The 56,076-nt window shown below is 67.2% G+C and carries 57 protein-coding genes, 1 tRNA gene, 1 other RNA gene and 1 pseudogene (1 of these 60 only partly in view); 33 read left to right on the top strand and 27 right to left on the bottom strand.

Annotated features, from left to right (window positions below; translation table 11 throughout):
* The 4 genes in view from A5759_RS15925 to A5759_RS15910 are tightly spaced (each overlapping or abutting the next) and all read right to left on the bottom strand, a layout consistent with a single transcriptional unit that may run on beyond the window.
* Positions 1-743, bottom strand: the beginning of a protein-coding gene (locus A5759_RS15925) for an ABC transporter ATP-binding protein (RefSeq protein ID WP_068199350.1). Its footprint begins 874 nt before the window's first position; only the first 743 of its 1,617 coding nucleotides appear in the window; its start codon is at positions 741-743; its stop codon lies off the left edge, out of view.
* Complete coding sequence (locus A5759_RS15920; RefSeq protein WP_068199346.1) at positions 740-1,630, bottom strand: ABC transporter permease; 891 nt, start codon at positions 1,628-1,630, stop codon at positions 740-742. The genes A5759_RS15925 and A5759_RS15920 overlap by 4 nt, the downstream gene beginning before the upstream one ends.
* Entirely contained in the window at positions 1,627-2,595 is a 969-nt protein-coding gene (locus tag A5759_RS15915) for an ABC transporter permease (RefSeq protein ID WP_068199344.1), read from the bottom strand. Before A5759_RS15915 ends, A5759_RS15920 begins: the two co-directional genes overlap by 4 nt.
* Complete coding sequence (locus A5759_RS15910; protein WP_068199343.1) at positions 2,595-4,130, bottom strand: ABC transporter substrate-binding protein; 1,536 nt, start codon at positions 4,128-4,130, stop codon at positions 2,595-2,597. Before A5759_RS15910 ends, A5759_RS15915 begins: the two co-directional genes overlap by 1 nt.
* Before the next feature lie 140 nt (positions 4,131-4,270).
* Here A5759_RS15910 and A5759_RS15905 point away from each other — a divergent pair, with 140 nt between their 5' ends.
* From A5759_RS15905 to A5759_RS15885, 5 genes are all read left to right on the top strand, one after another.
* Entirely contained in the window at positions 4,271-4,816 is a 546-nt protein-coding gene (locus A5759_RS15905; protein WP_231984658.1) for a hypothetical protein, read from the top strand.
* Between the two features lie 42 nt (positions 4,817-4,858).
* Positions 4,859-5,953 (top strand): DUF4185 domain-containing protein, encoded by a 1,095-nt coding sequence (locus A5759_RS15900; RefSeq protein ID WP_231984660.1) that lies wholly within the window; start codon positions 4,859-4,861, stop codon positions 5,951-5,953.
* Positions 5,954-6,087: 134 nt separating this feature from the next.
* The gene (locus A5759_RS15895) at positions 6,088-7,116 is read left to right on the top strand and encodes a dihydrodipicolinate reductase (RefSeq protein WP_068199387.1); all 1,029 of its coding nucleotides are present in this window, start codon (positions 6,088-6,090) and stop codon (positions 7,114-7,116) included.
* Positions 7,116-8,888 (top strand): Hsp70 family protein, encoded by a 1,773-nt coding sequence (locus tag A5759_RS15890; protein WP_068199341.1) that lies wholly within the window; start codon positions 7,116-7,118, stop codon positions 8,886-8,888. Before A5759_RS15895 ends, A5759_RS15890 begins: the two co-directional genes overlap by 1 nt.
* A 70-nt stretch (positions 8,889-8,958) precedes the next feature.
* Entirely contained in the window at positions 8,959-9,921 is a 963-nt protein-coding gene (locus A5759_RS15885) for a GlxA family transcriptional regulator (protein WP_068199339.1), read from the top strand.
* A gap of 4 nt (positions 9,922-9,925) precedes the next feature.
* Here the strand turns inward: A5759_RS15885 and A5759_RS15880 are convergent, their stop codons facing one another.
* Positions 9,926-11,014 carry an SAM-dependent methyltransferase gene (locus A5759_RS15880; RefSeq protein ID WP_068199337.1) on the bottom strand — a complete coding sequence of 363 codons (1,089 nt, stop codon included), beginning with the start codon at positions 11,012-11,014 and terminating at the stop codon, positions 9,926-9,928.
* Positions 11,015-11,150: 136 nt separating this feature from the next.
* On the opposite strand from A5759_RS15880, the gene A5759_RS15875 reads away from it, so the two are divergent.
* On the top strand, positions 11,151-11,894 hold the full coding sequence (locus A5759_RS15875) for an SHOCT domain-containing protein (RefSeq protein WP_068199335.1): 744 nt from the start codon (positions 11,151-11,153) through the stop codon (positions 11,892-11,894).
* Positions 11,895-11,901: 7 nt separating this feature from the next.
* Here A5759_RS15875 and A5759_RS15870 read toward each other — a convergent pair whose 3' ends face one another.
* Both A5759_RS15870 and A5759_RS15865 read right to left on the bottom strand, forming a co-directional pair.
* Positions 11,902-12,531 carry an MBL fold metallo-hydrolase gene (locus A5759_RS15870; RefSeq protein WP_064418369.1) on the bottom strand — a complete coding sequence of 210 codons (630 nt, stop codon included), beginning with the start codon at positions 12,529-12,531 and terminating at the stop codon, positions 11,902-11,904.
* 28 nt (positions 12,532-12,559) lie between these two features.
* A complete protein-coding gene (locus A5759_RS15865) occupies positions 12,560-13,648 on the bottom strand; it encodes an S-(hydroxymethyl)mycothiol dehydrogenase (RefSeq protein ID WP_066841741.1) in 1,089 nt (362 codons plus the stop codon).
* 228 nt (positions 13,649-13,876) lie between these two features.
* Here A5759_RS15865 and A5759_RS15860 point away from each other — a divergent pair, with 228 nt between their 5' ends.
* The 3 genes from A5759_RS15860 to A5759_RS15850 all read left to right on the top strand — a co-directional run bounded on the left by A5759_RS15860 (position 13,877) and on the right by A5759_RS15850 (position 16,411).
* Positions 13,877-14,953, top strand: a complete 1,077-nt coding sequence (locus A5759_RS15860) for a class I SAM-dependent methyltransferase (RefSeq protein WP_068199321.1) — start codon at positions 13,877-13,879, stop codon at positions 14,951-14,953.
* A gap of 10 nt (positions 14,954-14,963) precedes the next feature.
* Positions 14,964-15,788 carry a serine hydrolase gene (locus A5759_RS15855; RefSeq protein ID WP_068199318.1) on the top strand — a complete coding sequence of 275 codons (825 nt, stop codon included), beginning with the start codon at positions 14,964-14,966 and terminating at the stop codon, positions 15,786-15,788.
* Between the two features lie 110 nt (positions 15,789-15,898).
* A complete protein-coding gene (locus A5759_RS15850; RefSeq protein WP_066841821.1) occupies positions 15,899-16,411 on the top strand; it encodes a DUF3145 domain-containing protein in 513 nt (170 codons plus the stop codon).
* A 115-nt stretch (positions 16,412-16,526) separates the two neighbouring features.
* On the opposite strand, the gene A5759_RS15845 is transcribed toward A5759_RS15850, so the two are convergent.
* Positions 16,527-17,444, bottom strand: coding sequence for a diacylglycerol kinase (locus A5759_RS15845; protein ID WP_068199316.1), 918 nt, complete (start codon positions 17,442-17,444; stop codon positions 16,527-16,529).
* Positions 17,441-19,021 (bottom strand): FAD-binding oxidoreductase, encoded by a 1,581-nt coding sequence (locus A5759_RS15840; RefSeq protein WP_068199314.1) that lies wholly within the window; start codon positions 19,019-19,021, stop codon positions 17,441-17,443. Before A5759_RS15840 ends, A5759_RS15845 begins: the two co-directional genes overlap by 4 nt.
* A 59-nt stretch (positions 19,022-19,080) precedes the next feature.
* On the opposite strand from A5759_RS15840, the gene A5759_RS15835 reads away from it, so the two are divergent.
* On the top strand, positions 19,081-19,659 hold the full coding sequence (locus A5759_RS15835) for a TetR/AcrR family transcriptional regulator (RefSeq protein WP_068199312.1): 579 nt from the start codon (positions 19,081-19,083) through the stop codon (positions 19,657-19,659).
* The gene (locus A5759_RS15830) at positions 19,656-21,200 is read left to right on the top strand and encodes a glycerol-3-phosphate dehydrogenase/oxidase (RefSeq protein ID WP_068199309.1); all 1,545 of its coding nucleotides are present in this window, start codon (positions 19,656-19,658) and stop codon (positions 21,198-21,200) included. Before A5759_RS15835 ends, A5759_RS15830 begins: the two co-directional genes overlap by 4 nt.
* 98 nt (positions 21,201-21,298) lie before the next feature.
* Here A5759_RS15830 and A5759_RS15825 read toward each other — a convergent pair whose 3' ends face one another.
* From A5759_RS15825 to aceE, 7 genes are all read right to left on the bottom strand, one after another.
* Positions 21,299-22,723 (bottom strand): acyl-CoA carboxylase subunit beta, encoded by a 1,425-nt coding sequence (locus tag A5759_RS15825; protein WP_066841749.1) that lies wholly within the window; start codon positions 22,721-22,723, stop codon positions 21,299-21,301.
* 35 nt (positions 22,724-22,758) lie between these two features.
* The gene (gene kasB, locus A5759_RS15820) at positions 22,759-24,021 is read right to left on the bottom strand and encodes a 3-oxoacyl-ACP synthase KasB (RefSeq protein ID WP_068199308.1); all 1,263 of its coding nucleotides are present in this window, start codon (positions 24,019-24,021) and stop codon (positions 22,759-22,761) included.
* Between the two features lie 23 nt (positions 24,022-24,044).
* Positions 24,045-25,295: a 3-oxoacyl-ACP synthase KasA gene (gene kasA, locus A5759_RS15815; protein WP_068199307.1), complete on the bottom strand. Its 1,251-nt coding sequence runs from the start codon at positions 25,293-25,295 to the stop codon at positions 24,045-24,047.
* The gene (acpM, locus tag A5759_RS15810) at positions 25,292-25,594 is read right to left on the bottom strand and encodes a meromycolate extension acyl carrier protein AcpM (protein WP_064394089.1); all 303 of its coding nucleotides are present in this window, start codon (positions 25,592-25,594) and stop codon (positions 25,292-25,294) included. The genes kasA and acpM overlap by 4 nt, the downstream gene beginning before the upstream one ends.
* A 76-nt stretch (positions 25,595-25,670) precedes the next feature.
* Positions 25,671-26,582, bottom strand: a complete 912-nt coding sequence (locus A5759_RS15805; protein ID WP_082962152.1) for an ACP S-malonyltransferase — start codon at positions 26,580-26,582, stop codon at positions 25,671-25,673.
* Between the two features lie 124 nt (positions 26,583-26,706).
* Positions 26,707-27,996 (bottom strand): CdaR family transcriptional regulator, encoded by a 1,290-nt coding sequence (locus A5759_RS15800; RefSeq protein ID WP_068199304.1) that lies wholly within the window; start codon positions 27,994-27,996, stop codon positions 26,707-26,709.
* A gap of 80 nt (positions 27,997-28,076) precedes the next feature.
* Positions 28,077-30,866, bottom strand: a complete 2,790-nt coding sequence (aceE, locus tag A5759_RS15795; protein WP_068199301.1) for a pyruvate dehydrogenase (acetyl-transferring), homodimeric type — start codon at positions 30,864-30,866, stop codon at positions 28,077-28,079.
* Between the two features lie 251 nt (positions 30,867-31,117).
* Between aceE and A5759_RS15790 the strand changes: the two genes are divergently transcribed.
* The 5 genes and pseudogenes from A5759_RS15790 (at position 31,118) to putP (ending at position 34,352) form a co-directional block, all read left to right on the top strand.
* Positions 31,118-31,618, top strand: coding sequence for a hypothetical protein (locus tag A5759_RS15790; protein ID WP_066841822.1), 501 nt, complete (start codon positions 31,118-31,120; stop codon positions 31,616-31,618).
* Positions 31,619-31,753: 135 nt separating this feature from the next.
* Positions 31,754-32,182: a DUF3052 domain-containing protein gene (locus tag A5759_RS15785; RefSeq protein ID WP_064347257.1), complete on the top strand. Its 429-nt coding sequence runs from the start codon at positions 31,754-31,756 to the stop codon at positions 32,180-32,182.
* Positions 32,183-32,210: 28 nt separating this feature from the next.
* The gene (locus A5759_RS15780) at positions 32,211-32,678 is read left to right on the top strand and encodes a peroxiredoxin (protein ID WP_068199299.1); all 468 of its coding nucleotides are present in this window, start codon (positions 32,211-32,213) and stop codon (positions 32,676-32,678) included.
* Between the two features lie 46 nt (positions 32,679-32,724).
* Positions 32,725-32,796: transfer RNA gene (locus A5759_RS15775), tRNA-Val, on the top strand.
* A 60-nt stretch (positions 32,797-32,856) separates the two neighbouring features.
* Positions 32,857-34,352: pseudogene (gene putP, locus A5759_RS15770) on the top strand (sodium/proline symporter PutP).
* Here putP and A5759_RS15765 read toward each other — a convergent pair.
* Together A5759_RS15765 and A5759_RS15760 are read right to left on the bottom strand one after the other, a co-directional pair.
* A complete protein-coding gene (locus A5759_RS15765) occupies positions 34,349-34,744 on the bottom strand; it encodes a VOC family protein (RefSeq protein ID WP_068199298.1) in 396 nt (131 codons plus the stop codon). The pseudogene putP and the gene A5759_RS15765 overlap by 4 nt on opposite strands.
* A 24-nt stretch (positions 34,745-34,768) precedes the next feature.
* Entirely contained in the window at positions 34,769-35,596 is an 828-nt protein-coding gene (locus A5759_RS15760; protein ID WP_068199296.1) for an oxygenase MpaB family protein, read from the bottom strand.
* A 36-nt stretch (positions 35,597-35,632) separates the two neighbouring features.
* Here A5759_RS15760 and A5759_RS15755 point away from each other — a divergent pair, with 36 nt between their 5' ends.
* Positions 35,633-36,604, top strand: a complete 972-nt coding sequence (locus tag A5759_RS15755; protein WP_068199294.1) for a cobalamin biosynthesis protein — start codon at positions 35,633-35,635, stop codon at positions 36,602-36,604.
* Here the strand turns inward: A5759_RS15755 and A5759_RS15750 are convergent.
* Genes A5759_RS15750 through A5759_RS15740 form a run of 3 tightly spaced genes read right to left on the bottom strand, consistent with a single transcriptional unit; the run spans position 36,558 to position 38,543 of the window.
* Positions 36,558-37,385, bottom strand: coding sequence for an SURF1 family protein (locus tag A5759_RS15750; protein WP_068199291.1), 828 nt, complete (start codon positions 37,383-37,385; stop codon positions 36,558-36,560). The two genes, A5759_RS15755 and A5759_RS15750, sit on opposite strands and share 47 nt — an antisense overlap.
* A complete protein-coding gene (locus A5759_RS15745) occupies positions 37,385-37,879 on the bottom strand; it encodes a low molecular weight protein-tyrosine-phosphatase (RefSeq protein ID WP_068199289.1) in 495 nt (164 codons plus the stop codon). Before A5759_RS15745 ends, A5759_RS15750 begins: the two co-directional genes overlap by 1 nt.
* Positions 37,872-38,543 carry an HAD-IA family hydrolase gene (locus A5759_RS15740; protein WP_066841824.1) on the bottom strand — a complete coding sequence of 224 codons (672 nt, stop codon included), beginning with the start codon at positions 38,541-38,543 and terminating at the stop codon, positions 37,872-37,874. The genes A5759_RS15745 and A5759_RS15740 overlap by 8 nt, the downstream gene beginning before the upstream one ends.
* Positions 38,544-38,607: 64 nt before the next feature.
* Here A5759_RS15740 and cobC point away from each other — a divergent pair, with 64 nt between their 5' ends.
* Genes cobC through A5759_RS15720 form a run of 4 tightly spaced genes read left to right on the top strand, consistent with a single transcriptional unit; the run spans position 38,608 to position 42,570 of the window.
* Positions 38,608-39,630: an Rv2231c family pyridoxal phosphate-dependent protein CobC gene (cobC, locus tag A5759_RS15735; RefSeq protein WP_066841774.1), complete on the top strand. Its 1,023-nt coding sequence runs from the start codon at positions 38,608-38,610 to the stop codon at positions 39,628-39,630.
* Positions 39,627-40,745, top strand: coding sequence for a Nif3-like dinuclear metal center hexameric protein (locus A5759_RS15730; protein WP_066841775.1), 1,119 nt, complete (start codon positions 39,627-39,629; stop codon positions 40,743-40,745). The genes cobC and A5759_RS15730 overlap by 4 nt, the downstream gene beginning before the upstream one ends.
* 2 nt (positions 40,746-40,747) lie before the next feature.
* Positions 40,748-41,485, top strand: coding sequence for a zinc ribbon domain-containing protein (locus A5759_RS15725; protein ID WP_068199288.1), 738 nt, complete (start codon positions 40,748-40,750; stop codon positions 41,483-41,485).
* A complete protein-coding gene (locus A5759_RS15720) occupies positions 41,482-42,570 on the top strand; it encodes a bifunctional RNase H/acid phosphatase (protein WP_068199286.1) in 1,089 nt (362 codons plus the stop codon). The genes A5759_RS15725 and A5759_RS15720 overlap by 4 nt, the downstream gene beginning before the upstream one ends.
* Here the strand turns inward: A5759_RS15720 and A5759_RS15715 are convergent.
* The gene (locus tag A5759_RS15715) at positions 42,567-43,139 is read right to left on the bottom strand and encodes a helix-turn-helix domain-containing protein (protein WP_068199285.1); all 573 of its coding nucleotides are present in this window, start codon (positions 43,137-43,139) and stop codon (positions 42,567-42,569) included. The genes A5759_RS15720 and A5759_RS15715 overlap by 4 nt on opposite strands.
* 46 nt (positions 43,140-43,185) lie before the next feature.
* On the opposite strand from A5759_RS15715, the gene A5759_RS15710 reads away from it, so the two are divergent.
* From A5759_RS15710 to A5759_RS15695, 4 genes are all read left to right on the top strand, one after another.
* Entirely contained in the window at positions 43,186-44,142 is a 957-nt protein-coding gene (locus A5759_RS15710; protein WP_068199283.1) for an NAD(P)/FAD-dependent oxidoreductase, read from the top strand.
* Positions 44,129-44,755 (top strand): class I SAM-dependent methyltransferase, encoded by a 627-nt coding sequence (locus A5759_RS15705; RefSeq protein ID WP_068199281.1) that lies wholly within the window; start codon positions 44,129-44,131, stop codon positions 44,753-44,755. Before A5759_RS15710 ends, A5759_RS15705 begins: the two co-directional genes overlap by 14 nt.
* A 109-nt stretch (positions 44,756-44,864) precedes the next feature.
* Positions 44,865-46,301: an HNH endonuclease signature motif containing protein gene (locus tag A5759_RS15700; protein WP_068199279.1), complete on the top strand. Its 1,437-nt coding sequence runs from the start codon at positions 44,865-44,867 to the stop codon at positions 46,299-46,301.
* Complete coding sequence (locus tag A5759_RS15695; protein WP_231984656.1) at positions 46,195-47,130, top strand: LpqN/LpqT family lipoprotein; 936 nt, start codon at positions 46,195-46,197, stop codon at positions 47,128-47,130. Before A5759_RS15700 ends, A5759_RS15695 begins: the two co-directional genes overlap by 107 nt.
* 382 nt (positions 47,131-47,512) lie before the next feature.
* On the opposite strand, the gene A5759_RS15690 is transcribed toward A5759_RS15695, so the two are convergent.
* Genes A5759_RS15690 through A5759_RS15680 form a run of 3 tightly spaced genes read right to left on the bottom strand, consistent with a single transcriptional unit; the run spans position 47,513 to position 48,915 of the window.
* Positions 47,513-48,007 carry an isoprenylcysteine carboxylmethyltransferase family protein gene (locus A5759_RS15690; protein WP_068199386.1) on the bottom strand — a complete coding sequence of 165 codons (495 nt, stop codon included), beginning with the start codon at positions 48,005-48,007 and terminating at the stop codon, positions 47,513-47,515.
* 5 nt (positions 48,008-48,012) lie between these two features.
* Positions 48,013-48,450, bottom strand: coding sequence for a VOC family protein (locus tag A5759_RS15685; protein ID WP_068199275.1), 438 nt, complete (start codon positions 48,448-48,450; stop codon positions 48,013-48,015).
* Positions 48,451-48,459: 9 nt separating this feature from the next.
* Positions 48,460-48,915, bottom strand: a complete 456-nt coding sequence (locus A5759_RS15680) for a helix-turn-helix transcriptional regulator (RefSeq protein WP_068199273.1) — start codon at positions 48,913-48,915, stop codon at positions 48,460-48,462.
* A 59-nt stretch (positions 48,916-48,974) separates the two neighbouring features.
* On the opposite strand from A5759_RS15680, the gene rnpB reads away from it, so the two are divergent.
* An RNA gene (rnpB, locus tag A5759_RS15675) (RNase P RNA component class A) lies at positions 48,975-49,394 on the top strand.
* 23 nt (positions 49,395-49,417) lie between these two features.
* Here the strand turns inward: rnpB and A5759_RS15670 are convergent.
* Together A5759_RS15670 and A5759_RS15665 are read right to left on the bottom strand one after the other, a co-directional pair.
* Positions 49,418-50,584, bottom strand: a complete 1,167-nt coding sequence (locus A5759_RS15670) for a site-specific integrase (protein WP_082962151.1) — start codon at positions 50,582-50,584, stop codon at positions 49,418-49,420.
* The gene (locus A5759_RS15665; RefSeq protein WP_082962150.1) at positions 50,581-51,114 is read right to left on the bottom strand and encodes a helix-turn-helix transcriptional regulator; all 534 of its coding nucleotides are present in this window, start codon (positions 51,112-51,114) and stop codon (positions 50,581-50,583) included. Before A5759_RS15665 ends, A5759_RS15670 begins: the two co-directional genes overlap by 4 nt.
* 98 nt (positions 51,115-51,212) lie before the next feature.
* On the opposite strand from A5759_RS15665, the gene A5759_RS26135 reads away from it, so the two are divergent.
* The 7 genes from A5759_RS26135 to A5759_RS15625 all read left to right on the top strand — a co-directional run bounded on the left by A5759_RS26135 (position 51,213) and on the right by A5759_RS15625 (position 56,002).
* Complete coding sequence (locus tag A5759_RS26135; protein WP_369816212.1) at positions 51,213-51,461, top strand: helix-turn-helix transcriptional regulator; 249 nt, start codon at positions 51,213-51,215, stop codon at positions 51,459-51,461.
* Between the two features lie 185 nt (positions 51,462-51,646).
* Positions 51,647-51,808, top strand: coding sequence for a hypothetical protein (locus tag A5759_RS15655; protein WP_231984655.1), 162 nt, complete (start codon positions 51,647-51,649; stop codon positions 51,806-51,808).
* 158 nt (positions 51,809-51,966) lie between these two features.
* Entirely contained in the window at positions 51,967-53,265 is a 1,299-nt protein-coding gene (locus tag A5759_RS15650) for a phage/plasmid primase, P4 family (protein ID WP_068199379.1), read from the top strand.
* Between the two features lie 911 nt (positions 53,266-54,176).
* Positions 54,177-54,536, top strand: coding sequence for a hypothetical protein (locus tag A5759_RS15640; RefSeq protein WP_068199266.1), 360 nt, complete (start codon positions 54,177-54,179; stop codon positions 54,534-54,536).
* A gap of 26 nt (positions 54,537-54,562) precedes the next feature.
* The gene (locus tag A5759_RS15635) at positions 54,563-55,105 is read left to right on the top strand and encodes a hypothetical protein (RefSeq protein WP_068199264.1); all 543 of its coding nucleotides are present in this window, start codon (positions 54,563-54,565) and stop codon (positions 55,103-55,105) included.
* A gap of 90 nt (positions 55,106-55,195) precedes the next feature.
* Positions 55,196-55,462 carry a hypothetical protein gene (locus tag A5759_RS15630; protein WP_156616945.1) on the top strand — a complete coding sequence of 89 codons (267 nt, stop codon included), beginning with the start codon at positions 55,196-55,198 and terminating at the stop codon, positions 55,460-55,462.
* A 219-nt stretch (positions 55,463-55,681) separates the two neighbouring features.
* Complete coding sequence (locus tag A5759_RS15625; RefSeq protein ID WP_156616944.1) at positions 55,682-56,002, top strand: hypothetical protein; 321 nt, start codon at positions 55,682-55,684, stop codon at positions 56,000-56,002.
* The last annotated feature ends 74 nt before the right edge of the window (positions 56,003-56,076 follow it).

Raw genomic sequence — 56,076 nt, 5'->3', positions numbered from 1 at the left:
CGAGGCCGGTCGAAAACGTCGGTGACCGAGGCCTGTTCGACCGCTTCGCCGCCGCGCAACACCGTTACGTCCTCGGCGACCTGGCCGATCACGCCGAGGTCATGGCTGATCCACACCACCGCGGTGCCGAAATCGCGTTGCAGTTCAGCGACGAGTTCCACGATCTGCGCCTGCGTGGTCACATCGAGGGCGGTGGTCGGTTCGTCGGCGATCAGCAGAGCCGGATCGCACGCCATCGCTATCGCGATCATCACGCGCTGCTTCTGCCCACCGGACAGCTGGTGCGGATAGGCGCGCAGCCGCGATTGCGGGTCGGGAAGTCCGACCGCCTCGAGCAGCTCGAGCGCCCGGCTGCGGGCCTGCTGGCGGGTCATCCGCCGGTGCGCCTCAAGTGATTCGGTGATCTGCCGCTCCAGCGTCAACAACGGGTTCAGCGACGTACCCGGATCCTGGAACACGAACCCGATCTGGCCGCCGTGCACGCTGCGCAACACTCGGTTCGAGGCTCCGACGAGCTCGGTACGGCCGGCTTCGGTTGTCAGCGTGCTCGTTCCGGCGACTCGCGCACCCGGCGCGTCGAGAAGGCCCGTCGCGGCGAGGACGGTCATCGACTTGCCCGAACCGGACTCACCCACGATCCCGAGGGTCTGTCCGCGGTGCACGTCGAACGACACTCCTCGCACGATCTCCCGCCTGCCGATGCTGACCCGCAGGTCGCGCACGCTCAACACCGGATCGCTCACTGCTGCGTCCCTGTGCGGCGGGTTTCTGCGAGCGTGCGCTGCCGGGGATCGAGGACGTCGCGCAGACCGTCACCGAGCAGGTTGAACGCGAGCACGGTGACGAAGATGGCGGCACCGGGGAACACCGCCATCCACCACGCCATCGTCACGAAGCCCTGCGAATCGAAGATCATCCGCCCCAGCGACGGCTGCGGCGGCTGAATGCCCAACCCCAGGAACGACAATGCGGCCTCGGACAGGATGGCGAAGGCCAGCGACAGCGACGTCTGCACCACCAGCGGTCCGGCGATGTTGGGCAGGATGTGGCGGCCCAGGATGTAGAGATGCCCGGTGCCCATGCTGCGCGACACCGACACGAACGGTTCGACACGCACGCTCATGGTGCTGGCGCGGGCCACCCTGGCGAAGATCGGCGTGTAGACGATGCCGATCGCCAGGATCGTCGTTGTCACACCGGGTCCTAGGATCGCGACCACGGCGAGCGCGAGCAGCAGCACCGGAAACGCGAACATCACGTCGACCACGCGCATGAACACGGTGTCCAGCCATCCGCCGCGATAGCCAGACACCACACCGATCGTCACGCCCACCACCACCGCGAACGCCACACTGACCACCGCCACCCGCATCGACGCCTGCGTGGCCACCAGCACCCGCGACAACACGTCGCGTCCCAGTTCGTCGGTGCCGAACCAGTGCACCCCGCTGGGCGGTTGCAGCGCGTTCGGGACGTCGACGTCGTTGATGCCGTACGGCGCAATCCAATTGGCGGTGACGGCGACGAACGTGATCAGCACGAGCAGGGCCGCGCTGACCACAGTGACGGGATTGCCCATGAGCAGCCGCAGCGACGACACCCTGCTGCTCGACTCGGCGCGAGCTGTCATGACAACCGGATCCTCGGGTCGACGACGGCGTAGAGCACGTCCACGATCAGGTTGATCAACAGGAACAGCGCCGCGATCAACAACACCGTGCCCTGGATGACCGCGTAGTCACGCCCGGCCACCGCGTTGTAGACGAGCCGGCCCAGCCCCGGCCAGGCGAACACCACCTCCACGACGATCACCCCGGACATGATCGTGGCCAGCTGGATACCGGTGATGGTCAGGATGGGAATCAGAGCATTGCGCACGGTGTGGCGCAGCGTGACCACCCGCGGCGCAAGCCCTTTCGAGCGCGCGGTTCGCACGTAACCCATCGCGGCAACCTCGAGCACCGCAGAGCGCACATAGCGCGTCAGGATCGCGCCCGCCACCAGTCCGACGGTGAGCGCGGGCAGGATCAGATGGCGCAACCAGCCCACGGGGTCGTCGAACAGCGGCCGGTAGCCCGAGGTGGGCAGCCAGTGCAGCGTCGACGCGAACAGCGCGATGAGCAGTATGCCCATCCAGAAGTCGGGGATCGACACCCCGAACTGGCTACCCACCCGCACGAGCGCGTCGCTGACCCGGCCCTCGTGCAGCGCCGACCAGATTCCGGCCGGGATGGCGATCAGCAGAGCGATGACTATTCCGACCGCCGCCAGTGACACTGTGGCTGGCAGTCTTTCGAGCAGGATCACCGTCACCGGATCGCCGTTGCGAAAACTCACCCCGAGATTGCCGGTCAACGCGTTCCCGATGTAGGACAGGAACTGCTCGACGATCGGTTTGTCGAGGCCGCTCGCCGCCCGTAGCGCCTCGTAGGCCTGCGGTGTGTAGCGGGTTCCCAGCGCGATGCGCACCGGATCGCCGGGCACCAGATGCACCAGCGCGAAGCTGACCATCAGCACGCCGAGCAGCACCACCGCCGAATACGCCAACCGGCGCGCCAGAAACCGCGTGATCGGGTGAGTGAGCAAGCCCGTCATCAGGTTTCGCTCCCATCCAGGCTCGCCGTGCGGAAGCGAACGGCACCGTCACGGCGGGCTTCGTAACCCGACAGGTTGGTCACCCACGCCTGGATCACCGACGGGTTGTACAGGTAGATGTAGCTCACCTCGTCGGCGATGATCGTCGCGGCGCGCTGATAGAGCTCGAAGCGCGCTTGGCGGTCCGTCTCGACACGTCCCGCGTCGAGCAGGCGGTCGACCTCGGGATTGGAGTACTTCTGGGCGTTGCTCGTTCCGTTCGTATGGTGCTGGGCGTAGTAGAAGTCGTCCGGGTCGATGTTGCCGAGCCAGCCCATCATGAGCATGTCGAAGTTGCCGTTGTTCTGCTCGTCGAGCCAGGTGGCGAAGTCGACGGTGCGGATGTTGACCGAGATGCCAAGTGGAGCAAGGTTATCGGCGATGACCTGCGCCGCGGTCACGGTTTCGGGATACTCACTGGTGACCAGCATGTCGAGGTCGACGTCATCCACGCCGGCCTCGTCGAGCAGCCGTTGGGCGGTCTCCGTGTCGTAGCGGTAGCGGTCGTATGCGGTGTACCAGGGGTTGCCTTCGGGGATGGCGAGTTGGTTGGCGGCCGCGGTGCCGTAGCTGGTGGCCTGCACGATCGCGGCGCGGTCTATGCCGTAGGCGACGGCTTGGCGTGCCCGCACGTCGTCCCACGGTTTGTCCGCCTCGTTGAGCGCGAGATACCAGTAGTCGTTGCTGGCGGCCACCTGCAGATGCAGCGAGTCGTCGTCACGAAGCTGCGCCACCCGCTGCGTCGGGACGGAATCGGTCCAGTCGACCTCACCGGCCTGCAGCGCCGACAGCGCGGTCGACGGTTCCGAGATGAACCGGAACGTCACACCGCCCACCTTCGGAACGCCACCCCAATACGCCTTGTTCGCCGTCAAGATGATGGAGTCGCCGCTTTTCTGCGACTGGAACGCGAACGGTCCGGTACCCACCGGGTGAGTGGCGATCTGACCGCTTTTGACGTTGCGACGCTGCACGATCGCCATTCCCTTGAATCCGCCGATGTTGGTCAACAGGTTGGGCGTCGGTTGTTTGACCCGGATCACCACGGTCATCGGGTCGACGGCCCGCACGTCGGCCACGGCGCTGAACTTGTCGACGTTGGCCAACTGCTCGTCGATGATGCGCCGGTACGAGAACACGACGTCGTCGGCGGTGAACGGGCTGCCGTCGTGAAACGTCACGCCCGGCCGCAGATGGAAGGTCCACGACAACTCGTCGGGGCTGACCTCCCACGACTCGGCGAGCGCGGGCCGCATCTCGAGGTTGGAGTCCGGTTCGACGAGCGTGTCGAAGACGTTCTCGAGCACCTCGAAGGAGAAGTACGCGCTGGTCTTGTGCGGGTCGAGCTGGTCGGGTTCGCCGGCGATGGCGGCGACGAGGTTGTTCGAGGACTCCCCGAGATCCACGCCTTGGCCGGTGGAGCACCCGGCCAGCACCGTCACGGCGGCGACGGCGGTGACGACCACGGTGGCGAGTACTTCCACCAGTCGTTTCATGCCTTCACCCCGCCGGTTGTGTGCATCGTTTCTACCCCTCGCCGGGGAGCAGCGAAACCCGGAGCCGGGGAAAGTCGTGACGACGCTGCGTGCACACTGAGATACTCGACATCAACCGTAGACGGCTGGAGGGGCACGACGTGACCAAGACGATCGCACGGGCGTTGGGCGTCGCGGCGTGCGCGCTCGGGCTGATGTTCGGCGCCGCAGGGATCGCGGCCGCCCAGGGTGATGTGAAATCCCCCGACACCCCCGAAGGGGTCTACACGGTCAAGATCGCCGGACAGGCCGAGACCACCTGGGAGATCTACCCGATCTGCGTACCGACGGTGGGCGATCTGCGCGAGCCGCTGATCCTTCCCGTCGGGTGCCGGCTCAAGGTCACACCGGCGGGCCGCGGAGGCGCCGAAGCCAACATGGTCGGCGGCGAGTGGACGTTCCAGGCCAACACCTTCGACTCGATCCGCAACTGCCCCGACGGAAGCACTGCGCTGCAGAAGGAGATCTACTCCTTCAACGGGGCTACGCTCACCGGGCGCGCGAGGATCATTCACGGTGCGGTGTGCGGGGAACAGCCCGGGATGGTCGAATTGCCGCTGACGATGACGTTCAAGAAACCGCTGGCGATTCCCGTCACGCCGTATCCACTCATCTGCGAGCCCGGCGGTCTGCGCCGCTGCTTCTAGGTGCCTGACGACCCGTCGATCGGAGGAGCGGCCGGGCGCGGGCTGGACCACGCCGGGCGGGCCCGCCTGCCACTCCTCAACGGCAAGGCCCTCGATCTGACCGGTCCCGGCCTGACCGATCGATGGGGTGTCACGTGCACCGACCTCGGCGCGTCGGCGGTCGCGCCGAACGGAAAGCTGGTCTCGGTGTTCGGCGACACCTTCTCGGGTCTGCGGGTCGGCCAGGGGGACTGGCGATCCCCGGTCGTCCTGATCGGCACGGGCGACGCCGACCACCCGATCGTCTACGAACGCGCCGGCGGCAGCGATCCCGACTACGCGCGCCAACTGTGGCACTACGAGCACGACGACGCGGGCACCGGCTGGCGTCGCGGCGGTATCAGCACGGTGATCCCGTCGGACCTGCTGACCGTCGGCGGGTCGATGTATCTGCACGCGATCGTCAACCGCGGCTTCGGCAACGTCGTCTGGACCGAGATCTGGCACTCGCACGACAACGGAGTGAGCTGGGCACATCTGGGGGACAAGGCCAAGTTTCCCGCCGACCTGCACGACGGTCATGCACAGTGCTGGGCTTGGGATCACGACCCCGACGACGGCTGGGTGTACGTGGCCGCGACCGGCTTCCAGCGCGACAAGGGCATCGTGCTGATGCGGGTGCGTCCGGAGCATATCGGCGACAGAACCCGTTATCTCAGTTGGTATTACGACGGGACGAGATGGTCGTGGGGGACGAGACCGGCGACGCCGATCACGCCCGCAGGTGAGCGATGGGGCGAGCTCGCGCTGCGTCGCATCGGGCCGGAAAAGTGGGTGCTCGGCGGATTTCTCGCGTCGAAGTACGCGCTCGGCTACCGGGTGGTGCCCTCACCGGTCGCCAACATGCACACCACGCCGGTTCAGACACCCATCCTCGGATCGGCGTGGGAGGACGAAGACCATGTCGGCAGCCGGGTCGCCCAGCTCTACGGCGGCTACCTCTTGCCGGGGTCGCGCTTCGACATCGACGGTGGTATCGGACTGATTGTCTCGCAGTGGAATACGACGTCCGGCTGGCCGTATCGAGCGATGCAGTTCAAGACCGCGCTCAAAGACAGCACCAAGACGGTGCCGCCGCCCGATCCGATCAATTTGTAGCGTCCGATCCGTCGGGGCCTAGACGCCCCTATGGTGTTAGAGCGGGGCCGAGGGAAAGGCGAGCAGTGGCTGGGAGATCTGGGGATTCTGGCGCCAAACGTGTAGTGGTCTGGGGCACCGGATTCGTGGGCAAGATGGTGATCCCCGAGATCGTCGAACATCCCCTGTTCGAGCTGGTCGGCGTCGGCGTGAACGACCCTGACAAGGTCGGCCGCGACGTCGGTGAGATCTGCGGGCTGGACACGGAGTTGGGGCTGGCCGCGACCGACGACGTCGATGCGCTGATCGCGCTGAAACCCGACGCGCTGGTGCATTACGGGCCGACAGCCAATCACGCCGACGACAACATCGCACTGATCACCCGCTTCCTGCGGGCCGGCATCGACGTCTGTTCGACCGCCATGACGCCCTGGATCTGGCCGACCATGCATCTCAACCCGCCGAACTGGATCGAACCCATCACCGAAGCCTGCGAACTCGGTGAATCGTCGTGCCTGACCACCGGCATCGACCCCGGGTTCGCCAACGATCTGTTCCCCATGACGCTGATGGGCCTGTGTTCGGAGGTGCGCAAGGTTCGTGCCTCCGAACTGCTCGACTACACCAACTACGAAGGCGACTACGACCGCGAGATGGGCATCGGCAAGCCGCCCGAGTACCGGCCGCTTCTCGAGAATCCCGACATCCTGATATTCGCCTGGGGCGCAACGGTTCCGATGATCGCGCACGCCGCGGGCATCATGCTCGACGAGATCACCACCACATGGGACAAGTGGGTCACGCCGACCGAACGCAAGACCGCCAAGGGCGTCATCGCCCCGGGTAACGTCGCGGCCGTGCGCTTCACGATCAACGGCGTGTACCGGGGCGAGACCCGCATCCAGCTCGAACACGTCAACCGGATCGGTAACGACGCGGCGCCGGACTGGCCGTCGGGCAACGAGAACGACGTCTACCGCGTCGACATCGAGGGCACACCCAGCATCTTCCAGGAGACCGCGTTCCGGTTCACCGACGGTTCCGGGCGCGACGCTGCGGCGGCCGGCTGCCTGGCGACCGGCCTGCGCGCGCTCAACGCGGTGCCCGCGGTCAACGACCTTTCGCCGGGCTGGGTGACGGCGTTGGATTTGCCATTGATTCCGGGCGCAGGCACCATCCGCTAATGGCCGATGGGATAGGGCTGTCGGTCGGCGCCACCAACCTGGCGGCCGTCGTCGTGGGCAGATCAGCCCTGACCCGGTCGCCGGTGTTGACGCGGTTCCCGCATCGGCCGCCCGAGGTCGGCGTGCCCAGCGAAAACCCCAATCTCGACGAGCGCGGCCTGATTCTCACCGATTTCGTCGACCGGGTCGGCGACCATGTCGGCATCGTTGCCCCCGACGGTTCCACTCACAAGGCCGACGTCGTGCTCGCCGATGCGCTGCGGGCGATGCTTCACGCGGTCGGGGGCGGCCAGAGTCCGGGCGGCAACATCGCGGTGACGCACCCGGCGCACTGGCGGCCCGCCTCCGTCGACGCGCTGCGCGGCGCGCTGGCCGCCATTCCCGAGTTTGCGCGGCCCCGGACCGCGCCGGTCGTCTCCGACGCGGTGGCCGCGCTGACCTCCCTGCAGGTCGAACCGGGGGTGCCCACCCGCGGTGTCATCGCGCTCTGCGACTTCGGCGGGACGGGAACGAGCATCAGCCTGTTCGATGCCGGTAACGGTTACGCGCAGATCGGTGAGACCGTCCGCGACCACGACCTGTCCGGTGACCTGGTCGACCAGGCGCTGCTGACCCACGTCCTCGAGGATCTGTCGGCGGCCGGGGCCGTCGAGCTGACCAGCACCTCGGCGATCGGCTCGCTGTCGCGGTTACGGGCGCAGTGCCGCGGCGCCAAGGAGCGGCTTTCCACGGCGACGTTCACCTCGCTGGTGGCCGAATTGCCAGGGCACCGCAGCGATGTGCGGCTGACCCGCACCGAACTCGACGAAGTGCTGAGCGGTCCCCTCGCGGGTTTCGCGAACACGCTGCAAGAGACGTTGGAGCGCAACGGGATACGTGGACTTGCGGCCGTCGCATCGGTCGGCGGCGGGGCGCGGATCCCGATCGTCACCACCACGCTCTCGGAGCGGTTCCGGGCACCGGTCATCACCTCGGCCCATCCCGAATTGGCCCAGGCGGTAGGCGGAGGGTTGGCGGCCGTGCGGGGCACCGTGGAAGAGGGGATGACCGCGATGTCCGCGGCACCCGGGGCTGCGGCTGCGGCCGCCGCGGCGACGGCGATGGCCCCCGAGGTCGGCTCTCCGGGCGACGAGGGGGCACCACAGTCGGGTTCCTTCGGGGCGTTGGCCTGGTCGGACGCCGAGGACCTGCCCGACGTCCCCGAGGGCAAGGCCACGGACCCCTACGACTACGGACCGCCCGCGGGAGCCGGCGAGGTGCGGCCGCAGATGCAGTTCGGAGACGACGAGTCCTGGGACGACCTGCCGCCGCGACCGGTGCCGTGGTATCGCAATCCGGCCGTCCCGCTGGCCGGCGGTGTCCTCGTGGTCCTGGCGGCGCTGGTGGCCGCGGTGCTGTGGGTGATGTCCGGCGACGAGTCCGCACCCGATCCCGCGTCGACCACCACACCGCCGATGACGGTCACCCCGCGGCCCACGACACCGACCACCGCCGCGCCGCCGCCACCGCCGGCCACCCAGGCGCCGCAGACCGTCTACCGGCCGCCTCCGCCGGTGACGCGAACGGTCACCGAACCGCCCCCGTCGCCCGAACCGCCACCTCCACCTCCGCCGTCGCCGGAGCCCCCTCCGCCGACGACGGAGCCACCGCCGACGACCGAGCCGCCGCCGACCACCCAGCCACCGCCGTGGAGTCCGACCCCGCCGTACCCGACGATCCCGGGGCTGCCGTGGGTGCCCGCTCCACAACTACCCGGTCAGCCGGGACCGTAGGCTAGTTCGGTCGGCTGGCAAGATTTCGGCGGCGCTGCTAATTATTGCCACCTATTGGTAGGGTGCCGGCATGCATACGGTCGCGGTTGTCGCGTTGCCGAACACGATCGCGTTCGACCTGGGCACCGCTGTCGAGGTGTTCGGCCGCGTTCGACTGCCCTCGGGGGAGCCGGGATATCGCGTCATGGTGTGCGCGACGGCTCCGGTTGTGACCGCAGGTCCGCTCGCCATCGCGAGCGACCGCCGGATCGCAGATCTGCGGCGCGCCGACACCATCGTGGTGCCCGGCTGCGACGACCTGGACACCCCGCCGCCCGATGAGCTCGTCGACGCGCTGCGGTCGGCCCACCGCGGGGGAGCGCGGATCGCGTCCATCTGCACGGGCGCGTTCACGCTCGCCGAGGCGGGACTGCTCGACGGTAGGCGGGCTACCACCCATTGGGTGGCCGCCGACCTGTTCCGTGCGCGGTATCCCGATGTGCACCTCGATCCCGACGTCCTCTACGTCGACGAGGGCGACATCTTGTCGTCGGCCGGCGCGTCGGCCGGGCTCGACCTGTGTCTGCACATGGTGGCGCTCGATCACGGCAGCGCGATGGCCGCCGATGCCGCCCGCATGGCGGTCGCGCCGTTGCACCGCAGCGGAGGCCAGGCCCAGTTCATCGTGCGAAACCGCCCGGCGGTCAACAGCATTGCCGAGCAGATCACGCTCGACGACCTGCTGGCATGGCTCGAACGCAACGCGCACCGCGACCTGACACTGCACGACTTGGCCGCGCAGGCGGCGCTCAGTGTGCGAACGCTCAACCGTCGCTTCCAGGCCGAGACGGGGCAGACGCCGATGCAGTGGCTGACGGGTGTGCGCATCCGCCATGCGCAGCAGTTGTTGGAGAGCACCGACCACGGTGTCGAACGCATTGGCCGCGAGGTAGGCTTCACGTCCGCGGCGAACTTCCGCGAGCAATTCCGGCGACTGACCGGTGTGTCGCCGCAGAGCTACCGCAACACGTTTCGCGATCGCATCGCCGGCTGACGGCTCAGGGGTTCCTCGGCTTCTTGGTCAACACCAGGTGCGCCATCGGGATCTGAGTTTTCTCGGGGGCCGCGGCGAGCCGGGCGGCCAGGCCCGCCTCCAGGCGATCGAAGACCTCGGCCGTCCGGGGGTCGGCGGCGCCGCCCTCGAGTGCGGTCGCCAGCATCGGGAACACCGCCGCCCTGGCGAACGACGCCCATTGCGCCCCGAAAGTCGTTGCGTTGCCGTCGACTTGGTACTGCTGCCAAAAGCGGTCCCCGGCGTCGAAGATCTCGAGATGTTCGATCTCGAGTTGTTCGAAGCGGCCCTTCGGCGCGAACGGCGCCAGGAAATCCTGTTCCCGACGGCCGACGATCGGGATACCCATCCGGTGCACCTCGTCGGCCGTCAGCAAGCCGTCGGCGGCCAATTCGTCGATCGCATCGACCAGCGCGCCGAGCACCTTGCGGTACCCCACCTCACCGTTTTCGTCGACCGCCGTCGTCATCACGACGAGACGACCACCGCGGCGCAGTTCCCGACCGCGGAACGCTATGAACTCGTGCCAGTCGGTGGCGGCCTGCCTGGCATACGCCGCGCGCACGGCCTCGTCGCGACTGTAGGCCACATGGACATGGTCGGGGATCGGCGCGGGGACGCGGCTGAGCCAATGGATGGCCCACGAACTCCAGCCGAGGATCACGCTGCTCGACGGCATGATCTGCGAGTAGAACGACCGCCCGATGGCGGAGGCGAAGGCCGCCGAGTCCTTGCTCAGATAGGTGTCCGGATCCTCGGCCAGGGTGCGGAACAGCGCGGTGAAGTCGTTATCCGGTACGTCGGTGTGCACGACCAAGGTGGGGTGATCAGTGCGGGTCCGCTTGCGCACCACCGCGATTGCCGCACAGATGGGCAGAAGCGAGTTGTGGCCGGTCGACGCGCCGTAGTCGGCGATGACGAACGGCTGCGGAGGCCTCGGGATCGGAACGGCCGCGGCCGCTTCCTCGAAGAGCTTGATGGCTCCCTGCAGGCCCGCGGCCTGCAGACGCGAACCGGCGGTGTACGACCCGCTCTCCATCGGCTCGGGCCGCACGACGATGCTGGACTCGGGCATCGCGACCTCCGTGACGTGCGGGCAACAGGTTCGGTCCCATCCGACCGTAGTCCCCGTGGGCCGTCGCCGCCGACGGAGGTCGACGTATCCATTGCAACACCGCGCCGCGCGCAGCCTGCCGTGCCAAACTCTGCCCATGAGCGGAAGGGTCGGGCCGCGCGTCGCCGTCGTCGTCTCCGTGTTGACCCTCGTGACCGCCGTCGTCGGTTTCATCGTTACCTTGGTGCTCAACACGTTCGTCCTCGACGATTTCGACGCATACGGCGAGGTGCCGATTCCGGGATCCGGAAACATGGAGTTGCCCGCGGGCGAGGTAACCGTCAGCTTCCATACCGTGACCACCGGACAACCCACCAGTGGCTTCCCGATCCCCGCGCTTAGCATCAACGTCGATGCGCCCGAGGGTGCGGCGGATCCCGAGGTGACCGAAAGTATCGGCGGGACAACCACCGTGAACAGCGACACCCACGTGCGGATCTGGGTGGTCCAGGTCGCCGAGCCCGGCACCTATCGAGTCTCGACCGACGGCAGTGTGAACGGATACATCAACCCCCGCCTGTCCTTCGGCCACGGCAGTTCGTACGGCTGGCTGGCGTGGCTGTGCGGCGGGTTGGCCGCACTCGGGGTACTCGCGCTCATCGGCGCCCTGATCTGGTCGGGCCGCGCGGCCAAGGCGGCGCGCCCGCTGGCGCCGCACGAGATCGTCAACGCCGAAGCACCGCCGACGCTTCGGGCGGTCTCGACGCCCGCCTCGGCGTATCAACCCGACGACCGGGGCGCACGCCTCGAACAGCTCAAGCAGTTGGCCACTCTTCGGGATTCGGGTGCGCTGACCGAGGCCGAGTTCGAGGCGGAGAAACGACGAATCCTGGGGGACTAGCCGCAGTTCAACTGCCGCGGGCCACCCACTCGTCGTAGTTGACGAGTTCGTCGCCGATGGTCGTGGAGTCGCCGTGCCCGGTGTAGACGACCGTGTGGTCGGGCAGCTTCCCCAGCCGGCCGGAGATCGACTCGAGGATGGTGGGGAAGTCAGAGAACGACCGCCCTGTCGCCCCAGGCCCGCCCTGGAAGAGGGTGTCGCCGGAGAACACCGCGTTCAACTCGGGCGCGTGCCAGCACACCGAACCCGGCGAATGGCCGGGCGTGTGCAAGGCGCGAAGCTCGGTCCCGGCGACCCGCAGGGTGTCGCCGTCGGCGACGGTGCGGAAGTCGCTGTCCGGGTGCGTCATTCGCCACAGCATGTCGTCGGCCGGGTGCATCAGCACCGGAGCGTCGAGCGCCTGACCCAGTTCGGGCGCCACCGTCACATGGTCGTTGTGCCCGTGAGTGCACACGACTGCGACCACATGCCGACCGCCGACCGCGTTGACGATCGGTCCCGCGTCGTGGGCCGCGTCGAACACCACCACCTCGGAGTCGTCGCCGACGATCCAGATGTTGTTGTCGACTTCCCAACTGCCGCCGTCGAGTTCGAAGGTGCCGTGGGTGACCACCCGGCCGATCGGTCCGCCGTTCATGATTCTCCGTTCTTCGCGCGAGCATTCCTCACAAGATCACCACCGAGCGCAGCACCTCGGAGCCGCCGTGCATCTTGTGGAACGCCTCTTCGACGTCGTCGATGCCGATGCGTTCGGTGACGAACTTGTCCAGCGGTAGCCGCCCCTGCAGGTACAGGCTGATCAGGGTGGGGAAGTCGCGTTCGGGCAGGCAGTCGCCGTACCACGAGGACTTAAGTGCGCCCCCGCGCGAGAAGAAGTCGATCAGCGGCATCTCCAGCGTCATGTCCGGGGTCGGAACCCCGACCAGGACAACGGTTCCCGCCAGGTCACGGGCGTAGAACGCCTGCTTCCAGGTCTCCGGTCGCCCGACCGCGTCGATCACCACGTCGGCGCCGAAGCCGTCGGTGAGGTCGGCGATGGTCTCCACCGGGTCCAGCTCGCGGGCGTTGATGGTGTGGGTGGCGCCGAAGTCGCGCGCCCACTCGAGCTTCTTGTTGTCGGTGTCGACGGCGATGATGCGCTTGGCGCCGACCAGGGCAGCCCCGGCGATCGCGGCGTCGCCAACCCCGCCGCAGCCGATCACCGCCACGGTGTCGTCGCGGCTGACCGCGCCGGTGTTGACCGCGGCGCCCAGGCCGGCCATCACGCCGCAGCCGAGCAGGCCGGCCGCGGCGGGGTCGGCGGCCGGATCGACCTTGGTGCACTGCCCCTCGTGCACGAGGGTCTTGTCCGCGAATGCGCCGATGCCCAGCGCCGGGGTCAACTCGGTGCCGTCGGTCAGCGTCATCTTCTGCGCGGCGTTGTGGGTGTCGAAGCACAGGTGCGGGCGGCCGCGCTTGCAGGCCCGGCACTGGCCGCACACCGCGCGCCAGTTCAGGATCACGAAGTCACCGGGTTCGACGTTGGTGACGCCTTCGCCGACGGATTCGACGGTGCCGGCGGCCTCGTGGCCCAGCAGGAACGGGAATTCGTCGTTGATGCCGCCCTCCCGATACGTCAGGTCGGTGTGGCAGACCCCGCACGCGGTGACGTCGACCACCACCTCACCCGGACCCGGGTCGGGAATCACGATGTCCACGACCTCGACTGGTTCGTCCTTCTTTCGTGAGATCACTCCGCGCACCGTTTGACTCATGAGTACAACCTATCGGCTGCGGGCAACACGGGGCATATGGCTGATTCGCTTCCCGCGCTGTTCCTCTCCCACGGTGCGCGATCCCTCGCAGCCGGCACGGCAGGTGATCGACGGCTACTGGACGGGGTTGGCCAAGAGATCGATCGAATTGATTTAGCCGTTGAACCGCCCGGCGCGGGACTCCGTTGTGCAATGGACATCAGTTCATCACGCCGGAGGGAACCCGCTATGACCGATATCGACCACAGTCCAGCCGCGGACACGACCGAGGATTTCGCCGCGCGGATGGTGTCCGCGATCGACAACGCCAGCCTTGTCCTGCTGTTGTCGATCGGCCACCAGACCGGGTTGTGGGACACCATGGCCGGTTCGGCCCCGGCCACCAGCGCTCAGCTGGCCGCGGCCGCGGGACTCAACGAACGCTATGTGCGGGAGTGGCTGGGCGGTGTGGTCACGGCGGGGGTGGTCGACTATGACCCCGCGACGGGCGCCTACTGGCTGCCGCAGCACCGGGGCGCGGTGCTCACCCGGGCCGCCGGCCCGGACAACGTCGCGCGGTTGGCGCAGTTCATCTCGCTGCTCGGCGAGGTCGAGCAGAAGATCATCGGCTGCTTCCGCTCCGGCGGAGGGTTGTCCTACAGCGAGTACCCGCGGTTCCACACGGTGATGGCCGAGCAGAGCGGAGAGGTGTTCGACGCCGCGCTCGTCGACGTCATCCTGCCGTTGGCAGAGGGATTGCCGCAGCTGTTGCGCGACGGGGCCGATGTCGCCGACATCGGTTGCGGCAGCGGGCACGCGATCAACGTGATGGCCCAGGCGTTCCCGGCCAGCCGGTTCACCGGAATCGACTTCAGCGACGAGGGTCTCGGCGTGGGACGCGCCGAGGCCGCCCGGCTGGGCCTGGCCAACGCCACCTTCGTCGCAGCAGACGTCGCGGCACTCGATATGTTCGAAAGATACGATGCGATAACGGTTTTCGATGCCATCCACGACCAGGCCGCACCGGCGGCCGTGCTGGCGAACATCTATCGTGCACTGCGCCCGGGCGGCTGCCTGCTCATGGTCGACGTCAAGGCCTCGAGCCGGCTGGAGGACAACGTCGGCGTTCCGCTGTCCACGTATCTCTACACGGTCTCGACGATGCACTGCATGACGGTGTCGCTCGGCCTCGACGGCGCGGGGTTGGGTACCTGCTGGGGCCATCAACTCGCCGCGTCGATGCTCGCCGACGCGGGCTTCAGCGACGTTCAGGTGCGCGAGATCGAGACCGATCCGATCAACAACTACTACATCGCGCGCAAGTAGGCTCGGCGCGATGAGCGCGCTGGATCTTATGGACGACTGGCCGGTGCCCAACGCCGCGGCCGCCGTGGTCGGACCGTCCGGGGTGGTGGCCGAGCACGGCGAGCAGCGGCGGCGATTCGAGTTGGCGTCGGCGACCAAGCCGCTGGCCGCACGTGCGGTGCAGGTCGGTGTCGAGGAGGGCGCCGTCGAACTCGACACCGAGGCGGGCCCGCCTGGGGCGACCGTGCGTCACCTGTTGGCGCACGCGTCGGGTTACTCGATGCGCTCGTCGGAGACGATGGCCGAGCCGGGGACGCGGCGCGTCTACTCGAACTACGGGTTCGGGGTGCTCGCCGAGACGCTCGAGAAGGCGACGGGCATCGCGTTCGACCGGTATCTGACCGAGGCGGTGTTCGAACCGCTGGGCATGACCGACAGCGTGCTCGATGGCGGTGCGGCCGCCGCGGGGTACGGCGCGACGTCGACGGTCGCCGATCTGGCGGCCTTCGCCGCGGACTTGCTGCGGCCGGCGACGGTCTCCGCGCAACTGCATGGCGAGGCGATTTCGGTGCAGTTTCCTGGCCTGGACGGGGTGCTGCCGGGGTTCGGTGTGCAGCGGCCCAACGACTGGGGGCTGGGCTTCGAGATCCGCGGCGGCAAGTCGCCGCACTGGACGGGCGAGGCGAACTCCGAGCGCACGTTCGGGCATTTTGGCCAGTCAGGGACGTTTTTGTGGGTCGATCCGGACGCCGATCTGGCGCTCGTCGTGCTCACCGACCGCAATTTCGGCGAGTGGGCGTACAAGCTGTGGCGGGCCTTGTCTGACGAAGTCCTGAGAGAATTCGCCGCAGACTAGCGCAACAGGCGCCTCACAAGGCACAATAGACACGCACGACACAGCTGTAATTTTTCGGTTTCAGAGGCCGCTTGGGGAAGACGTCCCTCGTGGAGCCGAAGGAGTGGCAAATGCGTGCGTCGAACCAGTTCGCCGAAGCGACGACGGGCGTGGTCTACATCCACGCGTCACCCGCTGCGGTGTGCCCGCATGTCGAGTGGGCGTTGTCGTCGACCCTTCAGTCGAGGGCGAACCTCAAGTGGACCCCGCAACCGGCCATGCCGGGACAGTTGCGTGCCGTCACCAACTGGGTCGGCCCGGTCGGGACGGGTGGCGCGTTGGCCAGTGCGCTGCGCTCGTGGTCGGTGCTGCGCTTCGAGGTGACCGAGGACCCCAGCCCCGGGGTCGACGGCCATCGCTGGTGCCACACGCCGCAGCTCGGACTGTGGAGCGGGTCGATGAGCGCCAACGGCGATGTGATCGTCGGCGAGATGCGGCTGCGGGCGATGATGGCCGCCGGCGCCGACACGCTGGCCGCCGAACTGGACTCCGTGCTGGGCACGGCATGGGACGAGGCCCTGGAGCCGTACCGCGACGGTGGTGCGGGCGCGGAGGTCAGCTGGCTCAGCCGCGGAGTCGGGTAGCCGACGACATCAGGCAGGGAGTCGGGTAGCCGACGACATCAGGCAGGGAGTCGGGTAGCCGACGACGCCGATTGTGCATCCGGCGACGCTTTTCGCCGGTTTTCCGTCGTAGTTTTCACTTTCGGCGCGGCGTCAGGATCTTGAGCGCGCCGGGCACCGCCGACACCTCGACCGGTAACGGGCACATGTACTCGCCGTCGGCGTAGGCGTTGATGCCGGGGGAGTCCACGGTGATCGTCTTGGCCCGTGCGGTGCTGACCTCGTCGAGGTCGACGTGGGTGCCCTTGAACACGGTGGGGAACAACCGGATCAGCCGGCTGCGCGACGCCGAGCCCACCATCGTGACGTCGAGCAGGCCGTCGGTCGGGTCGGCGCCGGGGCAGATCCGCATGCCGCCGCCGTAGCTGCGGGTGTTACCGAATGCGGCGAGCGTCAACTCCGTTGTCACCTCCTCGCCGTCGAACGACATCCGAAACGGCAGCAGTCGCAGCTTCGACAGTTCGGCGATCATCGCGAGGTTGTATCGCATGCGGCCGTGGGGCCAGCGCATCCGGTTGGTCCGGTCGGTCACCAGCGAGTCGAAACCCGCGGCCATCACGGTGCCGAACAACTTGTCGGTGCCGTCGGCCCCGCGGATCCGTCCGAGGTCGATGGTCCGGGCGACCCCGCCGGTCAGGCCGTCGACAACGACGTCGGCGGCGGCTTCGGGATCACGGGTGGGAATGTCGAATTCGCGTGCGTGGTCGTTGCCGGTCCCCGCCGGGATGATACCCAACGGGATGTCGGTCTGCGCAAGCACTTGCAGCGCAAGGGAAATGATGCCGTCGCCACCGACGACGACGAGCGCGTCCATCCCGCGTTCAAGCGCGCCCTCGACGAGTTTGCGCGCATGCTGGGCGCTGGTGCCCGCGATCGCGACGACGTCCACGCCGCGCCGATGGAATTGCGCGACAGCGCGTTCGGCCGCGTGTGGTGCGCTGCCGTGCCCCGACGCGGGGTTCGTCAGCATCGTGACCCGACCGTCGATCGTCATGGGATCAACTTGCCCGGGTTGAGGATTCCCACCGGGTCGAGCGTGTCCTTGACCGCGCGCAGGATCGCGACGCCGAGATCGCCGACCTCGTCACGCATCCACGGCCGGTGGTCGGCGCCGACGGCGTGGTGGTGGGTGATGGTGGCCCCGGTGCGCATCATTGCCTCCGACGCAGCGGCTTTCGCCTTGCGCCACTGCTCGATCGGGTTGCCGCGTTGGCCGGCGACGACCGTGAAGTACAGCGACGCGCCGGTGGGGTACACATGCGAAATGTGGCACAGCACCAGCGATGGCGTGCCGGTTTCGGTCAGCGCGTTCGTCAACGCCTCGGTGACGGCGGCCTTGAGCGCAGGCACGTTCGACCAGTTCGTCGCCGTTTCGAGCGTCTCGCACAGCGCGCCTGCTGAGAGCAGCGAGTCACGCAGATACGGCGCGTTGAACCGGCCGTGCTCCCATGCGCGTGCGGGTTCTTCACCCAGCGAGGTGCCGCCCGTGGCCTCGAGCACCGCACGCGTCTCGGAATGTCGGCTGGCGACATGGGCTTCGGTGCCCTCGAACATCGTGATCGCCAGGCAGCCTCCGGTGATCTGCTTTTCGCCGATGCTGTCGGTGGTCGCCAGGTTCACTCCGGTCTCGGCCTCGTCGGACAGCCGGATCACCGTCGGTCCTGTCCCGGTCTGCACGACGGTGCGCAGCGCGTCGGCACCCGTGGCGAAGTCGGGGAACGACCACGCCTCGTAGCGGGTGGCTGTCGGGACCGGATGAACCCGTACCCGCACGCGGGTGATGACGCCGAGCACGCCCTCCGATCCGATCAGCAGTTGTCGCAGGTCTGGTCCGGCCGCCGACTCCGGTGCGCGGCCGAGGTCCAACACGCCGACCGGTGTGACCGCGCGCAGACCGCGCACCATGTCGTTGAACCGGCCGTAGCCCGCCGAGTCCTGGCCCGACGACCGCGTCGCGGCGAACCCGCCGATGGTGGCGAACTGGAAACTCTGCGGGAAGTGGCCGAGCGAGAAGCCGCGCGCGCCCAGCAAGCGTTCGGCGTCCGGTCCGGTCACTCCTGCGCCGAGTTCGGCTTCTCCGGACACCTCGTCGAGGAAGTGCAGTTCGTCGAATCGGCGCAGGTCCAGGGAGATCGCCGCGCGGAAGTCGCCGCGGATCGGATCCAGGCCGCCGACGACGCTGGTGCCGCCGCCGAATGGGACGACGGCGATGCGACGCTCGCCGCACAGGTGCAGGATCGCGGCGATCTCCTCTTCGGTGCCCGGCAGAACCACCGCGTCCGGCGCGTCCTGCTCACCGGGATCGCGGCGACGCAGCAGGTCCAGCGTCGACTTGCCGCCGGCCCGGAGCAGACGGCCCTGATCGTCGACGCGGCAGTAGTCCCGTCCGACGATGCCGGTGAGTGCGTCGCGGTCCTCGTCGGTCAGCGCCGACGGGCGCAGTCTCACCTGTTCGGGTTTGAGTTCTTGGGTGGTCGACGTCTCGACGCCGAGCGCCTGTTCGAGCAGCGTCCGGATGCCGCCGGACAGCGGTTTCGCCTCGGCGGGGTCACCCCAGGCGTTCCACTTCATCGGGGGCAGGAGAGCGGTCGAGTGAGCATCCGGACGCGTCATGCGTTACAGTATTACACATGTCGTCAATCCGTAACGATGAGTCGACGGTCGAGGCCCGCATCATCGATGCCGCGGCGGCCTGCGTGCTCGCGGTGGGGGTCAAGCGGGTCACGCTGACCGACATCGCCCGGCGCGCGCGCATGAGCCGCCCGACCATCTATCGCAGGTGGTCCGATACGAACGGGGTCCTCGCGGCGCTGATGACGGAGCGCATCGCAGGTGTGCTGGACAAAGTGCCCGACAGCGGTTCCGACCGCAGAGCGCTGGTGCAGCGGGTCGTCGACGTGGCCCGGCATCTGCGGAACGACGAGATCATCATGTCGGTGCTGCGGGATGCACCGGAATTCGCGATGGTCTACATCGCCAACCGGCTCGGGACCAGCCAGATGATCCTCATCGACGCGTTGACCCACGCCATCAAGCTCGCCCAGGACGACGGCAGCGTGCGCGCCGGTGATGCGCGCCAGCTGGCCGCGATGTGCCTGCTTATCACCCAGTCGGCGATCCAGTCCGCGCAGATGGTCGAAAAGCTCTTGGACACCGATGCGCTCGACGCCGAGTTGGCGCACGCCCTCGACGGGTATCTGGCACCGTGACCGGCTCGACGGCTCTGAACTCCGCGCGCCGCAGCGCCGAACTGGCGGCGCTGCCCGACGGCGAGCGCGTCGACGTCATCGTCATCGGCGGCGGCATCACCGGAACGGGCATCGCGCTGGACGCGGCGACCCGCGGTCTGAGCGTCGTGCTGGTGGAGAAGCACGACCTGGCGTTCGGCACCAGCCGGTGGAGCTCCAAGCTGGTTCACGGCGGGCTGCGATATCTGGCGACAGGCAACGTCGGCATCGCCCGTCGCAGCGCGGTCGAACGCGGAATCCTGATGACGCGCAACGCACCTCACTTGGTCTCGGCGATGCCGCAGCTGGTTCCGCTGCTTCCGTCCATGAACACCGCGTCGCGGGCGCTGGTGCGTTTCGGCTTCGCCGCGGGCGATGGCCTCCGCAAGCTGGCGGGCACGCCGGCCTCGGTGCTGCCCCGCTCCCGGCGGATCGACGCGCGCCGGGCCGTCGAGCTGGCGCCGACCGTGCGCCGCGACGGTCTCGACGGCGCGTTCCTGGCGTATGACGGGCAGTTGATCGACGACGCCCGCCTGGTCACCGCGGTGGCGCGGACAGCGGCCCAGCACGGTGCCCGGGTGTTGACGCGGGTGGCGGCGTCGCACGCGACCGGCACCTCGGTGCGGCTGACCGATCAGCTCACCGGCGAGTCGTTCGACGTCGCCGCGCGCGCGGTGATCAACGCCTCCGGGGTGTGGGCGGGCGAGGTGGATTCCTCGATCAAGCTGCGGCCCAGCCGCGGAACGCATCTCGTATTCGATGCTGCGGCATTCGGCAATCCGGTTGCGGCGCTGACCATTCCGATACCCGGCGAGATCAACCGCTTCGTGTTCGCGATGCCCGAGCAGTTGGGCCGGGTGTACCTCGGGCTCACCGACGAGGACGCTCCAGGCCCGGTCCCCGACGTCCCCGAACCCGCGCCCGAGGAGGTCTCGTTCCTGCTCGACACGGTGAACACCGCCCTGGATGCCGCGTTGAGCCCGTCCGACGTGATCGGCGCCTACGCGGGTCTGCGTCCGCTGATCGACACCGGCGCGGGCCGCACCGCCGACGTCTCACGCGAACACGCGGTCGTCGAATCACCCTCGGGCGTCATCAGTGTCATCGGCGGCAAGCTGACCGAGTACCGCTTCATGGCCGAGGATGTGCTGGACCGGGCGATCGAGTGGCGCGGGCTGACCGCGACCGACTGCCGCACCCGCAACCTGCCGCTTGTCGGGGCGCCGTCGAATCCGGTTGCCACGCTGCGTCATCCGACGGAGATGCCGGGTTCACTGGTGGCCCGCTTCGGCGCCGAGGCGCCGAATGTCATCGCCGCCGCCGCGTGCGAGCGGCCTACGGAAGCGGTCGCCGAGGGAATCGACGTCATCCGTGCGGAATTCGAGTACGCGGTGACCCATGAGGGCGCGCTGACCGTCGACGACATCGTCGACCGCCGCACCCGCATCGGCCTGGTCGAGGCCGACCGCGAAGGGGTGGTGGCGGTAGCCGACGAATTCTTGGTGTCAGCGCGCGAACGGTAGCCGCGCCTCTTTCGCCGAGGCCGACGAAATGGTCGATTCCGCGCGCGCATTCCCGCCCAAACGTCGGTTTCGACGCTGAGGGTTGCGGCCGCTGGAGGTTACAGCGGGATGTTCTTGTGCCGGCCGCGGCGTGCCGGCGCCTCGGCCAGCGCCTGGGTCAGCTTGCTGCGGGTGTGCGCCGGGTCGATCTTCTCGTCCACGACGCCGATGTCGATCGCGGAATCGACTCCGCCCGCGATCTTCTCGTGCTCGACGGCCAACTGCTCGTGCAGGGCCTCACGCTCGGCGAGATCTTCCACGGCGGCCAACTTCTTCTTGTGCAGGATGCCGACCGCGGCCTTGGCGCCCATGACGGCGACCTCGGCATCCGGCCAGGCGTAGACCTTCGTCGCACCCAGCGAGCGCGAATTCATCGCGATGTAGGCGCCGCCGTAGATCTTGCGCGTCACCAGCGTGACCCGCGGGACCGAGCACTCGCCGAACGCGTGCAGCAGCTTGGCTCCGCGCCGCACGACGCCGCCCCACTCCTGATCCACGCCGGGCAGGTAACCGGGAACGTCGACGACGTTGATGATCGGAATCCCGAACGCGTCGCACAGGCGCACGAATCGCGCCGCCTTCTCGGCACTTTCGGAGTTCAGGCAGCCGCCGAGACGCAGCGGGTTGTTGGCGATGACGCCGACGGAGCGGCCGGACAACCGACCGAGACCGATGACGATCGACGGGGCCCACTTGGCCTGGAACTCCTCGAACGGCACGCCCTCGTCCAACAACGCCTCGACGAGCGGGTGCACGTCGTAGGCGCGTCGCGCCGACTCCGGCAGCAGCGCGTGCAGGTCGGTGTCGCCCGCTTCGGCCTTGGCCCGGTCGAAATGGCCCTGCTGGCAGAACAATCCGACCAGCCGGCGGCCGCGCTCGTAGGCGTCGAGCTCGTCGTCGGCGACGATGTGGCACACGCCGGACTTCTTGTGGTGGGTGTCCGGGCCGCCGAGGCTCGCCATGTCGACGTCCTCGCCGGTGACGCTGCGCACCACGTCGGGTCCGGTGACGAACACCCGGCTCTCCGGCGCCATCACGATCACGTCGGTGAGGGCGGGTCCGTAGGCCGCACCGCCGGCGGCGAAGCCGACGACGACCGAGATCTGCGGGACGTAGCCGGACGCCCGGATCATCGCCTCGAACACCAGGCCGACCGCGTGCAGCGCCTTGACGCCCTCGGCGAGGCGGGCACCGCCGGAGTGCCAGATGCCCACGATCGGGCTCTGCTCCTCGATGGCCTGGTCGTAGGCGTCGACGATATGGGCACAGCCCTCGACGCCCATGGCCCCGCCCATGACGGTGCCGTCGGTGCAGAACGCGATGGTGCGCAGCCCGTTGACGGTTCCGGCGGCGGCGAGAACGCCCGAACGGTCGCGCTCGTGGAGCAGTTCGACACTGCCGTCGTCGAAGAAGGTGCTCAGACGCAGCAGCGGGTCACGAGGGTCGAGCGATTCGCCGACTGTCTCGGGCGCCATGGTCGTCATTCAATACCTCCTGTTGCGCTGGATTCCGGGGAGTGTCAGTACTTCCCGAAAGCGAGCGCGACGTTGTGCCCACCGAATCCGAACGAGTTGTTGATCGCGTACTGGTAATTGCCTGACCGCGGTTCACCGGCGACCACGTCCAGATCGATCTCCGGGTCGAGGTTTCGCAGGTTCAGCGTCGGCGGAATGATGCCTTCGCGCAACGCCATGACGGTCAGGATGGACTCGACGGCGCCGACCGCGCCGACCGAGTGGCCGAGGGCCGCCTTGGGTGCGTACACCGCAGGCTTGTGGCCGCCCATCGCGTTGTTGATCGCCTTGCCCTCGGCCACATCGCCGACGCTGGTGCCGGTGGCATGCGCGTTGACGTGGTCGATGTCCGTGGGCTGCAGCCCGGCGAGCTGGATGGCGCGCGTCATCGCGTGACCGGCCTGTTCGCCGTTCGGGTCCGGCGCCACGATGTGGTAGCCGTCCGAGGTGATGCTGGCTCCCATGAGCCGAGCCAGGATGTTGGCGCCGCGGGCCTTGGCGTGCTCTTCGGTCTCGATGACCATCAGCGCACCCCCTTCGCCGAACACGAACCCGTTACGGTCCTTGTCGAACGGGCGGCATGCGCCGGCAGGGTCATCGTTGGTGGTGGACAAGACGATCCGCATTTGGGCGAAGCCGGCGATCGGCACTGCCTCGATCTTGGTCTCCACCCCGCCGCAGATCGCGACGTCCGCATCGCCGAGCACGATGTTGCGCCAGGCGTGCGCAATGCCTTCGGAACCCGATGCGCAGGCCGACACCGGAGTGACCACCCCGGCGCGGGCCTTTCGCTCCAACCCCACTGCGGCGGCAGCGGCATTGGGCATGTACATCTGCACGGCCAGCGGTGAAACCGCCTTGAGGCCCTTGGCGCGCATGTTGTCGTAGCTGAACACCAACTCCTCGGTGGAGCCCATGCCGGTGCCGATCGACACCATCAGCCGTTTGGGGTCGACCTCGGGGGTGCCCGCGTCCTCCCAGACCCGCCGGCTCAGAACCGTCGACATCTTCTGCAGATACGACAGCCGGCGCAGTTCCACCCGGGTCAACTCGTGGTCGAAGTCCTCGAGGAGATGCCCGCCGATGCGAACCGGCAGGTCATACTCCTCAACGAACGGGTCCTCGAGCCTGCGAATTCCGCTCTGGCCGTCCAGCAGCTTCTTCCAGGTGTCGTCCGCGCTGGTGGCCAGGGCCGTCGTCATGGCGATACCCGTGACGACGACGTTGGGGAAACCTTCCCCCGTGGAAAGTGCGGCTGACCCTGCCATTCCTGCCCGAAGATTCCTTCCGCTCAGTAGCGTCCGAAGGCCAGGGCGACATTGTGCCCACCGAAGCCGAACGAGTTGTTGATGGCGTACTGGTAGTCGCCATAACGAGGCTCGCCCGCAACCACATCGAGATCGATCTCAGGATCGGGCGTCTCGTAGTTGAGTGTCGGCGGGATGACGCCGTCACGCAGCGAGAGCACGGTCAGAGCCGACTCCAGCGCGCCGACCGCTCCGATGGAGTGGCCGAGCGCCGACTTCGGCGCGTAGATCGCGGCATGCTCCACCCCGGCCGACCGGATCGCATTGGCCTCGGCGACGTCACCGATGGACGTGGCCGTGGCGTGGGCGTTGACGTGGTGGATGTCCTTGGGATCCAGGCCCGCGGTCTCCATCGCACGCTTCATCGCCTGACCGGCGCGAAGACCGTCGGACGCGGGCGCCACCATGTGGAAGGCATCGGACGTTATGCCCGCACCCATCAGGCGGGCCAGCGGCTTGGCGCCACGAGCCTTGGCGTGCTCCTCGGTCTCGATGACCATGAGCGCACCGGCCTCGCCGAAGACGAACCCGTCGCGGTTCTTGTCGAACGGCCGCGAGGCGCCCTCGGGATCCTCATTCTTGGTCGACATCGCGCGCATCATCGAGAACGCCGCGATCGGCAGCGCTTCGATTCCGCCCTCGACGCCGCCGACGACGGCGATGTCGGCGTCACCCATGACAATCTGACGCCAGCCGTGGGCGATGGCCTCCGAACCTGATGAGCACGCCGAGACCGGGGTGATGACCCCGGCCCTCGCGCCCAGCTGCAGACCGATCACCGCGGCCGCACCGTTCGGCATGATCATCTGCACCGCGAGCGGCGACACCTTGCGGGGGCCGCCTTCGTTCATCGCGTCGTAGGTCTCGACGATCTTCTCGCCGCCACCCAGACCGGTGCCGACGACCACGGCGAAGCGATCCGGATCGACCTCGGGCGTACCCGCGGTCTCCCAGAGCTGGCCAGAGAGGAACTTGGCCATGCGCTGGACATACGACATCCGTCGCATGTCCAGTCGCGTCATGTGGTCGTCGATCGCGTCGACGAGGTGACCACCGATGCGGACCGGCAGGTCCCATTTGGTGACGAACTCATCCTCGAGGACGCGGATGCCGCTTTCTCCGGCCAGCAGCCCCTTCCACGTGCTCTCGATGTCCGCCGCGACCGACGTGGTCGCCGTGACGGCGGTCACGACGACGTTGGGGAAACCGCCGTTAGCAGTGGAAGGTCTACTCATGCCCGATCGGCTTCGATCTGCGCGCGGATGGCCGCGGCCGCTTCGGGGTTCTCTTCCTCGAGCTTCTGGATGTAGGTGACGACGTCGCCGACGGTGCGAAGACCGGCGAGATCCTCGTCGGGGATCTTCACGCCGTACTTGTCCTCGGTCTGCACGGCGATCTCGACCATCGACAGCGAGTCGATGTCCAGGTCGTCGACGAAGCTCTTCTCAGGGGTGACCTCGGAAGGCTCGATGCCGGTGACCTCTTCGATGATCTCGGCGAGACCGGTGATGATTTCGTCCTGACTGGCGGGCACGGTGGCTCCTTCTATTTAGTGGTGTTACTTGATGGGAATGACGATCGTTATGTGGTTGTGTCTGGCGCAGGCCTGCCTATGAGAGTTCGGCGAGCCCGTCCAGGTCAGCGGGGGACTTGACGGCGTGCGTCGGCACCCCCCGAAGTTCTCTTTTCGCGATACCAGCGAGCGCCCCGGCCGGCGGGAACTCGACGATCGCGGTCACAGCGAGCCGGCGCATCGTCTCGGTGCACAGGTCCCAGCGGACCGGGCGCGTCATCTGCGCCACCAGCTTGCTCATGGCGTCGGCAGCCGAATCCACCGGCTGGCCATCCGCGTTCGACAGTAGCGTCGTGTTCGGTTCGGCGCTCGTTACACCTTCGGCCGCGGCGGCATAACCGTCGAGGGCCGAGGCCATGTAGTGGGTGTGGAACGCGCCGGCCGTCGCCAGCTTGCGTACCCGCGCCTTCTCCGGCGGGTCCTCGACCAGCTTGTCCAGTGCGGCGATCGCACCGGCGGCGACGATCTGTCCGGCTGCGTTGCGGTTGGCCGGGACAAGATCGAGCGCTTCGAGGCGGGCCAGCACGTCGGCTTCCTCACCGCCGAGGACGGCGGCCATGCCCGTGGGCTCGACCGCGCACGCCTTCGCCATCTCGGCACCACGGGTGGCGGCCAGCTTGACGGCGTCGTCGGCGGAAATGACGCCGGCGATCGCGTAGGCGGCGATCTCACCGACCGAGTGGCCTGCCACGACGGTCTTCTTGTCGGCGATGACACCGCGCCGGCTCAGTTCCTCGAAGGCCAGCAGCGTGGCAGCGACGACGAGCGGCTGGGTCACCGCGGTGTCGGTGATCTCCTCTGCGGAGGCGGTGGTGCCCAACCGGACCAAGTCCAGCCCGCTGATCTCGGACCATCCGGCGAGCCGCTCGGCGGCACCGGGCAGCTCCAGCCATGCGGCGAGCATGCCGGGTGTCTGGGAGCCCTGTCCGGGCGCGAGAAGTGCAAGCACTCCTTAAGAGAACACTGTGAAGACAGGTTTGCGCGGTGTAAGAGATTATGAACCTGGTCTTATGTTTTTGTGGAGACCCCACAAAATCGCCTGTGATGCGACGCTACCGAAATCTGGCCGCGATCTACGCCTTGTCCAGCTGAGGGTTGAGCGGTGCTGGTCGCAGCGCTGAACGCGCCGGATTGATCATGTTTGCTGTGCTCGTCTGGTATGGCTGGCGGCCCAATCGGCCGACGGTGATGGCCACCCGCAGCACGTAGGCGTCGCGCGGAAGCGTGGGATCGCGCCCGGTGAAGTCGGCGATTCGTCTCAGCCGGTACCGGACGGTATTTGGATGAACGAACAATTTGCGTGCGCAGGCCTCGATGGCCCCACCGGAGTCGAGATAGGCATCGAGGGTCTCCGTTAACGCCGGACCCGCGTCGGCTAGCGGCCTCATCACCTCGGTTTCCAACGCCGCGATCGCTGACACATCGCCCAGCAGTGCGCGTTCCGGGAGCAGTTCGCGCGCCGACACCGGCCGCGGCGCGCCCGACCAGCCCACGACGGCGTTCATGCCCGCGATGGCCTCGGTCGCGCTGCGGTGCGCGCTCGCCAGCGTGGTGGCGGTGGGTCCGACCACGACCGGACCCTCGGCGAACACCGTCATCATGTCGGCCAGGAACTTGTCGGTCGGGGAGAGCACACCCGACACGATCGCGACCAGCCATGTGCCATGCACGTCCGACAGCGCGGCGCGGCCGTTGCGCCGCACGACGTCGTGGACGTCGTCGCTGGCCAGATCGATGCGGTCGGGCTGAGGCAGCCCGACGATGACGGTGGCGGGTGCGGTGGCGTCCCAGTTCAGAGTGGCCGCTTGGGACTGCAGCTCGGGGCCGACGTCGCCGCGTACCACCGCGTCGACGACGTTGGCCTCCATCCGGGTGTCCCATGCGCCGCGCGCCTCGGCCTGATCGGCGTACGCGCTGGCCGCGGCGAACGCGAGGTCGCGGCTGTAGCGCAGGATGCCCGCGGTCAGCGCGGTCAGCTGCTCCTCGGAGCGGGCCAGCAGCGGCACCACCTCTTCGAAGAACTCCATGGTGACGCGCACCATCTCCACGGACTGGCGCAGCGCGATGCGCCGCCGCAGGTCCTGTGGCACCACTTCGAAGGCCTGTGCCGTGTAGCTGACGTTGCTCTGCGGGTCGCGCATCCACTCGACGAAGTTGACCACCGCCGTCTGTACGACCAGCTGGACGCTGGCCCGCTGCGACGCCTCGAGTTCGGCGAAGAACGGCAACCGTTCCTCCAATGCGCGCACCGCGTCGGTGGCCACCCGGCCCGAGTACTGCTGCAACCGGCGCAGCACCGAGTCGGGCACGGTCTCGAGGACCTCGACCGTCGACTTCGGTGGCACGAACCGGTTGTCAGGCATCTCTAAAGGCTACGCCACCGCTATGGAGGAAACCTCCAAGCGGGGGCCCGGCTACGCCACTCTTCCGTCCAACGTCGTGGCTACGCCACTCCGGGGTCCGAGGTCTGCTCGGGGGCGGCCAGCACGTCGTCGATCTCGTACTTCTTGGCCGCCTCGACCGCGGCGGACTTGTCGATGTTGCCGTCGCGGGCCAGTCCTTCGAGCACGGCGACCGCGATCGACTCGCCATCGGTGTTGTAGTACCGACGGGCGGCGGGGCGGGTGTCGGAGAAGCCGAACCCGTCGGTGCCCAGCGTGATGTAGGTGCCCGGGACCCACGCCCGGATCTGCTCGGGAACGCCACGCATCCAGTCCGATACCGCGATGACCGGGCCTTCGGTGTCGGCGAGCACCTTGGTGATGTACGGGGTGCCCGCCGGCTGGTCCGGATGGCGCAGCCGTCGTTTCTCGATCTCGACGCCGTCTCGGTTGAGCTCACCCCAGCTGGTCACCGACCACACGTCGGCGGCGACATCCCACTCGTCGGCGAGCAGCTCGGCGGCCTTGAGAGCCGACGGCATGGCCACGCCCGACACCAGGATCTGCGCCGTATTGGACCGCTTCTCGGGTGCGGGCTGGTAGCGGTAGATGCCGCGCAGCAGGCCCTCGACGTCGAGGCCCTCCGGCTCCGGCGGCTGGACGTAGGGCTCGTTGTAGATCGTCATATAGAAGTAGACGTTCTCGGGGTCCTCGCCGTACATCCTGCTCAGGCCGCTCTCGACGATGTAGGCGATCTCGTAGGCGAACGCCGGATCGTAGGCGACGACCGCGGGGTTGGACGCGGCCAGCAGCAGCGAATGCCCGTCGGCGTGCTGAAGGCCCTCACCCACCAGCGTGGTGCGCCCCGCCGTGGCGCCGAGAAGGAAGCCTCGCGTCATCTGGTCGGCGGCCGCCCACAGGTTGTCGCCGGTGCGCTGAAATCCGAACATCGAATAGAAGATGTAGATCGGGATCATCGGCTCGTTGTGCGTCGAGTAGCACGTGCCTGCCGCGATGAAACTGGCAGAGGACCCGGCCTCGTTGATGCCCTCGTGCAGGATCTGGCCGGCCTCGGATTCCTTGTAGGCCAACATCAATTCGGCGTCGACCGAGGTGTACAGCTGACCGTTGCGGTTGTAGATCTTGAGGTTGGGGAACCACGAGTCCATCCCGAACGTGCGCGCCTCGTCAGGGATGATCGGCACGATGCGCCAACCGATCTCCTTGTCGCGCAACAGTTCCTTGAACGTCCGGACCGTGGCCATCGTCGTGGCCACCTCCTGCTTGCCGGACCCCTTCTTGAGCGCCTTATAGGTGTCCCGACCCGGCAGCGTCAGCGACTTGGTCTTGGTGCGACGCTCGGGCAGGAACCCGCCGAGCGCGCGCCTGCGGTCGAGCATGTAGCGGATCTCGGGTGCTTCCGGGCCGGGGTGGTAGTACGGCGGAAGGTACGGGTTCTCCTCGAGTTGCTGGTCGCTGATCGGGATGCGCTGGGCATCGCGGAAGTACTTGAGGTCTTCGAGCGCAAGCTTTTTCATCTGATGGGTGGCGTTGCGGCCCTGGAAGTGCGCGCCCAACGAGTAACCCTTGATGGTCTTGGCCAGGATGATCGTCGGTTGGCCCTTGTGCTCCATGGCGGCGCGGTAGGCGGCGTAGACCTTGCGGTAGTCGTGGCCGCCGCGTTTGAGGTTCCAGATCTCGGAGTCCGACATCTTCTCGACGAGCGCCTTGGTGCGGGGATCGCGGCCGAAGAAGTGGTCGCGCACGTAGGCGCCGTCGTTGGCCTTATAGGTCTGGTAGTCACCGTCGGGTGTGCTGTTCATCAGGTTGACCAGCGCGCCGTCGCGGTCGGCATGCAGCAGCGCATCCCATTCGCGGCCCCACACCACCTTGATGACGTTCCAGCCGGCCCCGCGGAAGAACGATTCGAGCTCCTGAATGATCTTGCCGTTTCCGCGTACCGGCCCGTCGAGGCGCTGCAGGTTGCAGTTGACCACGAAGGTGAGGTTGTCCAGCCCTTCCAGCGCGGCGACGTGCGCCAGGCCCCGGCTCTCGGGTTCGTCCATCTCCCCGTCGCCGAGGAACGCCCACACGTGCTGATCGGAGGTGTCCCTGATCTCCCGGTCGTGCAGGTAGTGGTTGAACCGGGCCTGGTAGATGGCGTTCATCGGGCCCAGCCCCATGGAGACCGTTGGGAACTCCCAGAAGTCGGGCATCAGCCGCGGATGCGGGTACGACGGCAGCCCGCCGCCGGGGTGGCTGTGCTCCTGGCGGAAGCCGTCGAGTTGGTCGGCCGACAGGCGTCCTTCCAGGTACGCGCGGGCGTAAATGCCCGGTGAGGCGTGACCTTGGATGAACACGTGGTCGCCGCCGCCGGGATGCTGCTTGCCGCGGAAGAAGTGGTTGAAGCCGACCTCGTAGAGCGCGGCCGACGATGCGTATGTCGAAATATGGCCGCCGACACCGACTCCCGGCCGTTGTGCGCGGTGCACCATGATCGCGGCGTTCCACCGGATCCAGGTGCGGTAGCGGCGTTCGACGTCCTCGTCGCCGGGAAACCACGGCTCCAGCTCGGTGGGGATGGTGTTGACGTAATCGGTCGACGTCAGCGACGGGATGGCCACGCGCTGTTCGCCGGCGCGTTCGAGCAGACGCAACATCATGTAGCGTGCCCGCGCGGGGCCGGACTGTTCGAGCAGCTGATCAAACGATTCCAGCCATTCGCCGGTCTCTTCGGGATCGATGTCGGGCAGATACGACGCGACGCCTTCGCGGATCACCCTGACCCGGTCGTGTTCGGCTGCGTTGGTGGAGTTTTGGGCCAGGTCCTGGCGCGCGAACTCGGTGGTCAACTTCCGCTCCTTGGTAGGCGGTTCGGGTGCCCCCGCTCCTCGCGCAGATGTTTTCTGCGCTCGAACCGTGAGCGACGGGTTCCATCCTTCTCCCATCCTGCCCCACACGCACCGGTGGGGGTTGCCGACTGCGGTGAACCGGCGGTCGCCGGAGCGACCCGGTAACGTCTGCAGCCGTGGTGATCGGTGCGCTGGTGCAAAAACCGCTGCGGATCGGCGCACTCGTGGTCGGCATCTCGGCTGCGGCCGCCATGGTCGTCGTCGGCTGCAGCAGCGTCACCGAGGGCTCCGCACAGGTGGACGCAGCCGAGGCGCCGGTGTACCGCGCGTCGGTGTCGGCCTCGCTGGCGGAGTCGGCGGCCAGTTCCAGCGCCAGGGAGTCCGAACGTCAGGCTTCGATCACCAAGGAGGCGATCCACTCCTCGTGCGAGACGCTGAGCTCCACCAGCGTCGAGGCGATCACCGCGGTCAACGCCTACGTCGATGCGTTCAACCGGAGCGCGGGGGATGTGCCCGCCAAGGCCGGGCCTGCGATCGACGCCCTGAACCACAGCGCCGACATGGTGGCGCGCTCCATCGCCGATCCGCTGGGTCCTGAGCTGACCGATGCGCTCAACGGCTGGGTGGACGCCGCCAGGGACGTGGCCACCGCGATCGCAGGTAACTACGGGCCCGACGAGTTCAACGCCGCGATCACCGCGCTCAACGACACCAAGACCACCGCGCTCAACCTCTGCGACGCCGCGTATTGACCGGGCGGATATTTGGCAAACCTTGCTGCCAGTCGCGTGCGGGTGCAGTGCTTCGTGCGACGATAGGGCGCAGGACAATCGCCTAATAGATGCCGAGCGCAACGTGCGCCCGAGCCGGCTGAAGGAGGACCGACCGTGGTCGCGGCGGATGACGCCCCGAACTACGCCCACAGACTGGGCATCCAAAAAGATCAGGTTGTACAGGAACTGGGCTGGGACGAGGACGTCGACGACGACATCCGAGCCGACATCGAGGAAGCGTGCGGCGGCGAGCTGCTCGACGAGGATGCCGACGAGGTCATCGACGTGGTGCTGCTCTGGTGGCGCGACGACGACGGGGACCTCGTGGATGCGCTGATGGACGCCATCACCCCCTTGGCCGACGACGGCGTCATCTGGGTGGTGACCCCGAAGACGGGCAAACCCGGTCACGTCCAACCGGCAGAGGTCGCCGAGTCGGCACCCACAGCCGGTCTGATGCAGACGTCATCGGCCAACCTCGGCGACTGGATCGCCACTCGGTTGGTGCAGCCGAAGTCGAAGGCAGCGGGGAGGCGCGGATGAGCGCTTGCGCGAAGACCAGAGGGCTGCGATGACGATCGAAGTCGGCGCGGAGGCGCCTGACTTCACCCTCAAGGACCAGAACGGTCAGCCCGTCACGCTGAGCGATTTCCGGGGCGCCAAGAACGTCCTGCTGGTGTTCTTCCCGCTGGCGTTCACCGGCATCTGCCAGGGTGAACTCGACGAGATCCGCGACCGGTTGCCCGAGTACGAGAACGACGACACCGCGACGCTGGCGATCTCGGTGGGCCCACCGCCCACGCACAAGATCTGGGCCACCCAGAGCGGCTTCACGTTCCCCGTGTTGTCGGATTTCTGGCCCCACGGAGAGGTCGCGATGGCCTACGGGGTGTTCAACCAGGACGCGGGTATCGCCAACCGCGGAACGTTCGTCGTCGACCGCGGCGGGATCGTCCGCTTCGCCGAGATGAAGGAGCCGGGGGAGGCCCGCGATCAGGGGCTGTGGACGGACGCGCTGGCGGCGTTGCGCTCCGGTTGAGGTGATTTCGTGTGTGACCTCGTCAACGTGTAATTTGCCCAGACGAGGGCGCGTAGCTCAGTGGTAGAGCTCTGGTTTTACACACCAGCGGTCGGCGGTTCGATACCGTCCGCGCCCACCGAATTTCTCATACGATCTGCGGGTTAGTTCGAGGCCCTCCGACGGAACGAGACGACCCATATCCGACACCGCGTTCCAAATGTTGGCGATCGGCCTGTACTTCGCCGTGATGCTCGCGATCGGCTTCTACGCCTTCCGCCAGACCAGCGATCTCGACGACTACATGCTCGGTGGACGCAGGCTCACCCCGACCGTCGCCGCCCTGTCGGCGGGCGCGTCCGACATGTCCGGATGGCTGCTTCTCGGGGTCCCCGGCGCGATCTACGCGTCCGGTCTGCTCGAGTCGTGGATTGTTATCGGGCTGGTGATCGGCGCCTGGCTCAATTGGAAATTCGTCGCCCCGCGGCTCCGGGCGTACACCGAGATCGCCAACAACTCGATCACCGTGCCGAGCTTCTTCGAGAACCGGCTGCGTGACAAGTCGCATGTCCTGCGAATCTCGGCAGGCACGATCATCCTGGTCTTCTTCACGTTCTACGTGTCGTCCGGCATGGTCGCGGGCGGCGTGTTCTTCGAGTCGTCGTTCGGCTCGTCGTATCTGACGGGCATGCTGCTGGTCGCCGGAGTCACCCTGTGCTACACGCTATTCGGCGGTTTCCTGGGCGCCTCGCTCACCGACGTCGCGCAGGGGCTGCTGATGCTCGCGGCGCTCGTACGGTCCCCGTAGCCGCAATACTTGCCACCGGCGGGCCCGGCGAGGTGGTCGATCTGGTTCAGGCCGCCGACGCCGTTCACAACGTCGGTAATCCCGGCGACGAAATCCACCGCACGTCACTGTTCTTCGGCGGAAGTTTCCTCGCCATCGTGTCGGCGGCGGCCTGGGGGCTCGGCTACTTCGGACAACCGCACATCATCGTCCGGTTCATGGCGATGCGCTCGTCGGCCGACGCGAAGGCCGGTCGTCGTATCGGCATCAGCTGGATGATCCTCACCTCCGCTGGCGCGATCACCACCGGCTTCGCCGGCCTGGCGTACTTCTTCAAAGAAGGCGTGACGTTGGACAATCCGGAGACCGTGTTTCTCCGCCTCGCGCAGGTGATGTTCCACCCCTTCGTCGCCGGGATCGTGCTCGCCGCGGTGCTGGCGGCCATCATGTCGACGATCTCCTCTCAGCTCATCGTGTGCTCGTCGGCGCTGGTCGAAGATATCTATCGTGCGTTCGGCAAGGAGGCGAGTCCGACGAGGTTGGTCCTTTATGGTCGGCTCGGGGTGTTGACCGTCGCCGTGGTGGCGGTCCTATTGGCGCTCAACCCGGATGGGACGATCCTCGACCTCGTCGGATTCGCGTGGGCAGGTTTCGGCGCCGCGTTCGGTCCCCTGATCATCCTGTCGTTGTTCTGGCGCAAGCTCACCTCGCCCGGGGCGATCGCCGGCATGATCGCCGGTGCCGTGGTGGTCGGCGTCTGGGGTCAGACCGAGGCGCTGTCGAGCGCGATGTACGAGATCGTTCCCGGCTTCGTCGCGTGTTTCGCCGTCGCGGTCGCCGTATCGCTGATGACCGCCCGCGAGGACGACGAGATCCAGCGCGAATTCTCCGAAATGGCGGCCGGTTAACCCGGCGGTGCGAAGAACTCCAAGGCGATGCCGTCGGGGTCGCGGAAGCTGAGTCCGGAACCGTACGGCGCATCGACGATCTCGCCGTGCTCGATACCGAGTTCGTCGAGGCGATCAGCCCAGCCCCCGAGTTCGCTCCTGCTCGCACACCCGAAGCCGACATGGTCGAGTCCGGAGTGAAATTCGGTGAACTGCTCGTCGGGCACCGACCGGTCGTGCTCGTGGATACCGAACAGGGTGCCGTTGTCGAATCGCCAGACGACGTGCCGGAAGCCGGTGTCGGTGTGTTCGTCGAGGACCGGTTCGGCGCCGATGAGCTCCTGGTACCAGGGCGCGCTGACCTCGAGGTCGCGCACGGTCAGGGCGATGTGGTTCAGCGAGGGAAACGGCATGTTGATTCCTTGATCTCGGTCGACTCACACGACTCGTCTGCCGCGCCGTTCCCGCGCGCGCATATCCCACAGGTACAGCCGGTAGCCGAGAATCCAGACGTCGCGAGGGATGATGCGGTCGGCGACACGCAGCGCGGTCAGCAGCGCCTCGAACCTGCGCTGCTGGCGCCCCGACCACGGCAGCCGCATGTGCTCACGAAACTCATGCGGCAGGAACCCCGTCGTGGCGAACAGGTTGAACCGGCCGGCGAGCAGCCGCAGCGGAGCGGGCAGGAACGCCATCGCGGCCACCCCGTGCAGGTGTTCGCGCACGGGTTCGTCGATGCGCAGTTCGTCCAGTGAGCGTTTCCAGTACTCGTCGAAGGCGGCGCGATCCGGCGGCCACATGTCCTCACGGACCTGCAGCGTGGTGCCGAGCTTTCTGGCGTCGAGATAGATCGCGTCGGCCGCCTCGTCGTCGAGTGGTCCGTACAGGAACTCGTGCTGGTCGATGTAGTAGCGGTACAGGCAGGCGGCCACCCATAGCTGCAGCCGGGGGTCAAACGCCTTGTACGACACCGGGCTTGACGGGGTGGACCGCACCATCGCGTGCACGCGGTCGACCTCCTCGCGGATCAGCCGGCGGTCGCTCTCGGTGCCCATCGTCGCCACCGCGAGGTAGGTCCCGGTTGTGCGCGCGCGTTTGAACGGGTGCTTGTAGACGTTGCCGCTGTCGACCGGGCTCTCCAGCACGCCGTAACCGACGCCGGGCGAGGCCAGCTGCATGATCACGTTGGCCGCCGGCGCCAGCGCTGCGGCCGGATTGAGCAAGTCGACGACGCGTCTCGGCCGACGCGGTCGCCCGAACCTCACGCGTTCGAGTAGATCACCTTGTGAGACGCTCGCGGAGTGTTTGCGCCGACCTCACGCCCGCGCATAGTGGGGATCGCGGCCGGTTGTGCCGCCGACTGGGTGTTCGGCGATCCCCGTCGCGGACATCCCGTGGCGCTCTTCGGAAGTGCGGCAGCGGCTTTGGAGCGGCGCACCTACGCCGACACCCGCGCGGCGGGCGCGCTGCACACCGCCGCGCTGCTCGGCGCGCTGACACTGCTCGGTATCGCGGCGGAGCGGGCGCCGCGGCGGGGCGTTGTTCAGGCCGCCGTCACCACGGCCGCGTCGGTGTTCGTCGCGCTGGGCGGTACCTCCCTGGCCCGCGCCGGAAACCAGATGGCGGGCCACCTGGAGCGGGGAGACCTCGACGCGGCGCGTCGCCTCCTGCCCGCACTGTGTGGCCGCGACCCCTCGGTGCTCGACGAGGCGGGACTCGCGCGGGCGGCACTGGAGTCGGTCGCTGAGAACACCTCCGACGCCCATGTGGCGCCGCTGCTGTGGGCCGCGATCGGCGGTGTTCCCGCGGTGCTGGTGTATCGCGGTGCGAACACATTGGACGCGATGATCGGCCACCAGTCGCCTCGGTACCGGCGGTTCGGTTGGGCGGCAGCGCGTTTCGACGATGCCGCGAACTATCTCGCCGCCCGCGCGACCGCGGTGCTGGTGGCCACATGTGCCCCCGTGGTCGGCGGCTCTTCCGTCGCGGCCCTGCGCGCGTGGAAGCGCGACGCGCGCCGCCATCCCAGCCCGAACGCCGGTGTGGCGGAGGCGGCCTTCGCCGGGGCGCTGGGGGTGCGGCTCGGCGGCCCCACTCAGTACGCGCACCAACTGGAGATTCGGCCGACGCTCGGCGACGGCCCGCCGCCACAGGTGGCCGACCTGCGCAAGGCTGTGCGACTGTCGCGGGCGGTACAGGTGGCGGCGGGGTTGGTCGCGATCGTGCTCAGCGCCGTCGGCCGTACCGGTCGGCGAGCTTCTCCTCGGGCGTGAGCGGAGCCTCTGGCTTCGCCTGCGCGGCCTCCCGAGCAGCCTTCTCCCGTCTGCGCTCGCGCAGTTCGGCATAGATGAAGTAGCCCAGCCCGACCGGCGCGATGATGCCGAACGCGATCCACTGAATGCCGTAGGACAGGAACGGTCCGGCGTCGAGGTGCGGCAAGGGGATCGGGCCGAGGCCGCCCGGCTGATCGGCCTCCAGCTGCAGATAGGAACCGGCCAGCGGGACACTCGTGATCGCCGAGATCTGCGCGGTGTTGATCGAGTACACCTGCTGGATGCCGTCCTGCCGGAACGGCTCCTTGCCTTGCACCAGCCCCTCGGAGTCGCGCAACCGCGCCGCGATCGTCACCGTGCCGTCCGGCACCGGTTCGATCTCCGGCACCCCCGAAGCCTGTACTGGCCGCACGTATCCACGGTCGACGAGTACCGTCGGCCCGCCGTCCACGGCGAACGGAACCAGCACCTCGAATGCGGGCTCGCCCTCGACGATCCGCAGCCTCGCGAGCACCTGGGCCTCGGGTAGATAGCGTCCGGTCGCGGTGACCCGCCGCCACTGGTCGTCCGGGGCTGCCGAGTCCTGGTTCGGCAGAAGCGAGGTCACGGGGACCGGCTCGGCGGTCAAGGAGTTCGCGATCTGCGCGTTTTCCCGCGAGGTCTTGGTGTTCTTGCCCAGCTGCCACGGCGCCAGCACTGTGAAACACAGGTACGCGAACGCGGCCACGACGACAAACAGCGCCAGCCATGACGGCCGCAGCAGGAATGACCACCGGCGCATCAGCTGGCGATTCCCCGGTCGGCAAGCTGGTCGTCGACCCACTCGTGCAGACCCGGCAGCGACGCTTCGATGACCGTGTACACGTCTTCGAAGTCGGAGTGATCGCCGTAGTAGGGGTCCTCGACGTCCAGTGCATGAGCACCCGAACGCGGGTCGAACGAGCGCAGCATCCGGATCCGTTCGGCGGGCACACCGAGATCCTTGAGCATCCGAACGTGGTTGCGGCCGAGTGCGATCACCAGGTCGGCGGACTTGTGGTCCTCGTTGACCTGGGCGGCCCGGTGCGCGGTCGGATAGCCGTGTTCGCGCAGGACGTGGCTGGCCCTGCGGTCCGCGGGCTCGCCGGCGTGCCAACCGCCGGTGCCGGCGCTGGTCACGCGGACCGCGTCACCCAGGCCGCGCTCGTCGATCTGATGGGCGAACATCTTCTCCGCCATCGGCGATCGGCAGATGTTGCCCGAGCAGATGAACGTCACGTGCAGGGGTTCAGACACCAAGCACCTCACGCAGGTCTGCGACCGAGGCGACGTGCGCGGCGGCGGCAACGGCGTCGGGTCCGTCGAAATCGTCCTTGCCGTAGCCCCATCCGACGATCACGGTCTCGATACCGTGCGCGGCGGCACCTTCGACGTCATGCGACCGGTCGCCGACCATCAGTGTGGGCTCGGGGATCTCGCCCAGCTGGGCCAATGCGTGGGCGACGACGTCGACCTTGTGTGCGCGCGAACCGTCGACGCTTGCGCCCGCGATGACCTCGAAGCAGTCGGCCAGGCCGAAGTGGGCGAGGATCCGCTGCGCGGTCGGCTCGGCCTTCGAGGTGGCCACCGCCAGGCGCACGCCGGCCGCGCGCAGATCGGCCAGCAGCGCGGGGATGCCGTCGAAGACCCGGTTCATCGCCCACCCTCGGGTCCGGTAATCGGTGCGGTATGCCTCGATGGCGTCGGCGGTGCGGTCGCCGAGCCCGAGGCTTCGCAGCGTGTGGTGCATCGGCGGGCCGATGATCATGCTGGCCAGGTCTCCGTCGGGCACGACGGCGCCGACCGACCCCAGTGCATGACGGAAACTCGAGACGATGCCCTGCGCCGAATCGGTCAGGGTGCCGTCGAGGTCGAAGATCACCAGTTGGGGGCGGGTCGCCGTAGTCGTGGAGGCCAGCATGTCGGTCACGGGTCCATTCTCCCCGATCGCAGAACGACCGCGGCCAGCGCACTAGGGTCGTGATGTGGTGAGTCCGTTGCGTGCTGCCGCGCGGTACCACGGCGATCAGGCTGTGGTCCCCGGGATGCTGGACTTTGCCGTCAACGTCCGCGCTGATGAGCCCCCGTCCTGGCTGGTCGACCGCCTCTCGGCCCGGTTGGCCGATCTGGCCCGGTATCCGAGCGCGACCGATTCTCAGCGGGCGCTCGACGCGGTCGCAGGAAGGCACGACCGCGCCGCCGACGAGGTCGTGCTGCTGGCGGGGGCGGCCGAGGCGTTCGCGCGGTTGCCGGACCTGCAGCCGCGACGCGCCGCCCTCATCGCCCCGTCGTTCACCGAACCGGAGGCGGCGCTGGCCGCGGCCGGGGTGCCCTTCGCGCACGTGGTACTGGAAGCGCCGTACACCCTGACCCCGGACGCGGTGCCCGGCGACGCCGACCTCGTCGTCGTCGGCAATCCGACCAATCCGACCGGCGTACTGCACACCCGCGAGCAGGTGCTCGCCCTGCGCAGGCCCGGGCGCATCGTGGTGGTGGACGAGGCGTTCGCCGACGCGGTTCCCGGCGAGCCCGGATCGCTGGCCGCCGACGCCCTGCCCGACGTCGTCGTCCTGCGCAGCCTGACCAAGACGTGGGCGCTGGCCGGGTTGCGCGTCGGCTACGCGCTGGGCGCGCCGGACGTGCTGGCACGGTTGACCGCACGGCGTCCGCACTGGCCCCTCGGCACGCTGCAACTCGAGGCCGTCGCGGCGTGCAGCACACCCGATGCGGTGGCCGAGGCCGACGATGCCGCCCGGCGGCTGACGGAGGTGCGCGCGGAGATGGTGGCCGGCTTGACTAGCATCGGCGTGCATGTCGTCACCGGTTCGGCCCCCTTCGTCCTGTTCTGTGTGCCGGATGCCGAACTGATGCGAAAACACCTGGATCGCAGAGGTATTGCTGTGCGTCGCTGTGACACGTTCGTCGGGCTGGACGGTCAGTTCCTGCGCGCGGCGGTACGCCCGGAGTGGCCCGTGCTGGTCGACGCGATGGCCGAGGTGCTGCGATGAGCGCCCGGCTGGCCGACATCATCGACGTGCTGGAGGCGGCATACCCGCCGGAGCTGGCGCAGGACTGGGACTCGGTCGGCCTGGTCTGCGGGGACCCGTCGGAGACCGTCGAGACGGTCACGGTTGCTGTCGACGCCACCGCCGATGTCGTCGCCGAGGTTCCCGAGGGCGGCCTACTGCTGGCTCACCATCCGCTGCTGTTGCGCGGCGTGGACACCGTGGCCGCCAGCACTGCCAAGGGCGCCCTGATCCATCGCCTGATCCGCAGCGGCCGGGCGCTGTTCACCGCCCACACCAACGCGGACTCGGCTTCGCCCGGCGTCTCCGACGCGCTGGCCGAAGCGCTCGGGCTCACCGTCGAGGAGGTGCTCGCGCCGGCGAGTGCGGAATCCGATTTGGACAAGTGGGTCGTCTTCGTGCCTGCGGAGAACTCGGAGGCGGTGCGCGAGGGCATGTTCGCGGCGGGGGCAGGGCGTATCGGTGACTATTCGCACTGCTGCTGGACCACGACTGGCACCGGGCAGTTCCTGCCGCACGACGGCGCGTCACCGGCGATCGGCAGCGTCGGATCCGTCGAACACGTGCCAGAGGACCGGGTGGAAGTCATCGCCCCCGCGCGGTTGCGCGGGCACGTGCTGGCCGCGCTGCGGGCCGCGCATCCCTACGAGGAACCCGCGTTCGACGTCTTCGCGCTGGCGCCGATTCCCGGCAATGCCGGGTTGGGACGCATCGGCGTGCTGGATCGTCCTGAACCGTTGTCGGCGTTCGTGTCTCGCGTGCGCGAAGCACTACCCCCCACGTCGTGGGGCGTGCGCGCATCTGGTGACTTGGACGCCGAGGTGTCGCGGGTCGCGGTGTGCGGCGGTGCGGGTGACTCGCTGCTCGGCCTCGTCGCACGCATGGGTGTCGACGCGTACGTGACGTCGGACCTGCGGCACCACCCCGCCGACGAACACCGACGCGCTTCGCAGGTCGCGCTCGTGGACGTCGCGCACTGGGCCAGCGAATACCCGTGGTGCCGCCAAGCCGCAGACCTGCTGCAAGCCCATTTCGGTGACGCGCTGCCTGTGCGGGTGTCCGACGTGCGCACCGATCCGTGGAATGTCGAGAGATGAGCATGAAAGCCGAAGTAGCTCAACAACAGACGCTATCCGAGTTGGCCGAGCTCGATGCTTCCCTTGCCCGGCTGGAGCATCGGGTGAAAAACCTCGCCGAACAGCAGCGGCTCGAGGAGGTACAGGCCGCGCATCGGGAGGCCAACGACCGACTGGCGGCACTGCAAATCGCCATCGAGGATCTCGACGCCCAGATCGCCAAGTTCGAATCCGAGATCGACTCGGTCCGCCAGCGTGAAGACCGTGACCGCAAGCTGCTCTCGGGCGGCTCGGTGGACGCCAAACAGCTCACCGAGTTGCAGCACGAACTCGACACCCTGGAGCGCAGGCAAGCCGCGCTGGAGGATTCGCAACTCGAGGTGATGGAGCGACGCGAGGAACTGCAACGCGACCAGCAGGCCGCGCTCGCGCGGATGGACGAGCTGCAGAACGAGCTGGGCTCCGCGCAGACCGCATGCGACGACGTCCGTACCGAGCTGGATCAGCAGCGCCACCAGAGCCTGTCGCGCCGCGACGAACTCGTCGCGGTCCTCGACGCCGACTTGGTCAGGCTCTACGAACAGCAGCGCGCCCGCGGCGGCGCGGGGGCCGGCCAACTGCAGGGGCGCCGATGCGGAGCGTGCCGCCTCGAGATCGACAAAGGGGAGCTTGCGCGCATCTCCGCGGCGGCCGACGACGAGGTGCTCCGCTGCCCTGAGTGCGGCGCGATCCTGTTGCGTCTCAAAGGGTCTGGCGGGTGAAGGTCATCGTCGAGGCCGACGGTGGCTCGCGCGGCAACCCGGGTCCGGCGGGCTACGGGGCGGTGGTCTGGTCGGCGGATCACGCCACGGTGTTCGCCGAGCGCAAGGAGGCGATCGGTCACGCGACGAACAATGTCGCCGAGTACCGCGGGTTGATCGCCGGCCTGAGCGAGGCGGCGAGCCTGGGCGCCACCGAGGTCGACGCGCGAATGGACTCCAAGCTCGTGGTGGAACAGATGTCGGGCCGGTGGAAGGTCAAGCACCCGGACATCGCGGCCCTGCATCAGCAGGCCACAGCGCTGGCCACCCGTTTCGACCGGGTCACCTACAAGTGGATTCCGCGTGCGGAGAACAGCCACGCCGACCGGCTGGCCAACGAGGCGATGGACGCCGCGGCCGAAATTCCTTCGGGCGTGGCGGGAACGGAACCGCATCAGGCGTCGAACCCCACCGCGTGGAGCGGTGCGCGTGGGGCGCCGACGCGGTTCCTGCTGCTGCGCCACGGCCAGACCGAGTTGTCGGTCGACCGTCGATACTCGGGGCGCGGTAACCCCGCGCTGACCGAACTCGGGCGTCGTCAGGCCGAAGCCGCCGCGCACTATCTCGGACAGCGCGGGGGCGTCGCGGCGGTCGTCACGTCACCGCTGCAGCGGGCGTACGACACCGCGGCGGCGGCGGCCAAAGTGCTCGGCCTGGACGTGACCGTCGACGACGACCTGATCGAGACCGACTTCGGGGCCTGGGAGGGCCTGACGTTCGCCGAAGCGGCCGAACGCGACCCCGACCTGCATCGGCGTTGGCTGCGCGACACCTCGCTTGCGCCTCCGGACGGCGAGAGCTTCGACTCCGCTGCTGAGCGTGTCGGCAGGGCGCGGGCACGGATCCTGGCAGAGCGTGGGGGGGAGACGGTGCTGGTGGTCTCGCATGTGACGCCGATCAAGACGTTGCTGCGGATGGCGCTCGACGGTGGCCCGAACATCTTGTACCGGCTGCATCTCGATCTCGCGTCGCTGTCGATCGCCGAGTTCTATGCCGACGGCGCGGCATCGGTGCGGTTGGTCAATCAGACGGCTTACCTGGATTAGTCGTGTAGGTGCAGCCGCTCGCCGTGCGGCCCGAAGATCGTGATCGCCTCGACCGGCCCGTCCACCACGCCGAACCAGTGCGGCGTCCACGTCGAGAACTCCACCGCCTCACCAGGTTTCACGGTGAAGTCGCGCTCACCGAGGATCAGGCGCAGCTGGCCGGACAGGACGTACATCCAGTCCTGGCCTTCGTGCACCGGAAGTTCAGCGGGCGGGTTGCGCCGCCGGGCGCTGATCCGGATCTTGAAGGCGTGCAGACCGCCGGCGGCCTGGCGGGTCAACGGCCAATACGTGATTCCGTGTGCGGTATGGGATCCGCTGCGCACGCGTGGGTCCTCGGCCTCCGGTGCGCGCAGCAGCTCGTCGGTGCTCACCGACAACGCGACCGCCAGTCTGGGCAGGTGGTCGAGGGCGAGGCGGCGCTTGCCGGACTCCAGCCGGCTCAACGTGGACACGTCGATGTTCGACCGCCGGGCTACATCCTCCAGTGTCAGGCCGTGCTGGGTGCGTAGTTCGCGCAGCCTGCGACGCACCCGCGCGTCGACGCTGTCTTCATCTTTTGCCTGCATGGCAAGAAAGCTTGGCAGCTTCTCGCGGCCGCTGCAAGGTAATCGCATGGACAGAATTTGGGATTGCGTCGTCGTCGGTGGCGGTGCCGCCGGGCTGAGTGCCGCGCTGGTGCTAGGCAGGGCTCGTCGTCGCACACTGCTGATTGACGGCGGCGCACAGAGCAACCTCCCCGCGCACGGCATCGGTGGGCTTCTGGGCCACGACGGCCGGCCGCCGGCGGAGCTGTACGCGTTGGGACGTCGAGAGTTGTCGGCGTATCCGTCGGTCGAAGTGCGAGCGGCAGAAGTCACCGGCGGGGAGCGCGCGGACGGACTGTTCGTCCTGCGGTTGGACGACGGCGGAGTCGAGCGTGCCCGGAAGGTGGTGTTGGCCACTGGCATGGAGTACCGGCCGCCGCCGCTTCCCGGCCTGGCGGAGCTGTGGGGTCGGTCCGCTTTCCACTGCCCGTTCTGCCACGGCTGGGAAGTCCGCGATCAGCCCCTGGCCGTGCTGGCCAGCGGTGAGCGTGCGGTGCATACGGCACTGTTGCTGCGTCTCTGGAGCGACGACGTCGTCCTGCTCACCGACGGTCCCGCTGATCTCGACCTCGCACAGCGCGAGCGGCTGGCGGCTGCGGGTGTGACGATCGACGACCGGCCGGTGGCCGAATTGGTGGGTGCCGCAGGCACTCTGGAGGCCGTGGTGTTCACCGACGACAGCCGGCTGCCCCGGGCGGGCATCCTGGTCGCCACGACGCTTCACCAGCGCACTTCGCTGGCCGAACAACTCGGCGCCACAACGGGCGAGCCGACTCCGGTCGCGCACAATCCGGTTCACGTCGACGCGTTCTATCGCACCAGTGCGGACGGGGTTTTCGCCGTAGGCGACCTGGTGGCACAGATGCCGCAGGTGGCCGCCGCGGTGGCGGCGGGTTCAGCGGCAGCAGCCGCTGTCGTGCAGAGCCTGGTCGAAGCGTATTTTCCAGCAGTCGTTCCGGAAAGGAGCCGACATGTCAACGCCTGACGCCAAACAGCATTGGGAAGAGCGTTACAGCGAACGCAATCGCATCTGGAGCGGTCGGGCGAACGTTCGGCTCGTCGAGATGGTGTCGGACCTCGAGCCCGGCACCGCGCTCGATCTGGGCAGCGGTGAGGGCGGCGACGCGATGTGGCTCGCCGAGAGGGGATGGCGGGTCGTCGCCGTCGACATCGCCGAAACCGCTTTGCGGCGTGCGGCCACCGATGCCGTCGCGCGCGGGGTGGGGGACCAAATCGACTTTCAGCAACACGACCTGTCGGAGAGCTTCCCCGACGGCGAATTCGATTTGGTGAACGCGCAATTCCTGCACTCGACGTTCCCGCTTGACCGGACGGCGATCTTCCGCTCGGCCGCGCGGGCGGTCCGGGCGGGCGGGCTCCTGCTCATCGTCGATCACGGCACACCGCCGCCGTGGCTTTCCGAACTTCATGGTCACCACCAGACGTTCACACCGCCCGAGGAGGTCGTGGCCGCGCTGAACTTGCCGGAGTCCGAATGGGAACCGGCAAAGATCAGTACGCCGATGCGTGACGTCACGACGCCGGACGGCGAGCCGGCCCAGTGGTCCGACAACGTGATCCTGCTGCGGCGCCGGTAGACGCCGGTCGCGGTCGCATTTAGTGAGGTTCTCCACAGGCCGAAACTCATTCACAGAGAAAGGCTTTCGTCGTTAAGACTTGTCAGTGGTCGGGCGTAGTGTCGGAAGCATGTTCGAAGAGGCTTCGGATGCGGACTTGGTCACCTTGATGGGTGAGGAGGCGCGTGAGGAGGCCGCGGCGACGGGACGGCGGTTGTCGTTGGTGGGGGAGCTGTGCGCGCGGCGTCACCCCGAGATGGTTGGAGCCGAGTTCTATGTCGCTGATGCGATCTCGGCGGTAGCAGCTGAGATCTCGGCGGTGCACAACATCAGCCACGCCCGGGCGGTGAGTCAGGTCGAGATGGCCCTGAGCCTGCGGGATCGGCTTCCGCAGGTGCTGCGGAGGTTTCGTCGGGGGGTGATCGACTATCGGATGGTGTCGACGATTATCGCGCGCACCCAGAACGTCGATGACGAGGTGATGGTGGGCCTGGATGAGGCGTTGGCGTGGCGGGTTGAGAAGTGGATGAAGCTGTCCAAACCCAAACTGCGCGATCGCATCGATGTGTTCATCGCCGAGTTCGATCCGGCCGCGGTGCGCGTGCCGCCCGAAACCGACAAGCACCGCTATGTCGAGATCAATCCTGGCGACGTCGCGGGGATGGCCTTGATGTCTGCACAGCTCCGTGCTGAAGATGGCGCCGCGCTCGATGCTGGGTTGGATGCGTTGGCGGCCACGGTGTGCGACAACGATCCGCGCACCAAGGCCCAGCGCCGCGCTGATGCGTGCGGGCCGCTGGGGCGCCGGGAAGCCACACTGGCTTGCCAGTGCGGGCTCGACGATTGCCCGGCGGCTGGGCGGCGGGCCGAGGCGGCTGCTGCGGTGGTCCATGTGCTGGCTGAGCAGGGCACCGTGGAGGGCACCAGCGCAAAACCGGGATATCTGCCCGGTTTCGGGGTTCTGCCTGCCGAGTCGGTGCGTGAGCTGGCGCGCAACGCTGAACTCAAGCCGGTGATCGTGCCCTCAGCCGATGACGCTGCGCGCGCCGGGTATCGTCCCGGCGCCAGGTTGACTGAGTTCTTGCAGTGGCGCGACGTGACGTGTCGCTGGCCTGGTTGTGACAAACCGGTGTGGGGCTGCGATGTGGACCATACGGTGCCGTGGCCCTACGGCCCGACGCATCCGTCGAACACCAAGCACTACTGCCGCATTCATCACCTGATCAAGACGTTCTATAGCGGCAGCGGTGGCTGGCGGGAAGAACAATTGCCTGACGGTGCAGTCGTTCTCACCGCCCCGACCGGACACCAGTACCGATCCGAACCCCACGGGGCGAGCTTGTTCCCGGTGCTGCGCCAACCCACCGGAGTCATCCGAGCCACCGCGCCCCCACCGAACGACAGCGCCGAGCGGATGGCGATGATGCCGCGCCGCAGGCAAACCCGCGAACAGGTGCGCCGTGAACGCATCGACACCGAACGACGGCGACGCAGCGAACTCATCGGAGAAGAGCAACGCCAACATCAGGCGTGGCTCGCCGCGCATTACAAGCCACCGCCGTTCTGAACTCGGCGTCACGCGCATCTTGCCGGTGGGCCAATTGATCATGAAATTGATGAACCTGCCAATATTCGGTCTCCGCGGCCCTAAGCTCGTGTCCAGATCTTGCCTCGTGATTCGGACAAGCGACCGTAGGAGACAGGAGTCGATGAAAAATCTCCCTGTAGGAACGACGGCTGGTCTCTGCGCCGTTGCTTTGAGCTTTGGGCTTGTGGGCTGTGGTTCCAGTGATGACACCGCTGCCACGACAACGACCTCGGCGACGAGCACGACCGGCACGTCGGCCGCGCCCAGCCCCCAGGCCGACGACGAAGACACGATCAGCGAGTACATCACCGAGAACGGGATCGCCGAGACGCCGATCAGACCGGGTGAGCCGGGAACCCCCGATTTCGATTTCCCCATTCCACCCCGATGGAGCGATGCGGGGGAGGCGACGCCGGAGTGGGCCTACGGAGCCATCGTCTACGACGCCCCCAAGGATCCCAACGATCCGCCCGACATGTACGCGATCGCCTCCAAACTCACCGGCAACGTCGACGCGGCGAAGATCTTCGAGTACGCGCCGGAGCAGCTGGAGGACATGGCCGAGTTCAAACCATTAGGAGAACCCACGAGGAGCTCCTTCGGCGGCTTCGACTCGATTTCGTTCGCCGGCAATTTCATGGACAACGGCAAGCCGCGATTCGTCGCTCAAAAGACGGTCGTCGTGCCGGCAGCCGACGGCCTATTCGTCCTTCAGCTGAATGCGGACAGTCCCGGAAGCGAGCAGAACGTGGTGCTCGATGCCATCAAGGTGATCGACGAACAGACGACCATCAGGCCCCCGTCGTGATCACCGGCATCCGAGACCCATGGACCCCGCTTACCGACGGAGACACATCGATATGAGAATCCGGACATCGGCTCCAGCCGCCCTGTTGGCTTCGGTGTGCAGCGCCGTAGTGATCTCGTCGTCCCTGGTAACCGCGCCTGCGGCGGTTGCGCAATGTACGGCCGGCGAGGTGTGGGACCAGCGCACCGGGGTGTGCTGGGACCAGTCCCAGACCTCACTTGGGGTCTCGGGCACCGGCGGCTGGTGTAAACCGGGCCGGATCGGACTGTGCATCGCGGCTTGGCAGAACTCACAGGTCCCCGGCGCGAACCTCAGTCCCGCGCCGCCCGCGGGCCCGGCGCCACGCTCGACTTGGCCCCGCGGCTGACGTCCGCCTAAAGCATCACGACGGCGCCGTCCACGGGGTCAACCGAGGAATCCACGCGCGCACGTTTGCACGGTACGTCTCGTACTGCGACCCGTAGGTCCGGACTAGCGTGGGCTCTTCGTACCACCGCACGAACGACGCGGTGACCACCCATGCGATCGCGGCGTACAACACCAACCACAGGTTGGCGAAAAGCACTGCCTGGCCGAGGTTCGCGATGATCAGACCGACGTACATCGGGTTCCGGACCACCCGGTTGAACCCGGTGACGACCAGCCGCTGGGTCGGCGCAACAGGCATGGGAGTGCCGCCCGCCCTGACGAATTCGATGAACGCGTGGATAGGCGGGATCAGGCCGGCGACGATCATGATCCCGCCCAACACCACGCGCCACGCCGGAGCGTCGGAAAGCTCCCAGCGCGTGATCAACCACGGGCCTACCCCGACGACTGTGCCGGGCGCGACCACGAAGAAGACAGCCGAGGCGAGCGCAGCGGTGCTGGTCCGCACGTGCACTACCCCGTGATGGCCGAGATGTCCGCGAGTTGGGTCAGGCGCACGCTGTTGCCCGACGGATCGCGGAATCCACAGTCGATGCCGTAGGGCATCTCGTGGGGCTCCTCCGTGAACGCGACTCCGCGCGAACGCATTTCCTCATAGGAGGCCTGGCAGTTCTCCGTCGTGAGAAACACGGTGCCCGCGAAGCCTTTGGCCGTCAGGTCCAGTACCTGCTTACGGGTCGGCTCGTCCATGACCGGTTGGCCGGGTACGGCCATCAGCACGATCGATACGTCGTCCTGGCCCGGCGGTCCGACAGTCAACCATCGGAAGAGGCCGTCGACATCGGGCAGTGAAACATCCTGCCGCACTTCCATACCGACCTTCTCGGTCCAGAATCTCAGTGCGGCTTCTTGGTCATGTACCCACAGGTGGGCGCTTGCGATTTTGATCATGGCTCGACGCTACGACCGCCCGGCTTTGTTCGTCTTCTCCCCGTGTGCTGTCTTGGGTACGCGGCTGTCGGCGGGCGGCCGGGTGTCGCGCTTGAGGATGCAACTCGGAACCCGGGCGTGGATCGCCGCCGGCGGCAGGCTCGCGCGGTACGCGGCCGGCGGCAGCCCGTACACCCGGGCGAAGCTGGTGGTGAACGATCCCACGCTTTGCAGGCCCACCATCACGCAGATGTCGGCGATCGAGCGGTCGGTGTTGCGCAGCAGCGCCGCGGCGCGTTCCAGGCGGCGGGTCTGCAGGTAAGCGCGCGGTGTTTCGCCGAAGGTGCGGGTGAACATCCTGCTGAAGTGCGCGCGCGACAGCCCGGCGGCCGCGGCGAGGTCGTCGACGGTGATCGCCTCGGCGTACCGCGCGTCCACCAGATCCTTGGCGCGCATCAGATAGCGCGCCGGAGGCACCTGTGCCATGCGCCAAGTATGTCGAACTCGCGGAACAGCGGCGACAGGCGCTACGTTGAACCAGCGGATGAGTTGGCTGGGCGGCCGCGGGATCCAGGTTCGCCTGGGTTTCGAGGAAAGTCCGGACTTCGCAGAGCAGGGTGATTGCTAACGGCAATCCGAGGTGACTCGCGGGAAAGTGCCACAGAAAACAGACCGCCACCACCGGGTCTTCGGACTCACCGGTGGTAAGGGTGAAACGGTGCGGTAAGAGCGCACCAGCATTCCGGGTGACCGGAGTGGCTAGGCAAACCCCACCCGAAGCAAGGCCAAGAAGGCCGCAACCTGGTTGCGGCCGCGCAGACGTTCGAGGGTTGCTCGCCCGAGCCTGCGGGTAGGCCGCTCGAGGCACCCGGCGACGGTGTGTCCAGATGGATGGTCGCCACCTCGCCGCCGCGGTCAGCCGCGGTGGTGCGGGACAGAATCCGGCTTACAGGCCAACTCGTCCGCGCTAACCCCCTGAACTGCACGTTCAGGGGGTTAGCTCTTCTTCAGTCCGCAGCTGGTCCACAGCGTTCTCGCTCGCCGTCGACCCCAGCACCGAGTCGATCGCGTCCCGAGTGCGATCGTCAGAGTCGGGCCACAGGTGGCTGTAAGTATCCAGAGTCTCAACCGCGCTGGCGTGACCGAGACGCGCCTGAACCGTCTTCACACTCTCGCCGTGACGGATCAGCAGGCTCGCGTAGTAGTGCCGCAGTTCGTGGAACCCAGTCCCCGCCGGAAGTTTCGCCGTCGCGACTGCTGGACGCCATTTGTGGCCGAAGATCTGACGGGTGATCGGCTTCCCCGACAGTGTGAACACCAGACCGTCAGGCTCGGCTGGAAACGCCGCCAGATGCGCGGCCAGCGCGTCCACAACGACCTGGGGCAGTGGGATGATCCGGTTGCTCGCTTGTGTCTTCGGCGGGCCGAAAGCCGGCGCCTGACCCGGCACGGTGGCCAGCTGGCGGTCGACGGTCACCGTGCGCTCAAGGAACTTCACCCGGTCGACGGTCAGCCCGAAGCACTCGCCCTGGCGCATACCTGTACCGGCCGCGAGGGTGACCAGTGCGCGTAGTTCCGCGGGTAACGCGTCACGGACCGCGTGCACCTGGACGGTGGTCAGCGGGACAATCCGCTTGCGCTCGACCTTCGGTAGCTTGCTGCCTTCGCACGGACTGCTCACGATGCGCCGATCGCGGATCGCCGCCTTCATGATCGTCGACACGATGCCGTGAACCACGCCGATCGTGGCCGGCGCCAGTTCGAGCCCCTTCACCCACGCCTGAATGTCGCTGGGCAAAATCGACGACAGCGGCCGGTCCCCGAGCGTCGGGTAGGCGTGCCGGCGCAACATGGTTTCGATATGAGCGCGGGAACTGGGCCGCTGCACCTGGATCTTGCGCCAGTGCTCTGCGTACTCGCGCAAGGTGATGTCGCCGGCCCGCGGGTTGACGTGCGTGCCGGACACCACCGCCGCGGTCTGGCCGTCGAGCCACTGGCCGGCGTCGACCTTGCGAGTGAACGACTTCGTGTGCTCGACGCCTCGGTCGTCGACGTACCGGGCCAGCCACCGCCGGCCCTTGCCGTATCGGGCCGAGGGTGCGCCGTCTCCCTTGTGCCAGCGGTCCTCGACACCTGCTCTTCGGTTGCGTCTCATTTCGTGCGCCTCTCTGACCGTTTCCTCGGTTGTGGCTGCGGTGGCTGCATGATCGACTCGGCTATCTCGTCGATGGTGGGCTGTCCGGTGACGACCATGAGTTCATCGACGGCTTGACTGAGTGCCGCTAGGGCGCGGTCGGCAGCAGCCCTCACGGCTCTCCGGTTGTCGAACTCGAGCCCGTCGAGTTCTGGGAAGACGTTCATCAGCGTCGTTCTGATCGCGCTGACGCCCGACGCCGCCTGTAACGCTGCGTCACGCACGGCATACAGCCGGTCTTGTTCAAAGCTGGCAGAGCGGCCCAACAGGGCGTCTACCGACACTTCGAAGATATCTGCGAGCGCGGTCGCCTCGTCGATCCGCACCGCGCGTTCGCCGGCTTCGATCTTGGCGACCGTCGTTGGATAGACGCTCGCTATCCCCCTGTCTTGCAACAGTTTTGCAAGTTCCGCCTGTGACCAGTCGCGCCGTTCGCGTTCCCGTCTCACCCGCACCCGGAATTGGGTTTCTACAGGCGATTGTTTACCCATGATCGGGAATGTACCCCTGATCGGTTGACTAGCGCAATCAACGCAAACAGACTGGCGTCATCCCGAAAATCGGATACCTCACCAGAACAGGGAGAACCGTGGCGAAAACCGAAACCGATCACATACGAACTGTCGACGCGCAGCCCACAGAACCCGAGTACCTCGACTCGGTTGACCTCGAACGGCTGACCGGCACGGCCGCTTCTACGTGGCGCTACTGGGCGCACATCGGCACCGGCCCACGAAGTTTCAAACTCGGTCGCCGCCGGGTCTGGCGCAGATCCGAAGTCCTTCGCTGGCTCGAAGAGCAGGAAGCTGGCACGCAGGCCGGCGGTGGCGTTGCATGAAGGTCTTCACGAGACGAAGAAGCCGCCCAGGGTGGGACCGGGCAGCCTTCGCGCAGAGCTACGTCGAACACCCTCACCGTAGCTGGAACCGGCGACGAACCGCGTCACGAACGATGGTCCCGCTCGCGTGCGGCTGCGGGCCTGATCCCTGGCTCTGCCGTTGTACCGAACCCCCGCTGTCCGACGTGGTGATCGACGGGTGGCGCGACGCCGCCCGCCATGTGCTGGCCGCGGGCCGAATGCCGCTCGTGCCGCTAGAGGTTCGGCGGGCGCTCTACCGTCGCGGCGGCGCGGACCGCGAACTCGCCGAGATACTGCATGCGGGATGCGGAGGCGTGATCGCGTGAGCGATGACATTGACCGCTCCGACGAGCTTCGCGAGCTCTGGGAGCAAGACGAACGCCAGGCCGTCGCGGAGCGCAACGGCTGGCATCGCGACGACCCCGGCCCAGAGAACCCGAGCGACGACCGTTCCGCGGGCGAGCAACACACCGGACAGGTGCGAATGGCCTACCGGCTACGCGCCGCCTATAGGGATCGGTTGCTGCACGTCCACGGCCTCGGCTGGCACTACTGGGACGGCACCCGTTGGGCTGCCGACGACACCGGCACCGCCAAGCGTGCTGTCCTCGACGTGCTCCGCTGTTCGCTAGCGGACTCGCTAAGCGACAAGCGATTGCAGCGGGACGTGCGGCGCTGCGAATCCGATAGCGGCATCAACGGTGTCTTGGGCATCGCCGCGGCGCTGAAACCATTCGCCGCCGCCGCGCGCGACCTCGATGCAGACCCGTACCTGTTGAACACCGCCAACGGCACCCTCGACCTACGCACGCTCACCATGTCTCCTCACCAGCCCGCCGATCGGATCACCAAGGTATGCCGCGGTGCCTACCGTCCCGATGCCGAATCACCGCTGTGGACCGTGTTCCTGGCGCGAGTGTTACCCGACGACGACGTGCGCGGCTTCCTGAACCGGCTTGTCGGCGTCAGCCTGCTTGGAGCGGTACGTGAACACGTCTTGCCAATCCTGACCGGCGTCGGCGCGAACGGCAAAAGCACCTTCTACGAAGCCGTGCTGCACGCGTTCGGTGACTACGCCAGTACCGCCGAACCCGACCTATTCATGCACCGAGACGGGGCGCACCCGACGGGCGAAATGGACCTGATGGGCCGGCGCCTGATCGTCGTATCCGAATCCGAACGCAACCGCCGGCTGGCCGAGGCCACCATGAAACGCCTCACCGGCGGCGACCCCATCCGCGCCCGCCGGATGCGACAGGATTTCGTGCAATTCGATCCTAGTCACCTGCCGATGCTCATCACCAACCACCTACCCAAGGTGTCGGCTGATGACGCCGCGGTATGGCGTCGGCTCCGCGTCGTGCCATTTGACGTCGTGATTCCCGAGAACGAACGCGACGGCGCGCTCGGCGAGCGGTTGAAGTTGGAAGCTGACGGCATCCTCGGATGGGCCCTCGCCGGATGGCGTGATTACAGCGAGCGCGGAGCGCTCGACGATCCGAGCGCGGTGCTGGCCGCGACCAACGCCTACCAAGTTGCCAGCGACGCGCTGCGCCGTTTCATCGACGAGGAATGCGTCGTATCCACCCCAGCGCTCAAGGCCACGACCTCTCATCTTTTCCAGGCGTTCGAGAAGTGGCGCGTGCGCGACGGTGCAGAAGCCCTGTCGCAGAAAGCGTTTGGACAGGCCCTTGACCGCCACGGTTACCCGGCCGGAAACCCGGTTCGAGGCAAACGGTGGCGAACAGGAATCGCGCTCAGAGCGAAGGCCGAGGAGGAGTGATGTCTACGCATGGCACGCATTTACAGGTTCCACTACGCGCGAGCACGCATTGGCGTCATACCGGAGATACGTGCCATGCGTAGACACCGCAGGTCAGAGAACCTCGGGCCTTACCTGGTGGGGTCCTGGTGAGTCCGCGTCGATCAGCAGGCCAAGCAAGGAGCGTCAGCGCTGTCGCCGCGCTGGTCTGCCATCGCAGCAACCTTGCCGGGCCCATCACGAACGAGTGGACCTACTGGCACACCGCCGGGCAAGCACGGCAGGCCGAAGCCGAACTCACTCCGTGCGGCCCGCTGTGCATCGGCGTGCACAGCGTCGTGCGCGTCGACATAGAGGAAGGCAGATGAGCTACGCACGATCAGGCGCCATCACGTTCTCGGCGGCGGAAGCCGTGCTGCTACACCATGCCGTCCGCGATTTCTGGGTCCGCCATACGCTCGGCAACAGGCCACATTTGCCTGCTGGGTTCGACGCTATACTCGCCCAGCTCGCTAGTTTCGTATGCGAAACCAAAACTTGTGCGTCCCAGCCAAATTCGCCACCATCGGCAGCAGAGGAACTCATCGACACAACCGAAGCGGCAGTGATTCTCGAACGCTCGCCGCAATGGGTCCGACGTATCCGACTCGAACTTGGCGGACGCGGTATCGGCGGTCGATATGTCTTCCCACGACAGAGCGTCGTCCAGTACGCCGAACGAAAGGCAGGTCAGCACAGTGAATCCAATCGACTACCTACGGCTGGGAGTCGAGCAATACCTCCGAGAGCTACCTGATGACGAATTCAACGATCTCGTCCAGCGCGTGTGCCCGCCCGATGCTCGGCGAGAACCCTCGGAATCGGGCCGCGCGGCATTCGCGCGTAATCTGTTCGGCGGCGGCGACGATTAGCGCGAAAGACACGTGGCTCAAATGACCATCGTGGAACGGGTCGCGAAGAACGTCGATCACGCAGCCGTGCAACGCATACAGCAGGATGAAGCTGCGCGCGCAACCGCGGAACGCATCGCAGCCCTGCGCCACATCGTCTTCCGAAAAGCTGCGTCCAACCGCAATGTCCAGGCCCTAACGAGTGAAACCGCCGCGGCTCGATTGCTGACCTCGGCGGGCAACAGCGCCGACGGGTTCCTGGTACTCGGCATCTTGCGAGTAGCAATCGACAAACGATGGCACTCAGTGGTTCTGGCCGGCATCCGTTACTTCGGGGAGCACCCGGTGGCAGCCCGTATCCAGGAGCTCTGGAACCTCACCACAGACCGGGAAACGGTCTAAACCAGCACCGAAAGGAAAACGCACAAATGTCTCTCGCACAACTTGAATCGCAAATCGACGATCTGCGCGCACAAGCCGCAAGCATTCAGAAGCGATCGGCCCGCACACGCGACAACATCGCCAACGACGGCGCCCTCTCCGACACCGGCCGACAGGCCAAGCGCGATGCCGAGCGTGACCGGATGCGCGACCAACTCCGCGACCTTCGCAAGAAGGAAACCGAGCTCATCGACGCCAAGAAGCAGACGCTCGAGAAGCGGCTGTTCGGGCTGTCTGCTGCGGCCAGTAGCGACCCCGGACAAGTTCTGCTGTATAGAGATTCGCAGGACCGAGCAGCGCGCCTGACCCAAAGCGACGAGGCGGCGCAGGTATTCGCAGCAGCCCTACGCTCTGACGACAAAATGCTCGCCGCCGCAGTCCTCGGACGAGCACTCGACGCCGGATGGAACAGCATCATCGACGAGTACGTCAAGCACAACCCGAGCGCCGGCGAAGACCTCAAAGACCTAGCCAAACTCCGGCGGTACCGGTCGTTCGAAGCCACCATCGCTTACGCGTGGGGCGCATAACCGCCCCAACGGCCTCACGTGAACTAAACAAACCCTGACCGAACAACCAGTTCAGCTAGAAACCAGCAGCAGGTGAAAGGAACCAAAGAAATGAACACCATCTACAACGACGCCCGAGTCAGCGAGTCCATCTGCATCGACAACGACACCGAAGTGATCGTCGTCAGGCGTTCATATCCGAGCGGCTCCGCCGATGTCGCGATCACATTCGCCTACGCGTGTCCGGAGTCGGGCGCCGCGACGTCTTTGACCGTTGAACTCAGCCCAAAGAACGCCCATTGGCTCGCTCACAATCTGGTACGTGCCACGTACGACCCACCACGTCGTGACCCCGACCCGGATGACCCGCCTTTTTGACGAGCACCCCACCCGGTAGAACCCCCACCCCCCATCGACATCGCACCCCATGGCATAGGCGCCGCCCCCCTGGCCCGGGAAAAAAACAATCTGGACCGATGGGACGCTCACCACTTATGAAGTATCTTCAGCCCGGTGACCGATGCACCCTCGGGGAGGCCTCCACCAGGTTCACGGATTGCGGATCAGGCGCCGGGGAGCGTGGGGTGGCAGCTGATCGTGGCTGGAACCGCGCACAGGTTCTTCAATCCACTTCACCCTGAGCGCGCCGCAATGGCCGCCGCGATCGGTAGGCCGTTCACGGATAACGCGTTCGAGGCGTGGACGGCCAACGATTTTGCAAAATACCTGCAAAGCACCGAAGTAGCGCCCGGCGATGCATCAGCGATCACGCGCATCCTCGCGTCTATGGAACGCGCCGGATTGCTGATGTCGGCAGGTTGGGACTCAAGGCTGCCTCTGCTTGGACAGCAGTACATCTCTCAAGGCTCGCTGTCGGCGCAAATGAGGGGCTACCTATGGCTTTCAGAGGTCATCTGAACCGCCCTGGTTCTGCCGGAGGCTCGATCTATTGGATTGCGACCAGGGGCTGGTCGCTCCGTTGGGCATCGTAG

The sequence above is a fragment of the Mycobacterium sp. 852014-52144_SCH5372336 genome (genome assembly GCF_001665615.1).
GTDB lineage: Bacteria > Actinomycetota > Actinomycetes > Mycobacteriales > Mycobacteriaceae > Mycobacterium > Mycobacterium neumannii_A.
The sequence above is the reverse complement of the archived record's forward strand: the minus strand, read 5'-3'. Positions and strand labels throughout refer to the sequence as shown.

Excerpts from the sequence above, each read along its gene's own strand:
- A5759_RS15920 (WP_068199346.1), bottom strand. The coding sequence starts at position 1,630 with ATGACAGCTCGCGCCGAGTCGAGCAGCAGGGTGTCGTCGCTGCGGCTG.
- A5759_RS15915 (WP_068199344.1), bottom strand. The coding sequence starts at position 2,595 with ATGACGGGCTTGCTCACTCACCCGATCACGCGGTTTCTGGCGCGCCGG.
- A5759_RS15910 (WP_068199343.1), bottom strand. The coding sequence starts at position 4,130 with ATGAAACGACTGGTGGAAGTACTCGCCACCGTGGTCGTCACCGCCGTC.
- A5759_RS15895 (WP_068199387.1), top strand. The coding sequence starts at position 6,088 with ATGGTGATCCCCGAGATCGTCGAACATCCCCTGTTCGAGCTGGTCGGC.
- A5759_RS15890 (WP_068199341.1), top strand. The coding sequence starts at position 7,116 with ATGGCCGATGGGATAGGGCTGTCGGTCGGCGCCACCAACCTGGCGGCC.
- A5759_RS15885 (WP_068199339.1), top strand. The coding sequence starts at position 8,959 with ATGCATACGGTCGCGGTTGTCGCGTTGCCGAACACGATCGCGTTCGAC.
- A5759_RS15880 (WP_068199337.1), bottom strand. The coding sequence starts at position 11,014 with ATGCCCGAGTCCAGCATCGTCGTGCGGCCCGAGCCGATGGAGAGCGGG.
- A5759_RS15875 (WP_068199335.1), top strand. The coding sequence starts at position 11,151 with ATGAGCGGAAGGGTCGGGCCGCGCGTCGCCGTCGTCGTCTCCGTGTTG.
- A5759_RS15870 (WP_064418369.1), bottom strand. The coding sequence starts at position 12,531 with ATGAACGGCGGACCGATCGGCCGGGTGGTCACCCACGGCACCTTCGAA.
- A5759_RS15865 (WP_066841741.1), bottom strand. The coding sequence starts at position 13,648 with ATGAGTCAAACGGTGCGCGGAGTGATCTCACGAAAGAAGGACGAACCA.
- A5759_RS15860 (WP_068199321.1), top strand. The coding sequence starts at position 13,877 with ATGACCGATATCGACCACAGTCCAGCCGCGGACACGACCGAGGATTTC.
- A5759_RS15855 (WP_068199318.1), top strand. The coding sequence starts at position 14,964 with ATGAGCGCGCTGGATCTTATGGACGACTGGCCGGTGCCCAACGCCGCG.
- A5759_RS15850 (WP_066841821.1), top strand. The coding sequence starts at position 15,899 with ATGCGTGCGTCGAACCAGTTCGCCGAAGCGACGACGGGCGTGGTCTAC.
- A5759_RS15845 (WP_068199316.1), bottom strand. The coding sequence starts at position 17,444 with ATGACGATCGACGGTCGGGTCACGATGCTGACGAACCCCGCGTCGGGG.
- A5759_RS15840 (WP_068199314.1), bottom strand. The coding sequence starts at position 19,021 with ATGAAGTGGAACGCCTGGGGTGACCCCGCCGAGGCGAAACCGCTGTCC.
- A5759_RS15835 (WP_068199312.1), top strand. The coding sequence starts at position 19,081 with ATGTCGTCAATCCGTAACGATGAGTCGACGGTCGAGGCCCGCATCATC.
- A5759_RS15825 (WP_066841749.1), bottom strand. The coding sequence starts at position 22,723 with ATGACGACCATGGCGCCCGAGACAGTCGGCGAATCGCTCGACCCTCGT.
- kasB (WP_068199308.1), bottom strand. The coding sequence starts at position 24,021 with ATGGCAGGGTCAGCCGCACTTTCCACGGGGGAAGGTTTCCCCAACGTC.
- kasA (WP_068199307.1), bottom strand. The coding sequence starts at position 25,295 with ATGAGTAGACCTTCCACTGCTAACGGCGGTTTCCCCAACGTCGTCGTG.
- A5759_RS15800 (WP_068199304.1), bottom strand. The coding sequence starts at position 27,996 with ATGCCTGACAACCGGTTCGTGCCACCGAAGTCGACGGTCGAGGTCCTC.
- A5759_RS15790 (WP_066841822.1), top strand. The coding sequence starts at position 31,118 with ATGGTCGTCGTCGGCTGCAGCAGCGTCACCGAGGGCTCCGCACAGGTG.
- A5759_RS15780 (WP_068199299.1), top strand. The coding sequence starts at position 32,211 with ATGACGATCGAAGTCGGCGCGGAGGCGCCTGACTTCACCCTCAAGGAC.
- A5759_RS15765 (WP_068199298.1), bottom strand. The coding sequence starts at position 34,744 with ATGCCGTTTCCCTCGCTGAACCACATCGCCCTGACCGTGCGCGACCTC.
- A5759_RS15750 (WP_068199291.1), bottom strand. The coding sequence starts at position 37,385 with ATGCGCCGGTGGTCATTCCTGCTGCGGCCGTCATGGCTGGCGCTGTTT.
- A5759_RS15740 (WP_066841824.1), bottom strand. The coding sequence starts at position 38,543 with ATGCTGGCCTCCACGACTACGGCGACCCGCCCCCAACTGGTGATCTTC.
- A5759_RS15730 (WP_066841775.1), top strand. The coding sequence starts at position 39,627 with ATGAGCGCCCGGCTGGCCGACATCATCGACGTGCTGGAGGCGGCATAC.
- A5759_RS15725 (WP_068199288.1), top strand. The coding sequence starts at position 40,748 with ATGAAAGCCGAAGTAGCTCAACAACAGACGCTATCCGAGTTGGCCGAG.
- A5759_RS15715 (WP_068199285.1), bottom strand. The coding sequence starts at position 43,139 with ATGCAGGCAAAAGATGAAGACAGCGTCGACGCGCGGGTGCGTCGCAGG.
- A5759_RS15710 (WP_068199283.1), top strand. The coding sequence starts at position 43,186 with ATGGACAGAATTTGGGATTGCGTCGTCGTCGGTGGCGGTGCCGCCGGG.
- A5759_RS15705 (WP_068199281.1), top strand. The coding sequence starts at position 44,129 with ATGTCAACGCCTGACGCCAAACAGCATTGGGAAGAGCGTTACAGCGAA.
- A5759_RS15700 (WP_068199279.1), top strand. The coding sequence starts at position 44,865 with ATGTTCGAAGAGGCTTCGGATGCGGACTTGGTCACCTTGATGGGTGAG.
- A5759_RS15685 (WP_068199275.1), bottom strand. The coding sequence starts at position 48,450 with ATGATCAAAATCGCAAGCGCCCACCTGTGGGTACATGACCAAGAAGCC.
- A5759_RS15680 (WP_068199273.1), bottom strand. The coding sequence starts at position 48,915 with ATGGCACAGGTGCCTCCGGCGCGCTATCTGATGCGCGCCAAGGATCTG.
- A5759_RS15670 (WP_082962151.1), bottom strand. The coding sequence starts at position 50,584 with ATGAGACGCAACCGAAGAGCAGGTGTCGAGGACCGCTGGCACAAGGGA.
- A5759_RS15665 (WP_082962150.1), bottom strand. The coding sequence starts at position 51,114 with ATGGGTAAACAATCGCCTGTAGAAACCCAATTCCGGGTGCGGGTGAGA.
- A5759_RS15650 (WP_068199379.1), top strand. The coding sequence starts at position 51,967 with ATGGCCTACCGGCTACGCGCCGCCTATAGGGATCGGTTGCTGCACGTC.
- A5759_RS15640 (WP_068199266.1), top strand. The coding sequence starts at position 54,177 with ATGACCATCGTGGAACGGGTCGCGAAGAACGTCGATCACGCAGCCGTG.
- A5759_RS15635 (WP_068199264.1), top strand. The coding sequence starts at position 54,563 with ATGTCTCTCGCACAACTTGAATCGCAAATCGACGATCTGCGCGCACAA.
- A5759_RS15630 (WP_156616945.1), top strand. The coding sequence starts at position 55,196 with ATGAACACCATCTACAACGACGCCCGAGTCAGCGAGTCCATCTGCATC.